The organism is Aquitalea pelogenes, assembly GCF_041914625.1.
In the GTDB taxonomy this organism is placed as follows: Bacteria; Pseudomonadota; Gammaproteobacteria; order Burkholderiales; family Chromobacteriaceae; genus Aquitalea; species Aquitalea pelogenes.
This window is the reverse complement of record NZ_JAYSDA010000030.1, coordinates 1-57,671: the sequence shown is the minus strand read 5'-3', so window position 1 is coordinate 57,671 and position 57,671 is coordinate 1. Positions and strand designations below refer to the sequence as shown.

General features: G+C 59.6%; 48 protein-coding genes (1 of these 48 running past the window's edge). 24 read left to right on the top strand and 24 right to left on the bottom strand.

Going from position 1 to position 57,671, the window contains the following annotated elements; all coding sequences use genetic code 11:
- On the top strand, window positions 1-259 hold the final stretch of the coding sequence (locus ACE3SE_RS18955; RefSeq protein WP_374555305.1) for a bestrophin family protein. It extends 659 nt beyond the left edge of the window; the window shows 259 of its 918 coding nt (coding positions 660-918); the start codon falls outside the window, past its left edge; the stop codon is at window positions 257-259.
- A gap of 153 nt (window positions 260-412) precedes the next feature.
- Here the strand turns inward: ACE3SE_RS18955 and acs are convergent, their stop codons facing one another.
- The 3 genes from acs to ACE3SE_RS18940 form a co-directional block, all read right to left on the bottom strand.
- Window positions 413-2,377: an acetate--CoA ligase gene (gene acs / locus ACE3SE_RS18950; protein ID WP_062790801.1), complete on the bottom strand. Its 1,965-nt coding sequence runs from the start codon at window positions 2,375-2,377 to the stop codon at window positions 413-415.
- A gap of 65 nt (window positions 2,378-2,442) precedes the next feature.
- Complete coding sequence (locus ACE3SE_RS18945) at window positions 2,443-4,122, bottom strand: cation acetate symporter (RefSeq protein ID WP_199101310.1); 1,680 nt, start codon at window positions 4,120-4,122, stop codon at window positions 2,443-2,445.
- Window positions 4,119-4,430 (bottom strand): DUF485 domain-containing protein, encoded by a 312-nt coding sequence (locus ACE3SE_RS18940; protein WP_045847092.1) that lies wholly within the window; start codon window positions 4,428-4,430, stop codon window positions 4,119-4,121. Before ACE3SE_RS18940 ends, ACE3SE_RS18945 begins: the two co-directional genes overlap by 4 nt.
- Before the next feature lie 315 nt (window positions 4,431-4,745).
- Between ACE3SE_RS18940 and ACE3SE_RS18935 the strand changes: the two genes are divergently transcribed.
- The 6 genes from ACE3SE_RS18935 to ACE3SE_RS18910 all read left to right on the top strand — a co-directional run bounded on the left by ACE3SE_RS18935 (window position 4,746) and on the right by ACE3SE_RS18910 (window position 12,175).
- The gene (locus ACE3SE_RS18935) at window positions 4,746-5,642 is read left to right on the top strand and encodes a LysR family transcriptional regulator (protein WP_131355050.1); all 897 of its coding nucleotides are present in this window, start codon (window positions 4,746-4,748) and stop codon (window positions 5,640-5,642) included.
- Window positions 5,643-5,669: 27 nt separating this feature from the next.
- On the top strand, window positions 5,670-6,137 hold the full coding sequence (locus tag ACE3SE_RS18930) for a hypothetical protein (protein ID WP_131355047.1): 468 nt from the start codon (window positions 5,670-5,672) through the stop codon (window positions 6,135-6,137).
- Between the two features lie 46 nt (window positions 6,138-6,183).
- Window positions 6,184-7,644 (top strand): protein adenylyltransferase SelO, encoded by a 1,461-nt coding sequence (locus ACE3SE_RS18925; RefSeq protein WP_374555308.1) that lies wholly within the window; start codon window positions 6,184-6,186, stop codon window positions 7,642-7,644.
- A 545-nt stretch (window positions 7,645-8,189) separates the two neighbouring features.
- The gene (locus ACE3SE_RS18920) at window positions 8,190-9,209 is read left to right on the top strand and encodes a Zn-dependent oxidoreductase (RefSeq protein WP_374555310.1); all 1,020 of its coding nucleotides are present in this window, start codon (window positions 8,190-8,192) and stop codon (window positions 9,207-9,209) included.
- Between the two features lie 34 nt (window positions 9,210-9,243).
- A complete protein-coding gene (locus ACE3SE_RS18915; protein ID WP_374555312.1) occupies window positions 9,244-10,617 on the top strand; it encodes an MFS transporter in 1,374 nt (457 codons plus the stop codon).
- Window positions 10,618-10,687: 70 nt separating this feature from the next.
- Window positions 10,688-12,175 (top strand): mannitol dehydrogenase family protein, encoded by a 1,488-nt coding sequence (locus tag ACE3SE_RS18910; protein WP_374555314.1) that lies wholly within the window; start codon window positions 10,688-10,690, stop codon window positions 12,173-12,175.
- Between the two features lie 107 nt (window positions 12,176-12,282).
- On the opposite strand, the gene ACE3SE_RS18905 is transcribed toward ACE3SE_RS18910, so the two are convergent.
- The 6 genes from ACE3SE_RS18905 to ppk2 form a co-directional block, all read right to left on the bottom strand.
- Window positions 12,283-13,947 carry an L-lactate permease gene (locus ACE3SE_RS18905; protein WP_374555316.1) on the bottom strand — a complete coding sequence of 555 codons (1,665 nt, stop codon included), beginning with the start codon at window positions 13,945-13,947 and terminating at the stop codon, window positions 12,283-12,285.
- A 194-nt stretch (window positions 13,948-14,141) separates the two neighbouring features.
- Window positions 14,142-15,728, bottom strand: coding sequence for a methyl-accepting chemotaxis protein (locus ACE3SE_RS18900; protein WP_374555318.1), 1,587 nt, complete (start codon window positions 15,726-15,728; stop codon window positions 14,142-14,144).
- Between the two features lie 292 nt (window positions 15,729-16,020).
- Window positions 16,021-16,761, bottom strand: a complete 741-nt coding sequence (locus ACE3SE_RS18895; RefSeq protein WP_374555320.1) for a UDP-2,3-diacylglucosamine diphosphatase — start codon at window positions 16,759-16,761, stop codon at window positions 16,021-16,023.
- Between the two features lie 102 nt (window positions 16,762-16,863).
- A complete protein-coding gene (locus ACE3SE_RS18890; protein ID WP_045847100.1) occupies window positions 16,864-17,355 on the bottom strand; it encodes a peptidylprolyl isomerase in 492 nt (163 codons plus the stop codon).
- A gap of 79 nt (window positions 17,356-17,434) precedes the next feature.
- Window positions 17,435-17,992 (bottom strand): peptidylprolyl isomerase, encoded by a 558-nt coding sequence (locus ACE3SE_RS18885; RefSeq protein ID WP_045847101.1) that lies wholly within the window; start codon window positions 17,990-17,992, stop codon window positions 17,435-17,437.
- 86 nt (window positions 17,993-18,078) lie between these two features.
- On the bottom strand, window positions 18,079-18,936 hold the full coding sequence (gene ppk2 / locus ACE3SE_RS18880) for a polyphosphate kinase 2 (protein ID WP_204377090.1): 858 nt from the start codon (window positions 18,934-18,936) through the stop codon (window positions 18,079-18,081).
- A 403-nt stretch (window positions 18,937-19,339) separates the two neighbouring features.
- Here ppk2 and ACE3SE_RS18875 point away from each other — a divergent pair, with 403 nt between their 5' ends.
- Window positions 19,340-21,007, top strand: a complete 1,668-nt coding sequence (locus ACE3SE_RS18875; RefSeq protein ID WP_374555322.1) for a SulP family inorganic anion transporter — start codon at window positions 19,340-19,342, stop codon at window positions 21,005-21,007.
- On the opposite strand, the gene ACE3SE_RS18870 is transcribed toward ACE3SE_RS18875, so the two are convergent.
- Complete coding sequence (locus tag ACE3SE_RS18870; RefSeq protein ID WP_374555324.1) at window positions 21,004-22,344, bottom strand: HD-GYP domain-containing protein; 1,341 nt, start codon at window positions 22,342-22,344, stop codon at window positions 21,004-21,006. The genes ACE3SE_RS18875 and ACE3SE_RS18870 overlap by 4 nt on opposite strands.
- A 114-nt stretch (window positions 22,345-22,458) precedes the next feature.
- Window positions 22,459-24,744 carry a YgiQ family radical SAM protein gene (locus ACE3SE_RS18865; RefSeq protein ID WP_374555326.1) on the bottom strand — a complete coding sequence of 762 codons (2,286 nt, stop codon included), beginning with the start codon at window positions 24,742-24,744 and terminating at the stop codon, window positions 22,459-22,461.
- 297 nt (window positions 24,745-25,041) lie between these two features.
- Here ACE3SE_RS18865 and ACE3SE_RS18860 point away from each other — a divergent pair, with 297 nt between their 5' ends.
- The 6 genes from ACE3SE_RS18860 (at window position 25,042) to ACE3SE_RS18835 (ending at window position 32,850) form a co-directional block, all read left to right on the top strand.
- Window positions 25,042-25,896, top strand: coding sequence for a Kdo hydroxylase family protein (locus tag ACE3SE_RS18860; protein WP_374555328.1), 855 nt, complete (start codon window positions 25,042-25,044; stop codon window positions 25,894-25,896).
- Between the two features lie 142 nt (window positions 25,897-26,038).
- Complete coding sequence (locus ACE3SE_RS18855) at window positions 26,039-27,724, top strand: glutamine--tRNA ligase/YqeY domain fusion protein (RefSeq protein ID WP_374555330.1); 1,686 nt, start codon at window positions 26,039-26,041, stop codon at window positions 27,722-27,724.
- Window positions 27,725-27,965: 241 nt separating this feature from the next.
- Window positions 27,966-29,183, top strand: coding sequence for a 6-phosphofructokinase (locus ACE3SE_RS18850; protein ID WP_062789081.1), 1,218 nt, complete (start codon window positions 27,966-27,968; stop codon window positions 29,181-29,183).
- Window positions 29,184-29,337: 154 nt separating this feature from the next.
- Window positions 29,338-30,711 carry a cysteine--tRNA ligase gene (cysS, locus tag ACE3SE_RS18845; protein WP_045847108.1) on the top strand — a complete coding sequence of 458 codons (1,374 nt, stop codon included), beginning with the start codon at window positions 29,338-29,340 and terminating at the stop codon, window positions 30,709-30,711.
- Window positions 30,712-30,873: 162 nt separating this feature from the next.
- Entirely contained in the window at window positions 30,874-31,089 is a 216-nt protein-coding gene (gene rpmE / locus ACE3SE_RS18840; protein ID WP_045847109.1) for a 50S ribosomal protein L31, read from the top strand.
- 105 nt (window positions 31,090-31,194) lie between these two features.
- The gene (locus ACE3SE_RS18835) at window positions 31,195-32,850 is read left to right on the top strand and encodes an ArnT family glycosyltransferase (protein WP_374555333.1); all 1,656 of its coding nucleotides are present in this window, start codon (window positions 31,195-31,197) and stop codon (window positions 32,848-32,850) included.
- Between the two features lie 59 nt (window positions 32,851-32,909).
- On the opposite strand, the gene ACE3SE_RS18830 is transcribed toward ACE3SE_RS18835, so the two are convergent.
- The 8 genes from ACE3SE_RS18830 to ACE3SE_RS18795 form a co-directional block, all read right to left on the bottom strand.
- Window positions 32,910-33,326, bottom strand: coding sequence for a hemerythrin domain-containing protein (locus ACE3SE_RS18830; RefSeq protein ID WP_374555335.1), 417 nt, complete (start codon window positions 33,324-33,326; stop codon window positions 32,910-32,912).
- Between the two features lie 106 nt (window positions 33,327-33,432).
- Complete coding sequence (locus ACE3SE_RS18825) at window positions 33,433-35,394, bottom strand: acetoacetate--CoA ligase (protein ID WP_374555337.1); 1,962 nt, start codon at window positions 35,392-35,394, stop codon at window positions 33,433-33,435.
- A gap of 65 nt (window positions 35,395-35,459) precedes the next feature.
- The gene (locus tag ACE3SE_RS18820) at window positions 35,460-36,353 is read right to left on the bottom strand and encodes a hydroxymethylglutaryl-CoA lyase (protein ID WP_374555339.1); all 894 of its coding nucleotides are present in this window, start codon (window positions 36,351-36,353) and stop codon (window positions 35,460-35,462) included.
- A gap of 18 nt (window positions 36,354-36,371) precedes the next feature.
- Complete coding sequence (locus ACE3SE_RS18815; RefSeq protein ID WP_374555341.1) at window positions 36,372-38,339, bottom strand: acetyl/propionyl/methylcrotonyl-CoA carboxylase subunit alpha; 1,968 nt, start codon at window positions 38,337-38,339, stop codon at window positions 36,372-36,374.
- 10 nt (window positions 38,340-38,349) lie between these two features.
- The gene (locus ACE3SE_RS18810) at window positions 38,350-39,147 is read right to left on the bottom strand and encodes an enoyl-CoA hydratase/isomerase family protein (RefSeq protein ID WP_374555343.1); all 798 of its coding nucleotides are present in this window, start codon (window positions 39,145-39,147) and stop codon (window positions 38,350-38,352) included.
- A 9-nt stretch (window positions 39,148-39,156) separates the two neighbouring features.
- A complete protein-coding gene (locus tag ACE3SE_RS18805) occupies window positions 39,157-40,755 on the bottom strand; it encodes a carboxyl transferase domain-containing protein (protein ID WP_374555345.1) in 1,599 nt (532 codons plus the stop codon).
- 146 nt (window positions 40,756-40,901) lie between these two features.
- Window positions 40,902-42,071, bottom strand: a complete 1,170-nt coding sequence (locus ACE3SE_RS18800; protein WP_045847118.1) for an isovaleryl-CoA dehydrogenase — start codon at window positions 42,069-42,071, stop codon at window positions 40,902-40,904.
- Between the two features lie 139 nt (window positions 42,072-42,210).
- Window positions 42,211-42,615 (bottom strand): MerR family transcriptional regulator, encoded by a 405-nt coding sequence (locus ACE3SE_RS18795; protein ID WP_045847119.1) that lies wholly within the window; start codon window positions 42,613-42,615, stop codon window positions 42,211-42,213.
- Window positions 42,616-42,809: 194 nt separating this feature from the next.
- Here ACE3SE_RS18795 and ACE3SE_RS18790 point away from each other — a divergent pair, with 194 nt between their 5' ends.
- Window positions 42,810-44,498 carry an AMP-binding protein gene (locus ACE3SE_RS18790; protein ID WP_374555347.1) on the top strand — a complete coding sequence of 563 codons (1,689 nt, stop codon included), beginning with the start codon at window positions 42,810-42,812 and terminating at the stop codon, window positions 44,496-44,498.
- A gap of 96 nt (window positions 44,499-44,594) precedes the next feature.
- The gene (locus ACE3SE_RS18785) at window positions 44,595-45,266 is read left to right on the top strand and encodes a UPF0149 family protein (RefSeq protein WP_374555349.1); all 672 of its coding nucleotides are present in this window, start codon (window positions 44,595-44,597) and stop codon (window positions 45,264-45,266) included.
- 90 nt (window positions 45,267-45,356) lie between these two features.
- On the opposite strand, the gene ACE3SE_RS18780 is transcribed toward ACE3SE_RS18785, so the two are convergent.
- On the bottom strand, window positions 45,357-46,226 hold the full coding sequence (locus ACE3SE_RS18780) for a LysR family transcriptional regulator (RefSeq protein WP_374557486.1): 870 nt from the start codon (window positions 46,224-46,226) through the stop codon (window positions 45,357-45,359).
- A 351-nt stretch (window positions 46,227-46,577) separates the two neighbouring features.
- On the opposite strand from ACE3SE_RS18780, the gene rhmD reads away from it, so the two are divergent.
- From rhmD to aldA, 7 genes are all read left to right on the top strand, one after another.
- Window positions 46,578-47,777, top strand: coding sequence for an L-rhamnonate dehydratase (gene rhmD, locus ACE3SE_RS18775; protein ID WP_374555353.1), 1,200 nt, complete (start codon window positions 46,578-46,580; stop codon window positions 47,775-47,777).
- Window position 47,778: 1 nt separating this feature from the next.
- Window positions 47,779-48,138, top strand: coding sequence for an L-rhamnose mutarotase (locus ACE3SE_RS18770; protein WP_374555355.1), 360 nt, complete (start codon window positions 47,779-47,781; stop codon window positions 48,136-48,138).
- Window positions 48,126-49,025, top strand: a complete 900-nt coding sequence (locus ACE3SE_RS18765; protein ID WP_374555357.1) for an amidohydrolase family protein — start codon at window positions 48,126-48,128, stop codon at window positions 49,023-49,025. The genes ACE3SE_RS18770 and ACE3SE_RS18765 overlap by 13 nt, the downstream gene beginning before the upstream one ends.
- Window positions 49,026-49,029: 4 nt before the next feature.
- Window positions 49,030-50,088 (top strand): L-rhamnose/proton symporter RhaT, encoded by a 1,059-nt coding sequence (rhaT, locus tag ACE3SE_RS18760; RefSeq protein WP_374555359.1) that lies wholly within the window; start codon window positions 49,030-49,032, stop codon window positions 50,086-50,088.
- 232 nt (window positions 50,089-50,320) lie between these two features.
- Complete coding sequence (locus ACE3SE_RS18755) at window positions 50,321-51,088, top strand: SDR family NAD(P)-dependent oxidoreductase (RefSeq protein ID WP_374555361.1); 768 nt, start codon at window positions 50,321-50,323, stop codon at window positions 51,086-51,088.
- Between the two features lie 9 nt (window positions 51,089-51,097).
- On the top strand, window positions 51,098-51,907 hold the full coding sequence (locus ACE3SE_RS18750) for an HpcH/HpaI aldolase family protein (RefSeq protein ID WP_374555363.1): 810 nt from the start codon (window positions 51,098-51,100) through the stop codon (window positions 51,905-51,907).
- 81 nt (window positions 51,908-51,988) lie between these two features.
- Window positions 51,989-53,413 carry an aldehyde dehydrogenase gene (aldA, locus tag ACE3SE_RS18745; RefSeq protein WP_374555444.1) on the top strand — a complete coding sequence of 475 codons (1,425 nt, stop codon included), beginning with the start codon at window positions 51,989-51,991 and terminating at the stop codon, window positions 53,411-53,413.
- Between the two features lie 242 nt (window positions 53,414-53,655).
- On the opposite strand, the gene ACE3SE_RS18740 is transcribed toward aldA, so the two are convergent.
- Both ACE3SE_RS18740 and ACE3SE_RS18735 read right to left on the bottom strand, forming a co-directional pair.
- Entirely contained in the window at window positions 53,656-55,440 is a 1,785-nt protein-coding gene (locus ACE3SE_RS18740) for an acyl-CoA dehydrogenase C-terminal domain-containing protein (RefSeq protein WP_374557482.1), read from the bottom strand.
- A 19-nt stretch (window positions 55,441-55,459) separates the two neighbouring features.
- Complete coding sequence (locus ACE3SE_RS18735; protein WP_374557480.1) at window positions 55,460-56,170, bottom strand: TetR/AcrR family transcriptional regulator; 711 nt, start codon at window positions 56,168-56,170, stop codon at window positions 55,460-55,462.
- A 244-nt stretch (window positions 56,171-56,414) separates the two neighbouring features.
- Here ACE3SE_RS18735 and ACE3SE_RS18730 point away from each other — a divergent pair, with 244 nt between their 5' ends.
- Entirely contained in the window at window positions 56,415-56,972 is a 558-nt protein-coding gene (locus ACE3SE_RS18730) for an HNH endonuclease (RefSeq protein WP_374557478.1), read from the top strand.
- Between the two features lie 123 nt (window positions 56,973-57,095).
- Here ACE3SE_RS18730 and ACE3SE_RS18725 read toward each other — a convergent pair whose 3' ends face one another.
- Window positions 57,096-57,344, bottom strand: a complete 249-nt coding sequence (locus ACE3SE_RS18725; protein WP_374557475.1) for a hypothetical protein — start codon at window positions 57,342-57,344, stop codon at window positions 57,096-57,098.
- Window positions 57,345-57,371: 27 nt separating this feature from the next.
- Window positions 57,372-57,671 (bottom strand): alpha/beta fold hydrolase (locus ACE3SE_RS18720; RefSeq protein WP_374557473.1); only part of this gene is annotated, 300 nt, incomplete at its 5' end.

Below are 57,671 nucleotides of genomic sequence, written 5' to 3'. Positions count from 1 at the left end.
CACCATCTACAGCTTGCTGCTGCCGATGGGCCTGGTCAGCAGCATAGGCTGGCTGACGCCTCCCATTGCCGTATTCATTGCGTACACATACCTCGCGCTGGAAGTGATTGGCGAAGAACTGGAAGAGCCGTTTGGTCGTGAGGGTAATGACCTGCCACTGGCTGCCCTGTGCCATACCATCGAATCCGCCGTGCGCGAAATGCAGGGCCTGCCAGTGACGGTGGAAGCGCCAAAGCCGCAAGGGGTGTATCTGCACTAAGCGCATCCATCAGGAAAGCTGTTGCCGTGGAGATGCCAGGTTCTTGCCCGACCTTGCTGGTCACCGCTGTTGCAGTTAGAGACCGATACTACGGGCAATAAAAAAAGCCCGGTGAAATCACCGGGCTCAAGGTCAGTGTGCTCCTGAACTGATTCAGATGGGGTTTTGCAGCTGGCCCAGAATCTGCGGGTTTTCCAGCGTCGAAACGTCCTGTGTGATTTCCTCGCCCTTGGCAATCGAGCGCAACAGACGGCGCATGATCTTGCCGGAGCGGGTCTTGGGCAGGTTTTCGCCAAAGCGGATGTCGTCCGGCTGGGCGATCTTGCCGATTTCGTGGGCTACCCAGTTCTTGAGTTCGGCAGCAATCTTCTTGGCTTCGTCGCCTTCCGGACGGGCACCCTTCAGTACCACGAAGGCCACCACCGCCTCACCCTTCACTTCGTGCGGCTTGCCCACCACAGCGGCTTCGGCCACCAGCGGGTTGGCCACCAGCGCGGATTCGATTTCCATGGTGCCCAGACGGTGACCGGATACGTTCAGCACGTCGTCGATACGGCCCATGATCCAGAAATAGCCGTTTTCGTCACGGTTGGCCGAGTCGCCAGCCAGGTAGTACTGACCGTTGAACTCTTCCGGGAAGTAGGTTTTCTTGAAGCGTTCCGGGTCGTTCCAAATGGTACGCACCAGCGACGGGAAAGGCTTCTTGATGACCAGGAAGCCACCGCGGCCCGGTTCCACCTGTGCACCGGATTCGTCCACGATGTCGGCAATGATGCCCGGCAGCGGCAGGGTGCAAGAACCCGGCTTGGTGGGTACGGCACCCGGAATCGGCGCAATCATGGCCGAGCCGGTTTCGGTTTGCCACCAGGTATCCACGATAGGGCAGCGGCCACCGCCCACCACTTCGTAGTACCACATCCAGGCTTCCGGGTTGATCGGCTCGCCCACGGTACCCAACAGGCGCAGGCTGGACAGGTCGAACTGCTTGGGCAGGTCGTTGCCCAGCTTGATCAGCGAACGGATGGCGGTCGGTGCAGTGTAGAAAATGCTGACCTTGTGTTGTTCGATCATGCGCCAGAAGCGGCTGGCATCCGGGTAGGTCGGCACGCCCTCGAATACCACCTGGGTGGCACCGATGCCCAGCGGGCCGTAGCAGATATAGGAGTGACCGGTGATCCAGCCCACGTCGGCGGTGCACCAGTACACATCATTCGGTTTGTAGTCAAAGGCCCAGCGGAAGCTGTTGATGGCGCCCAGCAGATAACCGGCGCTGCTGTGCTGGATGCCTTTCGGTTTGCCGGTAGAGCCGGAGGTGTACAGGATGAACAGCGGGTCATCCGCCAGCATCCATTCCGGTTCGCAGGCTTCGGCCTGGCCTTCCACCAGCTTGTGCCACCATACGTCGCGGCCGTCGGTCCACTGTGCGCCGCCATTGGTACGCTGGTAAACCACCACGTTCTGTACCGACTCGCAGCCTTCCAGTGCCAGGGCTTCGTCCACGGTGGCCTTCAGCGGAACGGTCTTGCCGCCGCGCAGGCCCTCATTGGCGGTAATCACCAGCTTGGCGCCGGCATCCTGGATACGGTCGCGTACCGCGCCGGCGGAGAAACCACCGAATACCACAGAGTGGATGGCACCGATACGGGCGCAGGCCTGCATGGCCACGATGGCTTCAATCACCATCGGCATGTAGATGACCACACGGTCGCCCTTGGCAATGCCCAGGCTCTTCAGGCCATTGGCAAACTGACAAACGCGACGGTGCAGTTCGGAATAGGTAACCCGGGTCACTTCGCCATCATCCGCTTCGAAGATCAGCGCGATCTTGTTGGCGTTCAGCGGCAGGTGACGATCCAGGCAGTTGTAGGAGACGTTCAGCACACCATCGTCAAACCATTTGAAGAAAGGTGCATTGCTGTCATCCAGTACCCGTGAGAAGGGTTTTTTCCAGGTGATCAGCTCGCGTGCCAGGTCCCCCCAGAAAGCCAGGTAGCTGTCATCAGCCTGTTCGCACAGCGCATTGTAGGCCTCCATGCCGGATACAGTGGCCTTGTGGCGGAAGTCATCGGACGGCGGAAAGCTGCGGGTTTCTTTCAGAATGGACTCGAGGGTGGACATAACTTCTCCTTATGTTTTGTCTTGCTGTAGCCGCATCCCGCAGGATGCGGCCCCAGGTGTAACGATTAGTGCTTGGAAGCGCCAGAGGCGCCGATGCCGGTCATGGAGCGAACGAACTGGGCATCAAACTTGGCCTTTTCTTCAGCAGCAGACTTGGAGTTGTCGGTCACCGAGAACAGCCAGGTGGTCACGAACGCCAGGGTGATGGAGAAGATGGCCGGGTTCTTGTACGGGAACAGGGCGGCTTTGTGTTTCATCACATCCACCCATACTGCCGGTCCCAGAACAATCAGCACCACTGCGGTTGCCAGGCCGATGAAGCCGCCGATTACTGCGCCGCGGGTGGTCAGGCCCTTCCAGAACATGGACAGGAACAGTACCGGGAAGTTGGCGGAAGCCGCGATGGAGAAGGCCAGACCAACCATGAAGGCAATGTTCTGCTTCTCGAACACCAGGCCCAGCACGATGGCGATGACGCCCAGTGCCACGGTGGTGATCTTGGATACGCGGATTTCGTCAGCTTCGTTCGCCTTGCCCTTCTTGATAACCGAAGCGTACAGATCGTGCGAGACGGCAGAGGCACCGGACAGGGCCAGACCTGCTACAACGGCCAGGATGGTGGCGAAGGCAACAGCAGAGATGAAGCCCAGGAACATGTCACCGCCAACCGCATTGGCCAGGTGAATGGCGGCCATATTGCTGCCACCAACCAGTTGGGTGATTTGCTTGCCATCCTTGGTGATGGTTTCCATCATGCCCGGCTGGTTCAGTACCAGCATGATTGCGCCAAAACCGATGATGAAGGTCAGGATGTAGAAGTAACCGATGAAACCGGTGGCGTAGAACACCGACTTGCGGGCTTCCTTGGCATCAGACACGGTGAAGAAGCGCATCAGGATGTGCGGCAAGCCTGCAGTACCGAACATCAGCGCCATACCCAGCGAAATGGAGTCAACCGGATCAGCCTTGCCCGGGGCCATGATGGCAGCGTGCTTGGCGTGAGCGGCAACTGCCTTCTCGAACATCAGTTCCGGGCTGAAGCCAACGGTGGACAGCACCATGAAGGCCATGAAGGAAGCACCACACAGCAGCAGTACGGCCTTGATGATCTGTACCCAGGTGGTAGCCAGCATGCCGCCAAACAGCACGTAGCACACCATCAGGATGCCCACCATGATTACGGCAGAGGAGTAGTTCATGCCGAACAGCAGCTGGATCAGCTTGCCGGCACCTACCATCTGGGCAATCAGGTACATGGCCACCACTACCAGGGTGGAAGTGGCTGCAAAGGAGCGTACCGGGGTCTGTTGCAGGCGGTAGGAAGCCACGTCGGCAAAGGTGTATTTGCCCAGGTTACGCAGACGTTCTGCCACCAGGAACAGGATCACCGGCCAGCCAACCAGGAAGCCCATGGAGTAGATCAGGCCGTCATAGCCCTTGTCGAACACCATGGCGGAAATCCCCAGGAAGGAGGCTGCCGACATGTAGTCACCGGCAATGGCCAGTCCATTCTGGAAACCGCTGATGCCGCCACCGGCGGTATAGAAGTCCGAAGCAGAACGGGTACGGCGTGCCGCCCAGTAGGTAATGCCCATGGTGAAGGCCACAAACACCACGAACATGATGATGGCGTGCCAGTTGGTGGCCTGTTGCTTCACATCACCTTCGATGGCGCCGGAGGCGAAAGCCAGGGCAGGAAACAGGGTCAGGGCTGCCAGAGCGAGAGAGCCAGTGCGTTTTGTCATTGTTGTGCCTCCTCTACGATCTCGCGGTTGAGCTGGTCAAACTCGCCGTTGGCTTTGCGCACGTACAGGCCGGTCAGCACGAAAGCAGAAAGAATGATCAGGATCCCTACCGGGATGCCAACAGTCATGGTCATGCCGGGGGCGAGCGGAGCACCCAGCGTTGATGGTGAAAATGCCAGAATCAGAATGAAGCCATAGTAAATGGCCAGCATTACGATGCTGAGCTGCCAACCCAGGCTTGTCTTCTTGTGAACAAGCTCTTTGAACTTCGGGTTGGACTGTACTTTCTTGAGTACGTCCTCGTTCATTGCATCCTCCTTTGTCGTAACGATCGTCTGACCGCTGGATGAAACATAAGGGACGAAAGCTGGGCACCGCTAATCGCTTTTTTTGATCAGCAAAATTTGTCATGTCGATGTTGCGTTGCAAAAAATATTAAAAAACAACAAGTTGCAATGGTATTTTTGCTCCATTTCCCCTGTGGTTTGTGCGGTTTTTTTGTGTGGGAATACCGGAAAATGTTGTGGAAGATGTGCTATTGAAGCCAAAATGAGGCAGCAGAACATGTCGTACAAACAGAAAAATGTAGTTCATTTACTACAGGCAGAGAGAACAGGTCGTACATGGAAATCTATCAGTTGAGGACCTTTGTCACCGTGGCCCAGCAAGGGCATCTGACCCAGGCCGCCGAATTGCTGCATTTGTCCCAGCCTGCCGTGACCGCACAGATCAAGGCGCTGGAAGAAGAAGTTGGCATGCCGCTGTTTGAACGGACTGCCGGTGGGGTGACCATGACGCGTGCAGGGCAGGAACTGTTGCCGCAGGCGCAATCCATCCTGGCCTCGGCCCGGGAAATACTGAATCACGCCAAAACCCTGAAAGGACAGACCGGTGGCAAGGCACTGGTGGGGCTGACCCTGACCCCGGCGACGCTGAAAATGGGGCAGTGGGTGGCCGCCCTGGTGGAAAAGTACCCGCTGCTGGACCTGCGCCTGCAACACGGGGTCACGGGCGAGGTGCTCAACCTGGTGCGCAAAAAGGAACTGGATGCCGGCTTCTATCTGGGCAAAAACCCCTACGTCAATGTCAATACCGTCCTGCTGACCAATTTGCCGTTTCGCATCGTGATGCCACACAACTGGCAAAACCGTATTGACATTCACAATCACAAAGACCTGGGGCGCTTGCCCTGGATAGGTCTGTCGCAGTTTTCCAGCTTGTCCAAGATCACTGCAGAACTGTGGCGTGAACTGAATATTTCTCCGAAGAAGGTGACAGAAAGCGACAATCTGGCTTCCATTCTGGAACTTGTCGCCTGTGGCGTCGGTGTGGCACTGGCGCGTGAGGAAGAGGCGCTGGAATGGGAAGCCGCCGGGCGGTTGACGGTTGTGCCAGGTGTGCGCAAACTGGCTGAGCTTCAATTCGTTTATCCATCAGACCGGGTTGGCGACCCCATACTGGAAGCATTGCTGCACGAACTGATTCGCGTCTGGGAACTCAGCCCCGCCACCGCGCATTGAACCCCGCCTCACCGACAAGGATCTTCCATGGCCTACGAATGGTTTGCCAGTGCTTTCGAGCGTTATCTGCGTACCATGGAGCTCAGCCAGCGCCGCTTGCTGGATGCCCAGCAGGATGCCTGTATCAGCTGGGCCGTTGCATGGCTGCAAGGGCCGGCCTTGCCGGAAGGCGAACTGCAGAACCGCATCGACAGCAGTCTGCTTGGCAGTGTGTCCCTGATGCAGGCACATGCGGACAACCAGCGAGACCTGATGCTGGCAACCGAAAAGTCGCTCAATGACATGCACAAGCGCCTGCTCAGCCAGCTGGAGCAGTCCGGTAACCACCCCTCATTCACCGTGATGAAACAGGCGCTGCAGCTTGGGCAAAGTTCTGGCAATGCCGTAAGCAAGATGAGCCGTCAGGTAGGCCACTTTGCCGCCACTAGCTTCTCCTCCGCCTCACTCAACGCCGCCCGCGACATGCGCCGGGTACTGCGTCGGCAAAAACCCTGATTGGTTTCAGGTGTTTATCCGCCCGGCTCGCGACTAGAATCGGGCAATGCAAGCACTCACTTCCCTGACCTTCGGTCAACGTTTTCTGCAGCTGCCACCGGTCTTCCACCGTTCGGTCCAGCCCCAGTCACTCAGCCAGCCGTATCTTGTTGCGGCCAACGCCCCCCTGTGCGCGCAACTGGGTATACAGCCCGAAACACTGGATACGCCTGCTGCCGTGGCTTTGCTGTCCGGCAATCGGCTGGCAGATGGCATGCAGCCTGTGGCGGCTGTGTATGCCGGGCATCAGTTCGGTGTGTTCGTCCCGCAACTGGGAGATGGCCGGGCGCTCTTGCTGGGTGATACGGCAGACATCCATGGGCATCGCTGGGAATGGCAGCTCAAAGGGGCCGGGCTGACGCCCTTTTCCCGGATGGGCGATGGACGCGCCGTATTACGCTCCACCATCCGAGAATACCTGTGCAGCGAAGCCATGCATGGGCTGGGCATCCCGACTACCCGCGCACTGGCCATGGTGGGCTCGCCAGATCCGGTTTACCGCGAGCAAGTCGAGACCGCCGCCGTGCTGACCCGACTGGCAGAGAGTTTCATCCGCTTCGGTAGTTTCGAAGTGTTTTATCACCGTGGCCAACATGATGAAATCCGTATCCTGGCAGACTTCCTCATCCGTCATCATTTCCCGGACTGTGCAGAACAAGCGCAGCCCTACGCAGCATTATTCAGCGAAATTGTCGCTCGCACCGCAAGCTTGATTGCGCAATGGCAGGCAGTGGGCTTCTGTCATGGCGTGATGAATACCGACAATATGTCGGTGCTGGGGCTGACACTGGACTACGGCCCGTTTGGCTTCATGGATGGCTTCAATGCCGCGCATGTATGCAATCACAGCGATCATTCCGGACGTTATGCCTACAACCAGCAACCACAGGTTGGCTTGTGGAATCTGCATTGCCTGGCATCGGCCTTCTTGCCGCTGGTGGACGAGGAAACCCTGCTGTCAGCCCTGTCCTCTTATCGCGAACAGTATGCGCAGTGCTGGATGAGGCTGATGCGCAGCAAGCTGGGCCTTGTCACCGAGCTGGAAGAGGATGATGCCCTGATCGAGGCATTATTGCTGGCCATGCATGCACACCGGACGGATTACACCGTGTTCTTCCGCCGGCTGGTGGATTTTGTGCCCGGTGAGGACAATGCACCGTTGCGCGATCTGTTCCTGGATCGCAGCCTGTTTGATGACTGGGCTGCGCGCTATGCCGCGCGTTTGCAGCTAGAGTCAACACCGCAGGCCACGCGCAGGGCGGCCATGCTGGCAGTCAACCCCAAATACATCTTGCGCAATTATCTGGCTGAACAAGCAATACAAGCCGCTCAACAGGGCGATTTCACCCTGATAAACCGCTTGCATGATTGCCTGCAACATCCATTTGACGAACAGCCAGAGTATCAGGACTTTGCTGCTGAACCACCCGCTTGGGCGACGGAAATCAGCGTCAGCTGCTCCAGCTGAATCCCGCGCTTATTCCCCGTCCCGCTTCAGGCCTGTCTGCTGCCTGCTGAAAGCCGCTGCCCGATTCCAGATGCACGCCATGTCCTGCCGTGTGTTCTGGATGGCCAGCGGCTTCATTCTTTCCCGCTGCTTCCCGCCCGTATTCTACTGACTATTGAGTGCGCTTATCTGGCCGGTACATCCAGTATCTGCCCGAAATGCGTATGCTTTCTGTCCTGATATTCAAATGTCTCTGGTCATGTTGTTTTGAATATTCTGTATTTAATTCTATTTTTTCTGACTATCAATAGTATTGATCGTGAATTGCTTTTGATAATTCACTTTTGATGCAGTGTATTGCTAAGTTGCAGATGTGGGATTTTATTATTGCCGCTAATAAGGTCAGTTTTTCATGCTTGTATGGTGCTTGGGTTTGTAATACTTTCATCGGGTCGATTAATGGGATGTGGGTTCTGTTAATATTGTTCATCAAAATGTTTTTGTTGATATATTTGCGGTGCTTGTTGCTTTTATTGCAATAATGTTGAACCGATAAAGGTGGCGGAATGAAAAGTATTATTATCACCCGGCCAGGTAGTCTGTTATTGGTAGATGAAAAAATCCCTGCTCCTGCCGCGCATGAAGTCCGGGTCAAGGTGAAATATGCCGGTGTGTGTGGCTCTGATGTGCATATTTATCGGGGCCATAATCCCTTTGTCAGCTATCCACGGGTGATAGGGCATGAATTATTTGGCATTGTTGATGCGGTCGGAGAGTCTGTCGACACTGCCCGTATCGGTCAGCGTGTGGTGATTGACCCGGTCATCAGCTGTGGTTGCTGCTATCCCTGTCGGATGGGGCGCCCAAATGTCTGTCTGAAGCTAAAGGTACTGGGTGTACATCGTGATGGTGGCTTCAGTGAATATGTCTGCGTACCTGCCGCAAATATCCATGAGGTGCCATCGAGTATTCCAGATCGACATGCCGCACTGATTGAACCATTCAGCGTTGCGGCAAACATGACTGCTCAGTTGCAACCAGCCACAAATGATTCAGCCTTGATTTATGGTGCCGGCCCCATGGGATTGGCGCTGGTACAGGTATTGAAAAATGTTTATCAGGTTGGCACGGTGATGGTGGTGGACCGGATTCCTTCGCGGCTGGAGATGGCGATTGAATGCGGGGCTGATGTGGTTATCAATAATCTTAAGTCATCCGAGGCTGATTATCTGCAAGGCATCCGGTGCCAGCCGACACTGATTATCGATGCGGCGTGTCATCCTGCCATTTTGTCACAGGCGATTACCTTGGCATCTCCTGCCGGTCGTATCGGTATCATGGGTTTTTCTGATGCAGAAACGGTGATCCGGCAAAAAGACATTACCAGCAAAGAGTTGTCCATTTTCTCTTCCCGTCTGAATAGTGCCCGCTTTCCCCAGGTTATTGAATGGATGGCCGCTGGCAAACTGTTTCCGCACATCCTGATCAGCCATGATATGGAGATGGAACAGGTAGAGCAGGCACTGACGCTATTTGAGTCTAATCCGGATAGCTGCTGCAAGATTCTGCTCAGATTTCCTGATTGATAAAAGGATGGATTGGTAATTTTGGGGGTGTGATGTGAATACGGATAATGTCCTGGATCAGCAAATCAAGGAAAGTGATACTTCCGGCCTGGTCAAGACTGCTGTTTCAGGCTGGTTGGGAACGGCTCTTGAATTCATGGATTTTCAGCTTTACTCCCTGGGCGCTGCACTGGTTTTTCATGAAATATTCTTCTATGGACAAAGCAGGGCCATGGTATTGATCCTGGCCATGGGCACATATGGTGCAGGTTATCTGGCGCGTATTGTCGGTGCCATCATTTTCGGACGCATGGGAGACCGGGTTGGTCGCAAGAAAGTACTGTTTATCACGATTACCATGATGGGCTTGTGTACAACCCTGATCGGTGCACTGCCTACTTATGCGCAGATCGGTATTCTGGCCCCAATACTGCTGGTTATCCTGCGTATTGTGCAAGGATTGGGTGCCGGAGCGGAAATATCCGGTGCCGGCACCATGCTGGCAGAGTCAGCACCGCAGGGTAAACGCGGCATCATTTCTTCATTGGTAGCCATAGGGACAAATTGCGGAACCTTGCTGGCAACGGCGATCTGGGGTGTTCTGTTTTATTTGCTGGACCGTCAGCAACTGATGGAATGGGGATGGCGCATTCCGTTCTTGTCCAGCGTCGTGGTCATGGCATTTGCCATCTGGCTACGTGCCAACCTGAAGGAGTCGCCTGTTTTCGTGCAAGGTGTGAATCAACGGCATGTGCATGAAAAATCGCATGAAAAGCCGGCTGCCGTGGAAGCGGATGATGGCGGGTTTGCTGCCATGTTCCGCAGTCGTGCATTCTGGCTTGCGACCACCCTGCGTTTTGGACAGGCCGGAAATTCCGGTTTGATTCAAACCTTCCTGACCGCTTATCTGGTTCAGACCCTGCTGTTTGACAAGAGCATTCCGACGGATGCCTTGATGATAAGTTCTGTCATCGGATTCCTGACGATTCCATTAATGGGATATCTGTCGGATCGCTTCGGTAGAAGGCTTCCGTATATTGTGCTGAATGCTGGAGGAATATTGCTGGCTTATCCATTGCTGTCATTGATCATGGATCAAGCCCAGGATACCGGCACCATCATGCTGTGCATCATCATCATTCACAATATTGCTGTGCTGGGATTGTTTGCTCTGGAAAACATCACCCTGGCCGAGTTGTTTGGTGCGCGGCAGCGCTTCACGCGGATGGCGATATCAAAGGAGGCCGGAGGCCTGGTGGCGGTTGGTTTGGGCCCGCTGCTGGCTGGTATCTTCTGCCATTTGACTAACAGCTGGTGGCCTGTGGCAGTCATGGTCATGTGCTATTCAATGGCAGGCCTGATGGCGGCACTGTTGATGCCGGAAGTCAAAGACCGCGACCTGACCATCATGCAGGATGCAGCCGTCTGAGCCGGGTTGCCCAGTTGTATTGCCGCGTTGTGAGTACTGTGGTGCTTGTGTTGTTTCCTGAGGAGTGCCCATGCCAGATTCGTCTTTGTCCACCAAGCATTTGCAGCCACCTTACCCACGTGAAGCCTTGCGACCCAGATTATTGCATCTGGGTTGTGGGGCGTTTCATCGCGCTCATCAGGCGGTGTTTGCCGACATGCTGGCCAGCGACCATGCCAGTGACTGGGGCTACTGTGAAGTCAGCCTGACGGATAGTGGCGGTACGATTACTGCCTTGAAAGGGCAGGACTTTCTCTATGCAGTGGCAGAAATGGATGGCAATGACTGGTCATGCCGGGTTGTGGGCGTGGTCTGTCAGGCACTGAGCCTGCGTGAGGATGGCTTGTCGGCCGTTGTTGAGGCGCTGGCGCAGCCTGAGCTGGCCGTGGTGACGCTGACCATTACCGAGAAGGGTTATTGCCATTCACCCGCCACCGGCCAATTGCAGATGGAACATCCCGCCATCCGGCATGATATTGCCTGCCCCTGGCAGCCATGCTCTGCTCCCGGAGTGTTGCTGGCTGGTCTGCGTTTGCGTCGTGAGCGTGGCTTGCCCGGCTTGACCATTCTGTCTTGCGACAATATGCCGGCTAACGGTGTCGTGACAAGGCAAGTCATGACGACGCTGGCCAGTTTGCAGGATGCAGACCTGGCTGCCTGGGTGGAATCGCAGGTGGCATTTCCTTCCAGCATGGTGGACTGCATCGTGCCCATGGTGACTGCAGAAACCCGCAGGCGCATCCGTGACTTGCTTGGCGGTGTCGATGACCCGGCCGGTGTGGCTTGTGAACCTTATCGCCAGTGGGTGATAGAAGACTGCTTTCCCTACGGGCGACCGCCATGGGAACGGGTTGGGGTCAAGCTGCTTGCCGATGTGCAGCCTTTCGAGGAAATGAAGTTGCGCATGCTCAATGGCAGCCATTCCTTTCTGGCGTATCTGGGTTGTCTGGCCGGCTATGTGCATGTCAGCGATTGCATGCAGGATGCTTGCCTGGTGAGGCTGGTCCACCATTTGATGGTGGAAGAGCAGGCGGTCACATTGGTGCAATGCCCGATAAAGCCTGAAGAGTATGCCGCGCAGCTGCTGACTCGCTTTCGCAATCCCGCTTTATTACACCGTACCTTGCAGATAGCAATGGATGGCAGCCAGAAATTGCCACAGCGCATGCTGGCGTCCATTCGTTTTCATCTGGCGCATGGCAGTCGTTTTGACTGCCTGGCACTGGGGGTGGCGGCATGGATGTGCTTTGTCAGTCGGGTGGATGAGCAGGGGCAAGTCATCTCCGTGTCCGACCCGCTGGCCGGGGAAATAAGCCGTCTGCTGTCCAGTAGAACGGACGGTGAATCTGCGGTACGGGCATTGTTGAAGCTGGAGCAAGTGTTCGGGACCGATTTGCCCGCCAATACGCATTTTGTCGAGCTGCTTGAGCAGCAGTTCCAGTTACTGCAGCAGGATGGTGCCAGGGCCTGCATCGCATTGTTGTGCCGTCGGCTTGGACTGACCGTTACCTTGGCCTGATGTCACAGGCAGGCTACAAGATTGCCATGTCCTGATGTTGTGAAAAAGCCCCGCCGGATTGCTCTGGCGGGGCTTTTCATATCCGCAGTAAATGCGGCCGGAACGACTTAGTGCAATACCAGCAAGGTAAACGGCGGCAGATAGGCCATCGCCGTTACCACCAGGCCGACCAGGCAGGCCAGTGCCAGCGAGTGGAAGAACACATAGCGCAGGATCACACCTTCCTTGCCGTAATACTGGGTAGCAGTCGAAGCCACCACGATGGACTGGGCGTCGATCATCTTGCCCATTACACCACCGGCGGAGTTGGCCGCCGTCATCAGCACCGGCGACAGGCCCAGCTGGGTAGCGGATGCCTTTTGCAGACCACCGAACAGCACGTTGGCGGCGGTGTCGGAACCGGTCAGTGCCACGCCCAGCCAGCCCAGCAGGGTGCCGAAGAAGGGGTAGAGCACGCCAGTGTGCGAGAACGCCAGGCCCAGGGTGATGTCCACACCGGAGTAGCGGGTCAGGTAGCCCAGTGCCAGCATGGCCACGATGGTGATCAGCGAGTAGCGCAGGGACCAGAAGGTCTGACCGTATACCTTGATCAGCTCACTCGGACGATAGCCCATGATCAGGCCGGACAGGATGCCTGCCACCAGAATGCCGGTACCGGTGGTGGACAGCAGGTTCAGCTTGTAGATGGCTGCTTCGACATGCGGCTTGGCCACAACCGGCGGCATCTTCTGTACCAGGTTGTGCAGGCCGGGCCACTGGATGTCCAGCGTGAAGATGGCATCCAGCGCCTTTTTCACATTGGGAGAGCCCCAGGCGAATACCAGCACCGACAGGATCAGCCACGGCAGCCAGGCACGGATCACGTCACCGGTGGAGTAACCATGCTTGGGTTGCAGGGCGGTCTTGCCTGCGGCTTCGGCAGCGGCACCGGCCATGGTGCCGGCGGTGGAGGTGTATACCTCTTGCGGGTGCCATACCTTCAGGAAGAGAACCAGCGCGGCAATCGAGCACACCGAGGCAATCACGGCAACCAGTTCCGGCCCCATGGTGTTGGAGACGATCAGCTGCGGAATGGCGAAGGACAAGCCGGCCACCAGGGCGGCAGGCCAGATGCGCAGGGTGTTCTTCCAGCCGCAGAAGGCAATCAGCAGCCAGAACGGCACGATGACGGCGAAGATGGTCATCTGGCGACCCACCATGGAGGAAATCAGCATCACGTCGATGCCGGTCACCTTGGCCAGGGTGGTAATCGGTGTGCCCAGTGCACCGTAGGCGACCGGTGCGGTATTGGCGATCAGCGACAGGCCGGATGCGGCCAGCGGCGAGAAGCCCAGGCCAATCAGCATGGCACCGGTAACGGCCACCGGTGTGCCAAAGCCGCCAGCACCTTCGAAGAAGGCACCAAAGCAGAAGGCAATCAGCAGCAGTTGCAGGCGACGGTCTTGCGTGACGCCGGTAATGCTTTCACGCAGGATGGCAAACTGCCCTTTGCGTTCGGTCAGCTGGTACAGGAAGATCACGTTCAGGATGATCCAGCCAATCGGCAGCAAGCCGTTGGCCGCACCCATCAGGGTGGCGCTGGCAGCCATGCCGGCGGGCATGCCGAAAATGCCGATGGCGACAACGAGCGAAGTGATCAAACCCATCACGGCTGCAATGTGAGCCTTGATATGAAAAATGCCGAGCGCGCCCAGCAGCACGATGACCGGCAGCGCTGCGCACAGCGTAGACAGCCACGGGTTGCCCAGTGGGTCGTAAACGTGGGACCACATGATGGTTCTCTCCAATGATTGTTGGCGTTGATCGGGCGCAGCCATCGCGGCTGTGCCCCATTCGAGCGTTCCGCCTGTTTTTGTACTGGTGGCGGATGCCGCAACTGTAGTGATCAAGCATCAAATCGTCATTTAGGGCTTGCCCTTGCGGGTTTACCCTGTGTCTGACGATGGGGAGAGAGGGCGAGCGAGGGTCAGGCGGCGGTCAGCGGGGCGCTGCTTTCGCCATCCAGAGCGGATAACTGTCGGTGGTCAGCGGCTTGGTCACGCAAGCGGAAGAAGGCCACCCGTTGTTGCAAGGCTTCAGCATACTGCAGCATTTCCCGCGAAAGTGTGGCCATGTTCAGCGATTCTTCAGCGTTTTGCACTGATGAATAGCTTAATTGGTTCAAGGACTGTGAAATCTGGCTGATGCCCAGGTTCTGTTCCTGACTGCTGCTGTTGATGTGTTCCACCAGGCGACGGGTCTGGCTGATGATGTCTTCCAGCGTACCCATGGCACTACCGGCATGTTCGGCCCGGCTCATGGTTTGTTGCGACAGTTGCTGGATTTCCTGCGCCACGTCCTTGCTGCGCTGGGCCAGTTTGCGAACCTCCTGCGCCACCACGGCAAAACCCTTGCCGTGTTCTCCGGCGCGGGCGGCTTCGATTGTGGCATTCAAGGCCAGCAAATCCGTCTGGTAAACAATGTCGTCGATCTGCTCTATGCACTGAATGATATGGTGCAGGGCCTGCACCGTGTTTTCTACCAGCAAGCGGCCTTCACGGCTGGCATCTACCGCTGCAATGGCTTGTTGTTCGGTTTGCTGGGCGCTATGCATGGTGGCATCCAGCGTGGAAGAAAACTGCTGCAAGGTGGTGGCAATTTCCTCCAGATGGGCCGCCTGACTGCTGGTTTGGTCTCCGACATGGCTGGCAGCATGTTCTACCTGTCCGGACAAGGTGCGCATGTCGGTCGCAGTCTGGCGTATGCCGTGCATGACGGTGCTCAAGCGGCTGATCATGCTGTCCAGTACACCACTCATGCTGTGGGGGCTGACTTGCTGCAGACGGCCTTGCCACTGGCCCTCTGCCAGTTGGCCGATATGCTGACGGGTTTGGGCCGGTTCCGCACCCAGCAGCGCAATCAGCCGGCGATAGCTCCAGCGCAATAACAGGGCCACGACCAATACGGTTCCGAGCAAGGACAGTGACAATAGCAGCCAGTTTTGCCGGTTGCTGCTGGCTGCTTCATCTTCCAGTCGCTGCTGGTATTGCTGGGCCTGAATCACGGCCTTGTCGATAGCCTGGCGGTGTTGTGCATACACCTGCTGCATATGGGCAAAAACAATGTTTACCTGGCGGTCCTGTTTTTTTTGCAGGGCCGGAAGCAACTGCTGATTCAGCAATATGAAAAACTCACGTCCATATTCCTGAGCCTGGCCTGTCAGAGACTCGCGCAATGCAACAGGCAGGTCCTGTCGCTGCCAGTACTGGTAATGCTGATTGAATGCCTGTTCACTGCGCTGTAACTGCCCCAGCAGATGCGCTTGCTGCTCAACGGATGCCAGCCTGAGCTGATGGACGAGGAGATTGGCTTCAATGATGTAAGCCGGTGGCGGCAGGATATCTGCCACCAGATCCTTGGCCTGGATGATGCGGTGGTACTGCGGGCCACCGATGGTGATTTGCCTGATCAGTACTGCCGCTCCCAGCGCCACGGCGGCAAGCAAGCTGGCCAGCACCAGCGTGAGCCAGACAAAACGCTGGCGCACCGAGAAAAAACGGTGATGGTTCTGCATTGGTGTGATTCCCCAAAGCCCGCACATGTCCGGCCAGACCCTGCCTGTTGGCGGGCCTTGTCTGCTGTGCTGCTGTTGTCAGGCATGTCAGGCATGCCATGTTGTAAGTGAGCTTGAGACTGCAGTGGAAATGTCAGCAAGCCCACTTATCAGGAATAGCACATTATTGCCAGAGTGAAGGTATTACATACTGTCCTAAAGAATTGTTTTAAACAGTAGTAGGGGCAGGGGGTGGGCAGAGCCAGCAGCGCGCCTAGTTGCAATTAAGCCGCAATGGCTCCCATTGGTGAGGCTAGTCGTGTTGGTGGCCTGCTGTCAGTGCATGAGCCTGCAGACCATTTTCATCCAGCCGCAGATAGCCGCCATGATTGCCGTACCAGTCGGTCAACACCCAGCGCTGACTGGACTTGTTGTCTTGTTGATAGCTGTGGCAGGCCGGGCGGTGGGTGTGGCCGTGGATGAGAACCGGCCAGTCATACTGGTCGAGTAATGCCAGAACGGCCTGTTCGGTGACATCGGTAATGGCGCTCAGGCCTTGCTGCTGTTTGGCGGCTTCACTTTGCATGCGTGCCTGTGCGGCAATGGCGTGGCGTTCGGCCAAGGGGCGCGCCAGCATGGCGGCTTGCCAGGCCGGGTTGCGGCTCACGGCCCTGAATTGCTGATAGGCGGTGTCATCGGTACACAGCGCATCGCCATGGCTCAAGAGATAACGCTGGCCATAGGCCTCCAGCAGGTGAGGGTCTTCCAGCAACATGGCCCCGCTGCGCTGGCAAAAGCCCTCGCCCAGCAGGAAGTCGCGGTTGCCTCGCATCACATAAAGTGGGGTATGGCGGGAGAACTGCTGCATGGCAGCCAGCATGTCCTGCAAGAATGCAGAATCATCGTCATCACCAACCCAGTATTCGAACAAATCACCCAGAATGAACAGGCTGTCGATCTGCCCCTGCCATGCTTGCAAGGTACTCACGAACAACTGGCATAGTGCGGGGCTGTCTTCGCTCAGGTGCAGGTCGGAAATGAAGTGATGGCTCATGATGTTTCAGTAAGGGCAACAATTGTCAGAATGCCAAAGCAAAGCCAGCTCACCCGGGGGCAGCTGGCTTGCTGACAGGGCCGCTAGTGGCCCTGGACGGGATCAGATGATCTCGGCCTTTTCCACCACGACGGCTTCAACCGGCACGTCCTGGTGACCGCCGCTACGACCGGTACGCACGGTCTTGATGCGATCAACCACTTCCTTGCCTTCCACAACCTGGCCAAATACGGCATAGCCCCAGCCTTGAGTGGTTTCGGACTTGAAGTCCAGGAAGTCATTGTCGGACACGTTGATGAAGAACTGGGCCGATGCGGAGTGCGGGTCCATGGTGCGGGCCATGGCAACGGTGTAGGTCTTGTTGGAAACACCGTTGTTGGCTTCGTTCTTGATCGGATCGCGGGTGTCTTTTTGCTTCATGTCGGCATCAAAACCACCGCCCTGAATCATGAAACCGTTGATTACGCGGTGAAAGATGGTGCCGTCGTAGTGGCCGCTCTTTACGTATTCTTCAAAATTGGCGGCAGTGACCGGGGCTTTGTCGTGGAACAGTTCCAGAACGATATCGCCGAAGTTGGTGCTCAGTTTGATCATGAGGATTCCTTTATTGTCTGAAGCGTACGCTTGATGCGGTGTGCTGAAGGCCAGCCTGTGGCTGGCCGGTGAAGGCGGGTCAGGGTTTAACCACAACCTTCTGGATCACGATGGGCTCGAAGGGCACGTCATCCATGCCTTTCATGCTGCCGGTGTGGGTTTTGGCAATGCGGTTGACGACGTCCATGCCCTTGCTGACCTTGCCGAATACAGCATAGCCGATGCCTTGCGGGCTGGGGTTCTTGTAGTCAAGGAATTCGTTGTTGGCCACGTTGATGAAAAACTGTGCCGTTGCCGAATTTGGGTCGGCAGTGCGGGCCATGGCGATGGTGCCAATGCTGTTTTTCAGGCCGTTGGCGGCTTCATTGGGGATGGGCGCGTTGGTTTTCTTCTGTTCCAGCTTGCCGTCAAAACCACCACCCTGAATCATGAAACCATCGATGACGCGGTGAAATACCGTACCGTTGTAAAAACCGGCCTTGGCATAGCTGACAAAATTGGCCACGGTCTTGGGCGCTTTGGCCGAATCCAGGGTAATTTCAATCACGCCTTTGTTGGTGGTCATTTCCACCACCGGCGCGGCGTGTGCCAACAGGGGCAGGGCACACAGGGCAAGGCTTGCGAGCAGTTTTTTCATGGATGTAAGGAGTGCTGTCGGCGGAAACAAAGCCGAATTCTAGCACAGCAGCCGCATCGCGGATGCGGCTGCTTGGGTCGCTTGCTTCAGACGTCAAAACGCAGTGACTTGTCCTCATCTGCATTGTGCATGTGCTTGGGGGCACCTACGATCAGCGGGTCGGCGGCATGGGCCACGCGCGGGTCCTTGTTGGGGTAGTCCAGGCTGGCCAGGAAATGGCGGATACAGTTCAGCCGTGCCCGCTTCTTGTCATCCGATTTCACCACCACCCAGGGCGCATCGCCGGTATTGGTGTGGAAGAACATGGCTTGCTTGGCCGCAGTGTAGTCGTCCCATTTGTCCAGCGACTGAATGTCGATGGGCGAGAGCTTCCAGTGCTTGAGCGGGTCATCCCGGCGCGAGATGAAACGACGCAGCTGTTCTTCACGGCTGACCGAGAACCAGAACTTGAACAGATGGATGCCGCTGTTGACCAGCATGCGTTCCAGCTGCGGTGTCTGGCGCATGAATTCCAGGTATTCGTCCGGGGTGCAGAAGCCCATCACCCGTTCCACGCCGGCGCGGTTATACCAGGAGCGGTCGAAGAACACGATTTCGCCGGAAGACGGCAGATGTTCGATATAACGCTGGAAATACCATTGACCGCGTTCGCGCTCGGACGGTTTTTCCAGTGCCACCACACGGGCACCACGCGGGTTCAGGTGTTCCATGTAGCGCTTGATGGTACCGCCCTTGCCGGCAGCGTCGCGGCCTTCAAACAGGATGACGATTTTCTGCCCGGTTTCCTTCACCCAGTTCTGTACTTTCAACAGCTCGATCTGCAGTTCCAGCTTGATCTTTTCGTACTCGGCCCGGCGCATGCGGGTGCGGTAGGGGAAGCTGGCAGGGAGTTCGGCGGTGCTGCTGTCTTCGCTGGTGCCGTGCGGTGCCTCGGCCACCTGCAGTGCAACCGGCTGCTGGCTGATGGTTTCGATGGCTTTCACCGATTCCTGATGCACGCGCTTGACGTTGCTCTGGCGGCTGCTGGTGCTGCGCGCAGGCTTGCGGCTGGCCGCAGGAGTGCTGGTGGAGCTGGTATTTTCCGCGACAGGTGTGGTGTCGGCGGGCGTACTGATGGCGGGATCGTTATTTTTGTCTTGCGTCATGGTTTTCCCTCATGCTGAAGTGGTCTTGAAACCATGCTACGCCTGTTGAATTGGGGTGTCGATATGCCTCTGCCATGGCGGTTATTCCGCTGGCGGGATACCCGGCTGGCTTGCGCCTGGCGTAGTTGGCGTCGATGATGACAGTACAAACATGCAGCGGCAGCACTGTTTGCTGCCGCTTGCCATCAACGAAAGTCGCACCATGTTCAGTCCGGGATTCCACCCTTGTATTGTTGATACCCTCAAAAGCTATAACCGCCAGTTGCTGCGCGATGACATCATGGCCGGCATTACCGTCGGCATTGTCGCCTTGCCCTTGGCCATGGCCTTTGCCATGGCCAGTGGGGTGACGCCACAGGCTGGCATATTCACTGCCGTGATTGCCGGTTTTCTGGCGGCGGTGCTGGGGGGGAGCCGTTTGTCGGTCACCGGGCCTACCGGGGCCTTCATCGTCATCATCTACGGCATTGTGGCCAAGTACGGGGTGGCCAACCTGCTGATCTGCACCTTCATGTCCGGCGTGATGCTGGTGTTGATGGGCATTTTCCGGCTGGGGCAGGTGATCCGCTTTTTTCCCTTGCCACTGATTACCGGTTTTACCAACGGTATCGCCGTGCTGATTTTCCTGACCCAACTGAAAGATTTTTTCGGCTTGCCGGTGGAAAAGATGCCAGCCGGCTTCTTTGCCGTGATGCAGGTATTGCGTGAGCAACTGGGCAATTTTCACTGGCCGACCTTGCTGCTGTCTGCGGCCAGCCTGCTGCTTATCCTGCTATGGCCAAAGCGACTCAACCGCCTGTTGCCCGCGCCTTTTGTCGCGCTGATTCTGGCGACGCTGGCCACGGCCTTGTTCAGCCTGCCGGTGGCCACGCTGGGCAGCAAGTTCGGTGGTATTCCGCAAGGCTTGCCCAGCTTTGGCGGGCTGGACCTGGACCCGACCCATTTGTCCGACCTGCTGGCACCGGCCTTTACCATTGCCCTGCTGGGGGCCATCGAGTCACTGCTGTGTGCGGTGGTGGCGGACAGCATGACGTCCGACAAGCATGATTCCAATCAGGAGCTGATCGGTCAGGGCATCGCCAATATGGTGGCCCCGTTTTTTGGCGGCATTCCGGCGACCGGAGCGGTGGCGCGCACTGCCACCAATATCAGCAACGGCGGTCGCAGCCCGGTGGCTGCCATGGTGCATGCGGTGTTGCTGCTGTTGATTTTGCTGGTGGCAGCCCCGTTGGCGGCGAGCATTCCCCTGGCGGTGCTGGCGGCCATCCTGATTTCGGTGGCACTGAAAATGGGGGACTGGGATATCCGCAAGGCTTTCCAGTTTCCCAAGCGCGATACCGCCGTGCTGATTGTCACCTTTGTGCTGACCGTGGTGTTTGACCTGACGGTGGCAGTACAGATCGGCCTGCTGATGGCGGCGGTGTTCTTCATCCGCAGCATGGCCAGCCATACCTCGGTCAACCGCCTGTTGCCGGAATATGCGCAGTTGTTCGAGCGCCATACCATTGCCGGCAAGCATGTGCCGGATGGCTGCGCGGCTTTCCGGGTGGAGGGTGCACTGTTTTTCGGCGCGGCGGACAGTGTGGAAATCATTCACCAGCAGGCCGAGCAGGCGCGCGTCATCATCTTGCAGTTGCACCGGCTGGTGATGCTGGATACCACCGGTTTGCTGGCGCTGGACAGTCTGAACGACAAGCTGCGCGTACAGGGCAAGACGCTGATTCTGTGTGGTGCGACCGATGAGGTGCTGGACATGCTCAAGGGGTCGCGGCTGGTGGATGATCTGGGTGCGGATAATCTGCAGCCGGACCTGGCAGCCGCCTTGCAGCGTGCCGAACAGTTGCTGACCAGCGGGGTGGTGTGGGGCTAGAGCTGGCCTTCCTCGCGCAATACCTGCTGCAAGGCTGCAAAACAGCGTGGATCGATAGCCACGTGCAGGTTCTGCTGCATGATGTCCAGTGTTTTGGCCACCGGCGTGGCCGGGTGGTATGGCCGCTCGGCATTGATGGCGTCAAAAATGTCGGCGGTGGTGATGATGCGGGTTTCCAGGGTGATGGCGTCGCCTGACAGACCGCGCGGATAGCCCTTGCCATCCAGTCGTTCATGGTGGGCGGCGGAAACATCGGCCAGCTCGGCAAACACCTGCATGCGGCCAAGAATGGCGTGGGTGTAGCTGGCGTGTTTTTGCACGGCGGCCCATTCCTCGGCATCCAGCTTGCCTGGCTTGTCCAGAATGCGGTTGCTCACCCCCAGCTTGCCCACGTCGTGTAGCAGGGCGCCGCGTTTGAGCCAGCGGCGGCGCGCATCATCCAGGCCCAGGGTGGCGGCAATACGGTCGGCATAATGACCTACCCGCTGACTGTGACCGGCGGTGAAGGGGCTTTTGGAGTCGACCACCTGGCCGAAGCCTTCGGCAATTTCATCCAGATAATCTTCATCAACTTCCACCTGATGCTGGGCCGGTTCCAGCGCCAGTACCGCCTGATCGACAGCCGTCGATTCCAGCACCTGCCAGAAGGTTTCGTCACTGGCCACGCTGGCAAAGCTGGCCACCAGTTGTGGGTCGAACCAGTTGCCGGCACGTTGCTGCACCTCGGCCAGCGCACCGTCACGACCACTGGTGATGTGAAACACATCCACCACCTGCGCCAGCAGGGCAATGCGGGCATTGAGCGGAATGGCCTCACCCTGCAAACCCAGCGGACGGCCGGAGCCATCCCAGTGCTCGTCCAGCGACTGGATGCCGCGCGCCACGTTTTCATTGAAGCGCAGCTGGCGGGCGATATCCGCACCTCGATAGCAACGGGTCTGGATCAGTTCGTCGGCAATTTCCTTGCCATTGCGCACAATGCTGATAATGGATGCCAGGCGGTCGGCCCAGCCGGCGTGGCGACCGGTATGGCTGAATACAAAACCCAGCTTGTCCTGCAAGCTGCTGCCTACCAGCTTGAAGTCTTGCTTGAACTGGCGATCATCTGCCAGATACAGTTCGCTGATGCGGGCGGCATTGCTGCTGCAGCCCAGGTCTTTCAGCAGGATGGCGTAGTACAGTTCCCACAGTGACTGGCTGTCCAGCCCGATGGCACGGCCAATGTGCATGCCTATCCAGCAGCTGCGTACACAATGGCCTTCAGGTTGTCCCTCGGTGATATCCAGTGCATAGCTGAGCGAACCCAGCAATTCCGCCAGCTTGAGCGAAGCCCCCATGGTCCATGTCCTGTTTGAATCCGGTTGGCTGCTACTTTAGCTGCCAAACAGGGAGTCTGCCCAATAAAAACGGCATCGCCAGGCGATGCCGTTTTTATTGCCGATGATGATGGATCAGCGTTTGTGCTTGCTGCGGTTGGTGCCAGTGGCCTGGCTTGCCGGTTTGCTGCCCGGTTTTGCTCCCGGCCGGCCGGTGGCTTGCGGACGTCCACCAAAGGATTTGCCTTGCGCTGCCGTGGCCTTGCCCTGACCCGGACGCGGCTGGCCGGGCTTGCCATTGCCCTGACGTGCCGCCGGCGCGCCCAGACGGTGACGCACCGCAGCGGATTTGTCACCCGGCGGGGTGGGCGGAATCAGGCAGTGCTTGCTGTGGCCGATCAGGTCGCTGCGGCCCATATTGATCAGCGCATCGTGAATGATCTGCCAGTTGTCCGGGTGGTGATAGCGCAGGAAGGCCTTGTGCAGCTTGCGGCGATAACCATCGCGCACCACATCCACTTTTTCCGAGCTGCGCGACAGGCGCTTGAGCGGGTTGCGCCGGGTATGCCACATGGTGGTGGCCATGGCCATGGGCGTCGGGGTAAAGGTTTGCACCTGATCCAGACGGAAGTTGTTCTTCTTCAGCCACAGCGCCAGATTCATCATGTCCTCATCGCTGGTGCCGGGGTGGGCGGCGATGAAGTAGGGGATCAGGTATTGTTCCTTGCCGGCCTGACGGCTGAAGCGTTCGAACAGCTCCTTGAACTTGTCGTACGCGCCCATGCCCGGTTTCATCATCTTGGACAGCGGGCCGTCTTCGGTGTGCTCCGGGGCAATTTTCAGGTAGCCGCCCACGTGGTGCTGCACCAGTTCCTTGATGTATTCGGGCGAGCGCACCGCCAGGTCGTAACGCAGGCCGGACTGGATGTTGATCTTCTTCACCCCCGGCAGGGCACGTGCCTTGCGGTACAGCTGGATCAGGTGGCTGTGGTCGGTATTCAGGTTCTCGCAGATGTCCGGGAACACACAGGACAGCTTGCGACAGGAGCGTTCGATGTTCGGGTCCTTGCAGGACAGGCGGTACATATTGGCAGTCGGGCCGCCCAGATCGGAGATGTGACCGGTGAAGCCCGGCGTCTTGTCGCGGATTTCCTCGATCTCGTGCAGGATGGATTCTTCCGAACGGCTCTGGATGATGCGGCCTTCGTGCTCGGTGATGGAGCAGAAGGTACAGCCGCCAAAACAGCCGCGCATGATGTTGACCGAGTACTTGATCATTTCCCACGCCGGAATGTGCGCATTGCCATAGGACGGGTGCGGATTGCGGGCGTAGGGCAGGCCGTAGACGAAGTCCATTTCCTCGGTGGTCAGCGGAATGGGCGGCGGGTTCAGCCACACATCGCGGCTGCCGTGCAGCTGCACCAGTGCGCGCGCATTGCCGGGGTTGGATTCCAGATGCAGGGTGCGGCTGGCGTGTGCATACAGCACCGGGTCGTGCGCCACGGCTTCGTAGGCCGGAATGCGGATGACGGTTTTGGCACGTTCGGCGCGGCGTTTGGCCAGGCGCTCTTCGCGCGATTCGATGCGGATTACCTGCGGAGCAGTCGGGTCGCTGCCCTTGGTGGCCTCTGCTGCTTGTTCCGGAATCTCCTGATACGGATTCAGGTGCGGATCCACCTTGCCGGGGGTGTCCACCACGCTGGAGTCCATCTCCTGCCATTCCTCATCCGGACGCCAGCCTTGCTGCACCACAAAGGCGGTACCGCGTACGTCGCGGATTTCACTGAGTTTTTCACCCTTGGCAGCACGATGGGCGATTTCCACCAATGCGCGTTCGGCATTGCCATACAGCAGGATGTCGGCCTTGGAGGTAATCAGCACCGACTGGCGGACCTTGTCGCTCCAGTAATCGAAGTGGGCGATGCGGCGCAGGCTGGCTTCGATGGAACCGATCATCACCCCCACGCCGGGATAGGCTTCGCGGCAACGCTGGGCATACACGGTGACGGCACGGTCCGGGCGCTTGTTCGGTTCGGCATTGGGGGTGTAGGCATCATCCGAGCGCGGGCGACGGTCCGCCGTGTAGCGGTTGATCATCGAGTCCATATTGCCGGCGGTGACGCCGAAAAACAGGTTCGGCTTGCCCAGTGCGCGGAAGGGCTCGGCCGACTGCCAGTCCGGCTGCGCAATGATGCCGACGCGGAAGCCCTGGGCTTCCAGCAAACGGCCCACCAGCGCCATGCCGAAACTGGGATGGTCGATATAGCAATCGCCGGAAATCAGGATGATGTCACAGGAATCCCAGCCCAGCTGGTCCATTTCGGCGCGGCTCATCGGCAGGAAAGGGGCAGTGCCGAAGCGGCTGGCCCAGTACTTGCGGTAAGAGGTAATCGGTTTGGCGGCGGCTGGCTGTGTCGTCATGCTGAATGAAAGCGGCTGGTGGCGCAGGTGGATAAGCAACCGGGCATTATGCCGTACTTCTGGATTTTTATCAGCATAAATTGTTGTTTTTAATGGCGAATTGCCATGCTGGGAGTAGGGGTGGAGGGCAATATTTTCCGTTGAAATCAGTTGTTTGGCGGTTTTGCCGCCCTGCAAGCGCTGCCGGAGTGTGACCTTGGCCGCAGTTTGGCGTAGGCTTGCGGATTGTCTTGGTTTGTCATGCTGATGTGTTGTATTGCTTCACATCAGCCACATACAGCACAGGAAACATTGCGCATGAGCAGTCAGATCATCCATCTGGACGGAAAAACGTCTGAATCCCAAGTAGCTGAGCTGGAAAGCGGCAAGGTACTGTTTCTGCCGCAGCTGGACTTTGCCATCCAGCCTGCCGAACTGGCCTTGCTGAACCCGGCCATTGCCGACCCTAAACGCAAGAACATCAGCCTGGAGCCGCAAGATGATGGCAAGTTGCATGGCGTGGCCGACCCGGCCAACGAAGCCGCAGTGCGCGCCTTGATTGCCCGCTATCGCGACAGCGCCTTTGCCTTGGTCAACCAGTTGCTGCCGGAATACCGTGGCAAGCTGCGCGCTGCACCCACCAGCCTGCGCCTGATGCGGGTGGAAAATCGCCAGACTTCCTGGCGCAAGGACGACAGCCGCCTGCACGTGGATGCCTTCCCGTCCCGCCCCACCTACGGCGAGCGCATCCTGCGCGTGTTCTACAATGCCAATCCCAATGGTGAACCGCGCGTGTGGCGCGTCGGGGAGCCGTTTGCCGACATGGCGCGGCGCATGCTGCCTCGGGTGCCTTACCAATGGCCGGGTTCGGCCGCACTCATGGCTGCGCTGAAAATCACCAAGCGCAAACGCAGCGCTTACGACCACCTGATGCTGCATCTGCACGATGCCATGAAGGCGGACATGGACTACCAGCGCACCTGCCCGCAGGAAACCATGCCGTTTCCGTCTGGCTGCGGCTGGGTGTGTTTCTCCGACCATGCCTCGCATGCGGTGATGTCCGGCCAGTTCATGCTGGAGCAGACTTTCTGGCTGGCCGCGCAGGACATGGCCAACCCGGCACGCTCGCCACTGGCCGAATTGCAGGCCATCACCGGGCGCAAGCTGCTGTAAACCAAGCGGGCGGTTGGCCGGGCAAAGTACCGGCCAGCCTGTATTTCCCCGGCAAAACCGGCCATGCCGGGACTACCTCTCCCCAGCAAGGGCAAATCGGTTACAATCACCGATTGCTTTCAATCAGTCTGCAGCCAGAATCATGAGCACGGAAAACAACGCGCCAGTAGTCAGCAACTTCATTCGCAACATCATTGACGAGGATCTGGCTTCCGGCAAGCACAGTTCCATCGTCACCCGCTTCCCGCCGGAGCCCAATGGCTACCTGCACGTGGGTCACGCCAAATCCATCTGCCTGAACTTCGGTCTGGCCGAGGATTACCAGGGCAAGTGCAATCTGCGCATGGATGACACCAACCCGGAAAAAGAGTCGGACGAATTCGTGCAGTCCATCAGGGACAGCGTGGAATGGCTGGGCTTCAAGTGGGATGGCAATGTCCGTTTCGCCTCGGATTACTTCGATGCGCTGTATGACTATGCCGTCGAGCTGATCAAGTCGGGCAAGGCCTTTGTCTGCGACCTGAACGCCGAAGAAATGCGCGCCTATCGCGGCAGCCTGACCGAGCCGGGCAAGAACAGCCCCTTCCGCGACCGTAGCGTGGAAGAGAACCTCGACCTGTTCACCCGCATGCGTAACGGTGAATTCCCGGACGGCAGCAAGACCCTGCGCCTGAAAATCGACATGGCTTCCGGCAACGTGAACCTGCGCGACCCGGTGATCTACCGCATCCGCCGCGCACATCACCACCGTACCGGCGACAAGTGGTGCATCTACCCGATGTACGACTACACCCACTGCATCTCCGATGCGCTGGAAGGCATTACCCACAGCCTGTGCACGCTGGAGTTCGAAGACCATCGCCCGCTGTACGACTGGGTGCTGGACAACATCACCATTCCTTGCCACCCGCGCCAGTACGAATTCTCCCGTCTGGAACTGCTGTACGCGCTTACTTCCAAGCGCAAGCTGCAGGCGCTGGTGACCGACGGCCTGGTGGATGGCTGGAACGACCCGCGCATGCCCACCATCGAAGGCATGCGTCGCCGCGGTTTCAGCCCGGCCGGCATTCGCCTGTTCTGCCAGCGCATCGGCGTGTCCAAGGGTGAAAACATCATCGACATGAGCGTGCTGGAAGGCGCTGTGCGCGAGATGCTGGAAAACGAATCGCCGCGTGTGATGGCCGTGCTGGACCCGATCAAGGTGACCCTCACCAACTTCGATGCCGCCGTCACCGCCAGTCGCAGCGCGCCTTTCCATCCGCATCACCCGGAATTCGGCGAGCGCGAAGTGCCGATCGGCCGTGAAATCTGGATCGAGCGTGACGACTTTGCCGAAGTGCCGCCGCCCAAGTGGCAGCGCCTGACCGCCGGTGGCGAAGTGCGCCTGCGCTACAGCTATGTCATCAAGTGCGATGAAGTGATCAAGGATGCCGACGGCAAGGTGGTGGAACTGAAGTGCTCCATCGACCACGACACCCTGGGCAAGAACCCGGAAGGCCGCAAGGTCAAGGGCGTGATTCACTGGGTATCGGCCGAGCACGCGATTGAAGCCGACGTTCGCCTGTACGACCGCCTGTTCACCGAGCCGCGTCCGGATGCGGTGCGTGGCGACGATGGCGAATATGTCGACTTCCGCCAGTTCCTCAACCCGGAATCGCTGAAAACCGTCACTGCCTATGTGGAAGACGCCGTGCTTAAAGCAGCCCCGGAATCGCGCTTCCAGTTTGAGCGCCTGGGCTACTTTGTCACCGACCGTTACGACCATCAGCAAGGTGTGCGTGCGGTGTTCAACCGGACTGTGGGTTTGCGCGATAACTGGAGCAAGTGATTTTTTGTCCCAACGGGTAAGTAAGCACTTACTTACCCGACTTGGTGCTGAATCTCTCTCAAGCGGGCCTGCTGGCCCGCTTTTTTCATGTCTGTTGATCGGATACACCGTTCGGCGGGCACTGACAAGCTTCGCCAGCGCAGCATTTGATGCGCGTCGACTTTGGCGTGATGTAATTTGCCTGCTACACCTGTCCTGCCTAGCATCAAAACCATTCAGTCTTGCTTTGCGGAGAAGTGTGATGAACCAGCCTCGCCTGCTGTATCTGCAATCCGGTGGTCCCACCGCCGTTCTCAATGCCTCGGCGCAAGGGGTGATCGAAACCGCCCGCAAGCTGGGCATCTCGGTGTATGCCGCCCGCGACGGCCTGGCTGGCCTGCTGGAAGACCGGCTGGTGAATACCGATGGGGTGTCCGATCATGACATCGCCCGGCTGGGTTTTTTGCCCGGCGGGCATTTTGGCGTCAGCCGCCGCATGATAGGCCGTTTCGACGAATGTCCTGAGGACTGGCTGCGCATGAAAGCGGTGCTGGCGCGTCACGGCATTCATTATCTGCTGATCAATGGCGGCAACGGCTCGCTGGGCTGTGCCGCCCGGCTGGCGGATTTCCAGCGTCACACCGGCCACGCCCTGCATGTCATCGGTGTGCCCAAAACCATAGACAACGATCTGGTCGGCACCGACAACAGTCCGGGCTATGGCTCGGCGGCCAAGTTTCTGGCCAGCACCATGCTGGAAGTGGGCATGGACATGATCAGCATGGGCCGCGGCCGGGTATTCATCATGGAGGCCATGGGCCGCCATACCGGCTGGCTGGCGGCGGCACCGGCTGCGGCGCGGATTCACGGCGGGCAGGCACCGCATATCGTGTTGCTGCCGGAAGTGCCGTTTGATCAGGACAAGTTTCTGGCGGCAGTGGATGCCAGTCTGGCGGCGCATGGCCAGTGCGCCATCTCGGTGGCAGAAGGCCTGGTGGATGCCGCCGGACGCTTTGTCACCGAGGCCAATGCCTCGGCCGTGTATGGCCACGAGCAACTGGGCGGGGTGGGCAGCTGGCTGGCGGCGCTGCTCAAGCGCGAGCGCGGCCTGTCCGCCCATGTGGCGCAGGTGGATTATCTGCAACGCGCAGCCGGGCATCTGGTGTCGGCCACCGATGCCGCCCAGGCTTACCAGATGGGGCAGAAGGGCGTGGAATGGCTGCAGGCCGGCCGCAGCGGTGTGATGGCGGGCATCCGCCGCCTGTCCGATCACCCTTACCGCTGGGAAGTGGCGGAGTTTCCGCTCTCTGATGTTGGGGATCTGGAAAAGGCTTTCCCGTCGCACTTCATCTCTGCCGATGGCTATGGCGTGACCCAGGCTTTTCTGGATTACCTGCTGCCGCTGATGGAAGGGGAGCGCATGCCACCCTTCCGTCAGGGCGTGCCGGACTACCGCCGTATTGAATGGCCGCCGGTGTGACCCCATTTACTGGCAGCAGATGTCACTCGGGACCGGGCACTGGCCCGGTTTTTCATTTTCCGCGCAGCAGGACGGGCAGTGTGCAGGCGCTTCGCGGGGGCTTGACGACTCTGATACAATTTCCCCTTTTACCCAAGCACAGGTTATCTAGATCATGCTGAACGTGTACAACACCCTGACTCGCCAGAAAGAAGAGTTCCATCCCATCGAACCGGGCAAGGTGCGTATGTATGTGTGTGGCATGACGGTGTATGACCTCTGTCATATCGGCCATGCCCGCATGCTGGCCGCCTTTGACGTGATCTACCGCTGGCTCAAGGCCTCCGGTTACGATGTCAACTACGTGCGCAACATCACCGACATCGAAGACAAGATCATCAAGCGGGCGCTGGAACGCGGCATTACCCCGGACCAGTTGGTGGCGGAAACCATCGCCGACATGCATCAGGATGCCGCTGCGCTGAACCTGCTGCCGCCGACTCACGAACCGCGCGCCACCCATCATGTGGGCGGCATGATTGCGCTGATCGAACAGCTGATTGCCAATGGCAAGGCCTATCCGGCCCCCAATGGCGATGTGTATTACGCGGTGCGCGAGTTTGAAGGCTACGGCAAGCTGTCTGGCCGTACGCTGGACAAGCTGCGCGCCGGTGAGCGCGTGGAAATCGACCCCAACAAGCGCGACCCGCTGGACTTCGTGCTGTGGAAGGCTGCCAAACCGGGCGAGCCGTCCTGGGACAGCCCATGGGGTGCTGGCCGTCCGGGCTGGCATATCGAATGCTCGGTGATGAGCTGCCACCATCTGGGCGAGCACTTCGACATCCACGGCGGTGGTGAAGACCTGCAATTCCCGCACCATGAAAACGAAATCGCCCAGTCCGAAGGCGCGCATGGCCATCAGTATGTGAATTACTGGCTGCACAACGGCTTCATCAATGTCGATGGCGAAAAGATGTCAAAATCGCTGGGCAATTTCTTCACCATCCGCGACGTGCTGCAGCATTTCGACGGCGAAGTGGTGCGCTTCTTCATTGTGCGCAGCCACTACCGCAGCCCGGTCAACTACACCGACAGCATCCTCAACGATGCCAAGCAGGGCCTGACTCGTCTCTACACTGCCTTGCGCGGTCTGGCGCTGCCGGAAAGCACGGGCATTGACTGGAGCAACCCGTACGCTGCGCGCTTCAAGGCAGCGATGGATGACGACTTCAGCTCCTCCGAAGCCGTTGCCGTGCTGTTCGAGCTGGCTGGTGAAGTCAACAAGAGCCGCGATGTGCAACTGGCCCGCCTGATGAAGGACCTGGGCGGCGTGCTCGGCCTGCTGCAACGTGAGCCGGAGGAATTCCTCAAGGCCGGTGCCGGTGAAGGTGAATTGACTGCCGAGCAGATCGAAGCCCTGATCCAGGCGCGTCGTGATGCGCGTGCCAACAAGAACTGGGCCGAGTCCGACCGTATCCGTGACGAGCTAATCGCCAAGGGTGTGGTGCTGGAAGACAATGCGCAGGGCACCAGCTGGCGTCGTGCCTGAGCCTGCATTGCTGGCCGGGTAAGTCCAGGGCGGCAGTCTGATAAGGGCTGTCGCCGTTTTCGTTTCGGGCGACTTGTCAAGTGCTGATAAAGCGCGGATAATGCACCCCTTCACCAAGTAGTACAGGCAAAACCCCTGTACCCGTAACCAAGGAAGCTCATCATGCGCGCTGATATCCACCCGAATTACAAAGAAGTTGCGGTTACCTGCTCCTGCGGTAACACCTTCACCACCCAGTCCACCATGGGCAAGGACGCCTTCCACATTGAAGTGTGCTCCAGCTGCCACCCGTTCTACACTGGCAAGCAGAAGATTGTTGATACCGCCGGCCGTATCGACAAGTTCAACCAGAAGTTCGGTGGCTTCTTCAAGCGCTAAGCTTGTAAGCTTTGGAAAAAAGGCAGCCCAGGCTGCCTTTTTTCATTTCCGCTGCGTGTGCTTGCACATTAAAATAATGCTTTACTCCAACTGGCGCGCGCCTCGATGCTGACGTACTCCCCGCAAAACGCCACCGTTCCCGTTCCCACCGAAAAGCCCTGGGTCTTGTTGCTGCTGTGTTTTGTCTGGCTGTGGCCGGGCATCATCGGTCACGACCCGTGGAAGCCTGACGAACCCTATGTGATGGCTGTAGTGGATGGCATGCTGCGCAGCGGCAACTGGCTGCTGCCCACCATCCAGGGCGTACCCTATCTGGAATCCCCACCGCTGTATTACTGGGTGGCCACGGTACTTGCCAAGCTGTTTTCCCCCTGGCTGCTCCCTGCCCATGATGCCGCGCGGCTGGCAACGCCGCTGTTCATGACCCTGGGACTCACCCTGGCAGGGATGACCGGGCGTGACCTGATAGGCCGCCGTCACGGACGCAGCGTGGTGATGATTTTGATTGGCTGTCTGGGCCTGATTGTCACCGGCCACCAGATGACGCCGATGGTAGCCAGCTTTACCGGTTTTGCCGCCGCCTTTTATGCCCTGTCGCTCACCCTGCGCTCTCCCGGACTGGCCGGTGCCATTCTGGGGGCAGGTAGCGCCGCCCTGTTCCTGAGTGCCAGCCTGCTGGAAGTGATGCTGGTGTGGGCTGTCGTGCTGTTCCTGCCGGCCTTTGCCGCGTGGCGCAACAAGCGCTATGTCATCACCGTGCTGATGGCCTTGCTGGTGGCTGTGCCTGTGGCGCTGATCTGGCCGCTGGAGCTGTCCCGCAGCTATCCGGCGCTGTTCCGCCTGTGGTGGGAACACCATGCGCTGGGCCCGCTGGACGGCTTTGGCAAGGTAGGACTGTTTCACGGTTTTGGCTACTACACCTTCAATACCATCTGGTTTGCCTGGCCGGCCTGGCCGCTTGCCGCCTGGACGCTGTACCGCAACCGCAAGTACGAACTGCCCATGTTGCAGCTGCCGCTGATGTTTTTTGCCGTGGTGCTGATCATGCTGACGCTGTCGGTGCGCAAGAGCATGGATTACGCCATGCCGCTGCTGTTGCCGCTGTCCCTGCTCGCTGCGGTTGAGCTGGATAATCTGCGGCGTGGCGCTGCGGCCTTTCTCAACTGGTTCGGCCTGATGGCATTCGGGGTGTTCGGCCTGCTGATCTGGGCGGGCTGGGCGGCGATGAACTATGGCTGGCCAGAACGGCTGGCAGGCCGGGCACAGTATTTCAGTCCTTACTATGTGCCACATGTTTCGCTGCTGGCCGCCATCTTTGCCATTCTGGCCACCATCACCTGGATATGGGCGGTCACCCGCAGCCATGTGCGTGGTCGGCAAGCCATTACCAACTGGGCTGCCGGACTTACCTTGTGCTGGGGATTGGCGCTGAGCCTGTGGCTGCCGTGGCTGGATGCGGCAAAGAGCTATCGCCCGGTGGTGGAAAGCATGCTGCGCAACGTGCCCCCGGCGGTACTCAATGGCAGCAGCTGCATTGCCACCGAGCGCGAGAACATGATTGCGCGCATCAGCTGGCACTATTATGGCGGGATAGATCTGGTAGCTTATCCGGCTGGCGAAAGCAGCCCCTGCGACTACCGCTTATTGATGCGTTCACGTACCGAGGGCCTGGCCGAGCCGGGCTGGAGCTTGTTGTGGCAGGGATCGCGACCGCGCGAGAAGTACGAGCTGTTCGGCCTGTTCAAGCGCTCGCCGCACTAGCCGCACAGCAGGATTCATCAAGATGACAACAGGCCGCAGCACATGCGGCCTGTCTGCTTTTAGTCCTTCCCGTGCTGATTCAGGGCAGCCATCACTGCCGACAGGCTTTCCGCCAGCACAAACAGTTCGCGCTCTTCAAAGCGGACATGGGCAGTCATGGCATCGGCAAAGGCTTGCAGCATGGCTGGCGAGGCCAGTTGCGGATGTTGCAGCAGGGCATGCAAATGGGCGTGATCTGCCAGCGTGCGCTCAACCGCAGCCTGCTGGCTGGCTTGTGACAGCGCAGGTAACAAGAGGCGTTCTTCCTGGGCGAAATGGGCTTGCAAGCTGTCCTGATAATGCTGGATCAGTCGCCGGGCGACGCGTTGCCACTCTTCAGCATCATCCTGCCGTGCCGCTTTACCGGCTTGCATGGCCAGCGACAGGGCATGGTGATGGTCGTGTGAGAGTGGGGTAAGGGCTGCGCTGCGTTTCATGATGGTGGCTGTTAACGGTCAGGCAGACAGCCTGCGCCAGTGGCAGAAGATGTGCCTTGATCACTCTCAAGGACAGCCGGGCCTCCCGGCGGGAGGCCCTGAGCGGCTAGTGTTGCAACTGCGGCAGATTGGCAAACAGCTGCAGTGCTTCCGGGTTGGCTAGTGCACTGAGATTATTCACCGGCTCGCCGTGAATCACGTTTTTCACCGCCAGTTCGACAATCTTGCCGCTGATGGTGCGTGGAATATCCGCAACGGCAATGATGCGCGCCGGTACATGGCGCGGGCTGGCACCACGCTTGATCTGTTCGCGCAGCCGGTTGACCAGCGCCTCATCCAGCACATGGCCCTGCTGCAGCCGGACAAACAATACCACGCGCTCGTCGTCCTGCCAGCGCTGGCCCACGGCCAGGCTTTCCACCACTTCCGGGAAGCTTTCCACCTGACGGTAGATTTCCGCCGTGCCGATACGCACGCCACCGGGGTTGAGCACCGCGTCGGAACGGCCATAAATCACCATGCCGTTGTGGGCGGTGATTTCAGCGTAGTCACCGTGGCACCACACATTATCGAAGCGGCCAAAATAGGCCTGACGATATTTGCTGCCTTGCTCGTCCTGCCAGAACCCCACCGGCATGGAGGGGAAGGGGCGGGTGCATACCAGTTCGCCCTTTTCCTGCCGCACCGGCCTGCCGTAACTGTTGAAGATGTCCACCGCCATGCCCAGGCCACGGCATTGCAGCTCTCCACGGTATACCGGCAGGTTGGCGCAACCCAGGGCAAAACAGGACACGATGTCAGTACCGCCGGAAATGGAGGCCAGATTGATGTCCTGCTTGATGTTGGCGTATACCCAGTCAAAGCTTTCCGCCATCAGTGGCGAGCCGGTGGAGAAGATGGCGCGCAGTGCATCCAGCCGGTATTGCGTGGCAGGAGTCAGGTTGATCTTGCGCAGGCCGTCGATGTATTTGGCCGAGGTGCCAAACTGGGTGAATTGCCATTGCTGCGCATATTCCCACAGGATGTGTCCCTGATTGGCAAACGGCGAGCCGTCATACAGCATCAGCGCCGCGCCGCTGGCCAGGCCGGATACCAGCCAGTTCCACATCATCCAGCCGCAGGTGGTGAAGTAAAACAGGTGGTCGCCATGGTGAATGTCGGCGTGCAGCTGGTGCTCCTTCAGGTGCTGCAGCAAGGTGCCGCCAGTGCCATGCACGATGCACTTGGGTTTGCCGGTGGTGCCGCTGGAGTACAGGATGAACAGCGGATGGTTGAATTCCACCCGGACAAACTGCAAGTGACGCGCAGCGAAGCGGGCAATGAAATCGTCCAGCGTGATGGTGCGCGGCAGGCTTTCGGCAAAGGCAGCGGTTTCGCCCAGATAGGGGACGGCAATGAACTGCTGCACCGAAGGCAGACCGGCTGCCAGCGCCTGCATCTTGTCGCGGATGTCGATCTGCTTGCCGCCATACCAGTAGCCATCCGGACAGAACAGCAGCTTGGGTTCGGTCTGGCCGAAGCGGTCGATGGCTCCGTCGATGCCGAAGTCGGGCGAACAACTGGTCCACACCGCACCCAGGCTGGTGGCAGCCAGCATGGCAGCCACGGTTTCCGGCATATTGGGCAGGAAACCGGCCACGCGGTCGCCTGCCACAATGCCGGCGGCCTGCATGGCTTGCTGCAAGCGGGACACCAGCTGGCGCAGCTGCTGCCAGCTGTAGCGGGATTTGACCTTGTCTTCCCCCCAGAACACCAGGGCGGTGGCATCACCATCGTGGCGCAGCAGGTTTTCTGCGTAATTGAGGCGGGCTTCGGGGAAAAAGCGCGCAGCCAGCATATTGTCCGCCTGCTCCAGCGCGCTCCCACCCTTGTCACCCAGCACCCCGCAGTAATCCCACACCAGCGCCCAGAAGCGGCCCGGATCGTCCACACTGGCTTGCCACAGAGTCTGGTAGTCGGGCAGCGGGCGGTCGTAGGCTGCTTCGGCCAGGCGGGTAAAGGCATGCAGGTGGGAGCCTGCAATACGTTCGGCGGATGGTTGCCAGATGGGCTGGGTGGGCTGCTGCATGGTTCTCCTCTTTCTTTACCTTGCTTGCTTTTCTTGCTTTGTTTTTGCGGCCTTGCCGTGGCGGCTCAGTGGGCCGTTGCCATGGCCTGTGCCACCTTCGAGGTGGGGGCGCGGCCCAGCAGGCCGGCGGCAAACCAGGCGGTTTGCACCAGTGTCGGCAAGTCTATGCCACAGTCCACGCCCAGGCCATGCATCAGGTACACCACGTCTTCGGTGGCGACATTGCCGGATGCCCCACGAGCATACGGGCAGCCGCCCAGCCCGGCAATCGAGGAATCGAATGTTCTGATGCCAGCCTGAAAAGAAGCATGAATATTGCTGATGGCCATGCCGTAGGTATCGTGGAAGTGACCTGCCAGTTGTGCAATTGGCACAAGCTTGCTGACTGCTTCCAGCATGTCCAGTACCCGGTTGGGAGTGCCCGTGCCGATGGTGTCGCCCAGTGAAATTTCGTAGCAGCCCATGTCCAGCAGACGGGCAGCCACTTCTGCCACCTTGGCCGGGGCAATGGCGCCCTCGTAGGGGCAATCCACCACGCAGGACACATAGCCCCGCACGCGGATGCCCTCGCGCCGTGCGGTAGCCATCACGCTGTCAAAGCGGGCCAGGCTTTCGGCAATGCTGGCATTGATGTTTTTCTGGCTGAAACTTTCACTGGCCGCACCAAACACGGCAATCTCGCGCACGCCAGCAGCCAGTGCCTGTTCCATGCCCTTGTCGTTGGGCACCAGCACCGGGTAATTCACCGCACCGGACAGCTCCAGTGCTTGCAGTATGTGCAGGCTGTCGGCCATTTGCGGCACCCATTTGGGCGAGACAAAAGCCCCGGCCTCGATGGTGTTGAGGCCGCTTTCAGCCAGGCGGCGAATCAGTTCCAGCTTGCTGGAGGTATCCACCTGCTGCTTTTCGTTCTGCAGCCCGTCCCGCGGGCCGACTTCGACGATTTTTACGGTTGGCATAGCGTGTTGTCCTCCGGATCAGGCGGCGTCGAAGTCGAGCAACTCGTCGCCATCGCATACCTGTTCACCAGCACCAAAGTAAAAGGCATTCACCGTGCCATCGGCTGGGGCATGGATGGTGTGCTCCATTTTCATGGCTTCCAGAATCAACAGGGGCTCACCTTTGCTCACCTGCTGCCCGCTACTGGCCAGCAAGGCCACTACCCGCCCAGGCATCGGTGCTTTCAGGTGGGTGGCGCCATGCACTTCTTCGGTGTTGGCGGCGTACGGGTCCACCCAGCTTGCTTCCAGTCGTTCGCCTTGCAGGAACAACACCCGCTGCTGCTGCTGGTTGATGACGGTGGCACGCAGTTGTTGCCCGTCCAGCGTGACATGCCATTCACCGTGTTGCAGCCGTGCTGCGGCCTGATATGTCTGTCCTGCCACCGTCACAGCAAAACCGTGGTCCAGATGGCGCACGCTGACACTGTGCAGGGTGTCGCCGTGCATGAATTGCTGGATGGTTTCCAGCTGACCATTCAGTCGCCAGCCTGCGCGCACCGGGAAGTCCGTCTGTGCGCCCAGCGTCTGGACCAGCGCCAGCACGGCCAGCTGCGTGCTACTGGCCGGGACGGCCGGTGGCAGCAAGTCATCCTGATAGCGGGCGATGAGCCCGGTATCCACTGCACCACTGGCAAAGCTGTGGTGCTGCACAATGCGGCGCAGGAAAGCGATATTGGTGGTGACACCGGCCACCTGGTATTGCGCCAGTGCCGCGTCCAGCTGTTGCAAGGCGGCAGCCCGGTTTTCTCCCCACACGATCAGCTTGGCAATCATCGGGTCGTAGAAGGGGCTGATGCTGTCGCCTTGTTCCACCCCGGTATCGATGCGAACCTGTGCGCTTTCGGCAGGGGTGGCCAGATGAATCAGCTGGCCGGTGGCGGGCAGGAAGCCCTTGTCCGGGTCTTCCGCATAAATACGCGCCTCGATGGCGTGGCCGTGAATCTGCAGCTCGTCCTGCCGCAGCGGTAGCGGCTGACCGGCGGCCACTTGCAACTGCCAGGCCACCAGGTCCTGCCGGGTGATCATTTCGGTCACCGGGTGTTCTACCTGCAGACGGGTGTTCATCTCCATGAAGTAAAAGTCACCGGGGCGGCCATCGTCCTGTACCGCCATGATGAATTCCACCGTCCCCGCACCGACATAGCCCACCGCACGTGCAGCGGCGCAGGCGGCTTCGCCCATGGCCTGCCGGGTGCTGACCGGCAAATCCGGTGCCGGGGCTTCTTCCAGTACTTTCTGATGACGGCGCTGCACCGAGCAGTCACGCTCGAACAGGTAGACACAGCCTCCCAGGCTGTCGGCAAACACCTGGATTTCCACATGGCGCGACCGTGGCAGATATTTCTCCACCAGTACCTTGTCGTCACCGAAACTGGCGGCAGCTTCGCGCTGGCAGGAGGCCAGCGCAGCGGCGAAATCCTCGCTGCGCTCGACAATGCGCATGCCCTTGCCACCACCACCGGCGCTGGCCTTGATCAGTACCGGATAGCCGATACGGTCGGCTTGCTGGTGCAGGAAATCCGGCTCCTGGCACTCACCGTGATAGCCGGGCACCAGCGGTACGGCCGCTTGTTCCATCAGTGCCTTGGCGGCAGATTTGCTACCCATGGCGGCAATGGCGCTGGCCGGCGGGCCGATAAAGGCGATACCTGCGGCAGCGCAGGCGGCGGCAAAATCAGCGTTTTCAGACAAAAAACCATAACCGGGGTGGATGGCCTCGGCACCGCTCTGGCGGGCAATGTCCAGAATCAGCCCGGCCTTGAGATAGGATTCCGCCGCCGGTGCCGGACCCAGTCGCCAGGCTTCATCGGCCAGTCTGACAAAGCGGGCATCCGCATCGGCATCGGAATAAACGGCAACAGTGGCAATGCCCAGCTGGCGCGCGGTCTTGATCACCCGGCAGGCGATTTCCCCGCGGTTGGCAATGAGGATTTTCTTGAACATGGCAGTGTCCTTATTGTTCTTGTTGCCAGGCGGGCGGGCGTTTGTCGAAGAAGGCGGCCAGGCCTTCGCGGGCTTCCTGTCCGCTGCGGGTACTGGCAATGCGGCTGGCGGTATCGGCCAGCAGGTCGTCATCCCACGGTGAACCTTCATGCAGTTCGGCCAGCAGGTCTTTGGCTGCCCCCAGTGCGCGTGGTGCGCCTTTGGCCAGTTCGCTGGCGATGTCGGCGATGCGCTGGTCCAGCATGTCGGCGGCGACAACTTCATGCACCAGGCCGATACGGGCGGCGGTGGCGGCGTCAATGCGCTCGGCCGACAGGAAGTAGCGCCGCGCCTGCCGCCAGCCAATGGCATCGGCCACATAAGGGCCGATGGTGGCCGGAATCAGGCCCAGCCGCACTTCGGTCAGGCCGAAGCGGGCGGCGTCGGTGGCAATGGCAATGTCACATACGGTAGCCAGGCCGGTGCCACCGGCAATGGCCGGGCCGTGGATGCGGGCGATTACCGGCTTCTGGCTGCGGTAAATGGCCTTGAGCATGGCGGCCAGGCGCTGGGCATCGGCCAGGTTTTCCGCTTCGCTGTAACCGGCGGCGCGGCGCATCCAGTCCAGGTCAGCCCCGGCGGAAAAGCTTTTTCCATGTCCGGCCAGCACGATGACACGCACGCTGTCGTCCAGTTGCAGGGCCTTGAAGGCGGCGGTCAGCTCGGCAATCAGCATTTCGTTCAGCGCATTGTGCAGTTCCGGGCGGTTCATCCAGACAGTGGCGGTGCTGCCGCTGCAATGGATATCGAGAGTCTGATACTGGCTCATGGCGCTTCCTTACATGCGGAACACGCCAAAGCGTGTCTTTTCGATGGGCGCGGACAGGGCGGCTTCGAGTGCCAGGCTCAGTACATCGCGGGTCTGGGCCGGGTCGATGATGCCGTCGTCCCACAGCCGTGCGCTGGCGTAATAAGGGTGGCCCTGGCGTTCGTATTGTTCGCGTACCGGTGCTTTCAGCGCCTCTTCCTGCTCGGCGGTGAAGGCCTCGCCCAGTTGTTCCTTCTTGACCTGTGCCAGCACCCCGGCGGCCTGTTCGCCACCCATCACCGAAATGCGGCTATTGGGCCACATCCACAGCATGCGCGGGCTGTAAGCGCGGCCACACATGCCGTAGTTACCCGCACCGAAGCTGCCGCCAATCAGCACGGTGAACTTGGGCACGCTGGCGCAGGCCACGGCGGTAACCAGCTTGGCGCCATCCTTGGCGATGCCGCCGTTTTCATACTTCTTGCCCACCATGAAGCCGGTGATGTTCTGCAGGAAGATCAGCGGAATGCCGCGCTGGCAGCACAGTTCGACAAAGTGCGCACCCTTGAGGGCCGATTCGGAAAACAGGATGCCGTTATTGGCGATGATGCCAACACGCCAGCCATTGAGGCGGGCAAAACCGGTGACCAGCGTCGTGCCGTAGTTCAGCTTGAATTCGTCAAAGTCGGAGTCGTCCACCAGTCGGGCGATGATTTCACGCACATCAAACGGCTTTTTCGGGTCGGCCGGAATCACGCCGTAGATTTCCTCGGCGGCATGGCGTGGTGCTTTGGGTTCGGTGCGGTCCAGCACGCCTTGTTTGTGCCAGTTGAGGTTGGCCACGATGCGGCGGGCAATGCCCAGCGCGTGGGCGTCGTTCTGCGCCAGATGGTCGGCCACGCCGGAGATGCGGGCGTGTACATCTCCACCGCCCAGCTCTTCTGCGGTGACGACCTCGCCGGTAGCGGCCTTCACCAGCGGCGGGCCGCCCAGAAAGATGGTGCCTTGTTCCTTGACGATGACGGTTTCGTCCGACATGGCGGGTACATAAGCACCGCCGGCGGTGCAGCTGCCCATCACCACCGCGATTTGCGGAATGCCGGCGGCAGACAATTGGGCCTGGTTGAAGAAAATGCGGCCAAAGTGTTCCTTGTCCGGGAAAACCTCGTCCTGCAGCGGCAAGAAGGCTCCGCCGGAATCCACCAGATAGACGCAGGGCAGGCGGTTTTCCCTGGCGATTTCCTGCGCGCGCAGATGCTTTTTCACCGTCATCGGGTAATAAGTACCACCCTTGACCGTGGCATCGTTGGCGATGATCAGGCAGTCCACCCCGGCAATGCGGCCGATACCGCTGATCAGGCTGGCACCCGGCGCATCGTCGTTGTACATGCCAAATGCCGCCAGTTGGGACAGTTCCAGAAAGGGCGCGCCAGGGTCCAGCAGCAGGTTGATGCGCTCGCGCGGCAGCAGCTTGCCACGGGCGGTGTGTTTTTCACGGGCTTTGTCGCCGCCGCCCAGTGCCGCCGTGGCGACTTTCTGTTTCAAGTCTTCCACCAGCGCACGCATCTTGTCGGCATTGGCCTGGAAGTCCGGCGCGCGGGGGGAGAGTTTGGATTCGATGACTGGCATGATTTTAGGGAGTGGGGAGTAGGGAGTAGCAGGTGACGGGTGGGGAACTCCCCACTCCCGACTCTCTACTCCCGGTGTTAGTGGTCAGTAGGGTGTGGGTGGGTTGACGGTTTTACTCCCGCCCCCCCACTCTCTACTCCCGATGTTCAGCGTGTTTCCGCCATCAGTTCGCGCCCAATCAGCCAGCGGCGGATTTCGCTGGTGCCTGCGCCGATTTCATACAGCTTGGCATCGCGCAGCAGGCGGCCGGTGGCGTACTCATTGATATAGCCGTTGCCGCCCAGGCACTGGATGGCATCCAGCGCCATCTGGGTGGCGTTTTCGGCGGCGTACAGAATGGCCCCGGCAGCGTCCTTGCGCGTCTGGCGGCCGGTATCGCCCCGGTCCAGTGCCTGGCCCACGGCATAGACATAAGCACGGCTGGCGGACAGCTTGACGTACATGTCGGCCAGCTTGCCCTGCATCAGCTGGAAGTCGCCAATGGCCTGGCCAAACTGTTTGCGGTCATTCAGATAGGGGACGACGATGTCCATGCAGGCCTGCATGATGCCCAGCGGGCCTGCCGACAGCACGGCGCGTTCGTAGTCCAGCCCGCTCATCAGCACTTTCACGCCATTGCCTTCGCCGCCCAGTACGTTTTCGGCCGGGATTTCACAGTTGTCGAAGAACAGCGGGTAGGTGTTGGAACCGCGCATGCCCAGCTTGTCCAGCTTGCTGCCATGCGAGAAACCGGCAAAGCCTTTTTCCACGATAAAAGCCGTGATGCCCCTGGGCCCGGCGTTGACGTCGGTCTTGGCATACACCACCAGGGTGTCGGCATCGCCGCCGTTGGTAATCCACATCTTGCTGCCGTTCAGTACATAACGGTCGCCTTTTTTATCGGCGCGCAGCTTCATGCTGACCACATCGGAACCGGCATTGGGTTCGGACATGGCCAGCGCGCCCACGTGTTCGCCGGAAATCAGCTTGGGCAGGTAGCGGGCTTTCTGTTCGGCCGAGCCGTTCTTGCGGATCTGGTTAACGCACAGATTGGAGTGCGCGCCGTAGGACAGGGCGACCGAGGCCGAGGCACGGCTGATTTCTTCCATCACGATCATGTGGGCCAGGTAGCCCATATTGGCGCCACCGTATTCTTCTTCGGCGGTGATGCCCAGCAAGCCCAGGTCACCAAACTTGCGCCACAGGTCGGCCGGAAAGAGGTTGTCACGGTCGATGTCGGCGGCGCGCGGGGCGATTTCGGCGTCGGCAAAATCCTTCACGCTCTGGCGCAACATGTCGTAAGTGTCGCCGTGGTCAAAACGCAGGCTGCTGTACATGGTGTTTCTCCTCGGTGCCGGTCGTGGCGGCTGTGCCTGACAGGCTTTTGTGATGGTTGCCTTACTGCTTTGAATATTGAATTACGTTTACGTAAGCGTCAATATGGTGTGGTAAAAAAACCTGCACGAGGGCAGGTGTTCAGGCGGGGTTGTCGGCCTTGGTGGTCATCTGGTCGATCACGCCACGGCAGTGTTTTTCCAGCGCATCGATTTCCGCCAGCACCACGTCGATGTCACGCCGCTGTTCTTCCAGCTGTTCGCGCCGGGCCACCAGCAAATGCAGCAGCTTGAGCGACTGGCTGGCTTCATCGCGGGCCAGATCATACAGATCAATGATTTCGCGTATTTCCGACAAGGACAGGCCAATGCGCTTGCCACGCAGGATAAGCCGCAGGCGGGCGCGGTCGCGGCGGGTGAACACCCGCTGACGGCCATCGCGTTGCGGCTCGATCAGCCCTTGTTCCTCGTAAAAGCGGATGGTGCGCAGTGTGACGTCAAAATCACGCGCCAGATCCGAAATGGTGAAGACTTCCTGTTCTGTCATGGTATCTGCTTTCAGTATTTATACGGATTGTAGCGTTTTTCCCACGGCTTCTCATCATGATAGATGTATTACGTTTACGTAATCGTCAACTTGTGGGATTAATGCCAGAAAAATGGGCCGCGCCATGCAGCGTGGCTGCCGTCGCAAGGGAAACGACGCATCCGGATAAAGAGACCACAACAAGGAGACACACAATGCAGCACGCCAGCTACGTGCACGGAGCCAGTCAGCAGCCACTGATTGGCAAAACCATCGGCCAGATGTTTGACCAGGCCTGCCAGCACCACGCCCAGCGGGACGCCCTGGTGGTTCGCCAGCAGGGCATACGCTGGAGTTATGCCCAGTTACAGGAGCTAGTGGACCGGATGGCGTGCAGCCTGATGCGCCTAGGCCTTGAACCGGGGGAGCGCATCGGCATCTGGTCGCAAAACAATGCCGAATGGGTGCTGACGCAGTTTGCCACCGCCAAGGCTGGGCTGGTGCTGGTGAATATCAACCCGGCTTACCGCCGTGCCGAGCTGGAATATGCGATTAACAAGGTAGGTTGCCGCGCCCTGATTGCTTCGCCCAGCTTCAAGAGCAGCAATTACATCGAGATGCTGCAGGATTTGTTGCCCGAACTGGCCGACAGCCAACCCGGCGAGCTTCGTGCCGCCCGCATGCCCAGGCTGGAATGGGTGATCCGCATGGGCCAGCAGGCCACGCCGGGCATGCTGGGGTTTGCCGAACTGCTGACCGAACCGACCCCTGCCGAGCGCGCCGCCTTGCAGCAGTTGGGCGATCGCCTGCAATTCGATGATGCCATCAACATCCAGTTCACCTCCGGAACCACCGGCAGCCCCAAGGGGGCCACGCTGTCGCATCACAATATTCTCAATAACGCCTTCTTTACCGGACAGGCCATGGGCTTCAGTCCGGCCGACCGGTTGTGCATCCCGGTGCCGCTGTACCACTGTTTCGGCATGGTGCTGGGCACGCTTACCTGCCTCACGCATGGGGCCTGCATGGTGTTCCCGGCGGAAAGCTTTGATGCACTCAGCGTGCTGCAAACCGTGCAGGAAGAACGCTGTACTGCCTTGCATGGCGTGCCCACCATGTTCATCGGCTTGCTGGACCACCCCCAGTTCGCGCAATTCGACCTGTCCAGCCTGCGCACCGGCGTGATGGCCGGCAGCCCTTGTCCCATCGAGGTGATGAAGCGTGTCACCACTCTGATGCACATGTCGCAAGTCACCATTGGCTACGGCATGACGGAAACCAGCCCGCTCAGCTTCCAGAGCAGTGCCGACACCCCGCTGGACAAGCGCGTGTCCACCGTCGGGCAGGTGCATCCGCATGTGGAGGTCAAGATTGTCGATAACGATGGCCACATCGTGCCGCATGGCGAAACCGGGGAGCTGCTGACCCGTGGCTATTCGGTAATGCTGGGCTATTGGGACGACCCGCAGAAAACCGCCGACTCCATCGACCGTTCCGGCTGGATGCACAGCGGAGACCTGGCAGTGATGGATGCCGAGGGTTATGTGAATATCGTGGGCCGGGTGAAGGACATGGTGATTCGCGGCGGCGAAAACATTTACCCGCGAGAGGTGGAGGAGTTCTTCTACCGTCATCCCAAGATTCAGGAAGTGCAGGTGATTGGCGTGCCGGACGACCGCTTTGGCGAGGAACTGTGTGCCTGGATCAAGCTGCGTGATGGCGAACAGGCCAGCATCGAGGACATGCGTGCCTTTTGCCAGGGCCAGATCGCCCATTACAAGATTCCGCGTTACATCGAATTTGTCGACAGCTTTCCCATGACCATTACCGGCAAGATCCAGAAGTTTGTCATGCGCCAGCAAATGAAGGAAAAACTGGGACTGAACGACAGTCAGACTGCGTAAACGCAGATGGATCAAACTTTGTATGCACAGGCCCCGGCGAGCCGGGGCTTTTTTCGCTACAATGCGCCCATTCAATCTGACCGCTAGGAGCGCACCATGACTGATATCGTATTCAATGACGCCGATCTGGCCCGGCTGGAACAGTTGCTGACGCCCCTGTCGATCAGTGGCAGCACCATGCGCCCGGACGAAGTACAAGGCTTCTTTGCCGCGCTGGCCAGCGGACCGGATGCCGCCGACCGCAGCATGTGGCTGGCTGAAGTGCTGGGCGATGCTCCGGCTTTTGAAAATGCCGAAGAACAGGCGGAGCTGGAAGCCCTGCTGCAAAAGCTGTTTGATGTCACCGCCCATGTGCTGGCCGATGGCCGCGAGCTGGACCTGATCCTCTACGCCGACGAAGACGGCGACGACGACGAAGCCGACTACTGGCCGTGGTGCAATGCCTATCTGTACGCGCTGGACGTGGTGGATACCGACTGGTTCGAAGCGGCGGACGATGAAGGTTTCGAAGACCTGCTGATGCCGATTCTGGTGCTGGGCGGCATGTTCGAGGAAGAAGACGGCGAAGACCTGGTCACCTTTACCGACGAGGAAAAGGATGACTGCAAGGAACAGCTGCCAGAGGCGCTGATTGCCGTATTCAACTACTGGCGCGCCAAGGCACAGGCTCCGGCCACCGTACGCCGTGAAGGCGAAAAGGTGGGCCGCAACGACCCTTGCCCTTGCGGTAGCGGCAAGAAGTACAAGGCCTGCTGCGGCAGCAACTGAGTTTTCTGCCAGCCTGCGGGCTGGTGAATGCCATGCCTGAAAGCCTCCACACGGAGGCTTTTTCTTTTACTGCCAAGTGGGGGCCATGGTTCAGGATTGATGCAGGTATGAAATGAAATCCTGTTGTTCGGCACTAAGTGGTTCATGCTTGCGCGTCAAGATGCCAAAAGGAGGGAGTGGTATGTCTACCTTGATTGGCAATATCTGCACGATGCCCATCTCCAGATAGTCTGACATGGCCGATTCCGCTAACAGCATCACCGCATTGGTGCGTTGAATCAGTTGCAGCATGGAGTAAATTGAATTGCTCTCGATGATATTACCGGGCAAGGGCAGTGCGGCGTGCAGCAGATATTGTTCCAATGCCATGCGTGCCGGGCTGCTGGGTGCTTGTAATATCCATGGCCAGTCTCGTAGTAATACCGGTATTTCGATATGTTGCTGTTGCAATAACACATGGTGTTTAGCCACCACCAGTCGCAATACTTCATTACCCATTGGCCAAAAATCAAAAGCCGCATCTTCGGTTTTCGGGCTGCGCCGGGCGATGGCAAGGTCGATGCGTCCTTGTTCCAGCAGGCGGATCACTTCGTCGCTGGTATCTCCCATCACACGGATGCACAGGCGGGGCCTTTCCTGTTTCAAACGTGCAATTGCCGCCATGACCCGCTCGGGTGCCGCACCCATGATGGCACCCACTGACAAGTAGCCAAAGCCTTCTTTCTTCTGCACTGCCAGCGTCTGCATGCAGCCTTCCAGGTGGTGCAGGCTGCGGGTGGCGAATTTGACCAACACCACGCCCAGTGCCGTGGGGCGCATGCCATGTGGCAGGCGGTCAAACAGCTGGCAGTCAAACATATCCTCGATTTCCTGCAGCATGCGGCTGGCAGCTGGTTGCGACATATGCATGCCTTCCGCCGTCCGTTTCATATTCTGGCTATTCCCCAATAACACCAACATTTGCAAATGCTTGTAACGCAGGCGTTGCAGTAAATGACGGTGCCGTGTTGCTGGCAGCATGGCGGTTTTATCCATAAGCAGAAGGTATTGCCAGTTAATTAAATGTAATTGGATGGTTCTGCGAGTATGTCGTAGTTTTACTGCTGCCGCTTATTTTCTGAGTGCCATCAATAGCCTGATATTTACCAAAGAAAATAAGGATAATTCCTGATTGAAGGGGGTGAATATTCTTATGTCGGTTTTTATTATCGGCTGTGATTAATTTCGTCAGTCATCCCAGTAAATTCATCCCGGATATTGGTTTTTTCTGATCAGTTTGGATTCGGATATTCAACGTCGGAGCAGTCCACCATGAAGCAAATGCCAGTCATCAAACACGTCCGTGCCTTTACCTTGCGAGGTGGTGGTGCGGATTATCACGATCAGGCCGATGGCCACTGGATTGACGACCACATCGCCACGCCGATGTCCAAATACCCGGCCTATCGGCAAAGCCGACGCAGCTTTGGCATCAATGTGCTGGGCACGCTGGTGGTGGAGGTGGAGGACAGCGCTGGCAATGTCGGCTTTGCCGTGACGACAGGCGGCGAACCGGCAGCTTTCATCGTCGAGCGCCATCTGGCGCGTTTCGTGGAAGGGGCCCGGGTTTGCGATATCGAGCGCATCTGGGACCAGATGTACCACGGCACCCTGTTTTACGGACGCAAGGGCCTGGTGCTCAACGCCATCTCCGGGGTGGATCTGGCCTTGTGGGATTTGCTGGGCAAGGTGCGGCAGGAGCCGGTGTACCAGTTGCTTGGCGGTGCGGTGCGGGACGAGCTGCAGTTTTATGCCACCGGCGCACGGCCAGACCTCGCCCGCGAAATGGGATTCATCGGCGGGAAAATGCCGCTGCACCACGGGCCGGCAGAGGGGGAGGACGGCCTGCAAAAAAACCTGGCCTTGCTGGCCAGCATGCGCGAGCGGGTAGGCCCGGACTTTTGGCTGATGATCGACTGCTGGATGAGCCTGGACCTGAACTACGCCACCCGTCTGGCACAGGCGGCAGCGGCGTTTGGCCTGAAATGGATAGAAGAAGCACTACCGCCGGACGACTACTGGGGCTATGCCGCCTTGCGGCAGCAACTGCCGCCGGGCATGTTGTGCACGACGGGCGAGCACGAGGCCACGCGCTGGGGTTTTCGCATGCTGCTGGAAATGGGCTGCTGCGACATCATCCAGCCCGATGTCGGCTGGTGTGGCGGCATTACCGAACTGCTGAAAATCTCGGCACTTGCCGATGCGCATCAGGCGCTGGTGATTCCGCATGGCTCCAGCGTGTACAGCTATCACTTTGTCGCCACCCGTCACAACAGCCCGTTTGCCGAATTCCTGATGATGGCACCGCAGGCCGATCAGGTGGTGCCGATGTTCAGTCCACAGCTATTGCACGAGCCAGTGCCGGAAAACGGCCGCATGCCGGTATCGCGGCTGGACCGTCCCGGTTTCGGCGTGGAGCTTAATCCCGCCTGCGCCTTGCATCGCCCCTACCTGCACACGCCGGGAGGCTGAGATGACGCATGGACAAGCACTTTGCACCCTGGCTTTCCGCATGCAGTTGTTTCCGGGGCAAGCCGAGGAATATCAACGGCGCCATGCCGCCATCTGGCCGGAACTGAAAACCGCGCTGCTGGATGCCGGCATTGTCGAGTACCGCATTTTTCATGATGACAAGGATGATGCCTTGTTTGCCGTGCTGTACTGCCGGCAGCCCGACCGGCTGGCGGAACTGCCCAGCCTGCCGGTGATGCAGCAATGGTGGGCCAATATGGCCGACATCATGGTGACCCAGCCGGACTTTGCGCCGGTACAGGTAGGCTTGCGCAGCATGTTCGTGCTGAGTACGGGGGAGGGACCGCCATGCGCATCGTAGACGCCCATTGCCATTTCTGGTGGCTGGGGGGAGGGCAGTACCCCTGGCTGACCCGGCGCAAGCCCAATCTGCTGGGTGATTACACCGCGCTGGCACGTGACTTCCTGTTGCCGGACCTGAGACAGCTGGCCGAGCAGGCCGATATCGAGCTGGCGGGCGTGGTGCATATCGAAGCCAATGCGACGGATGTGCTGGAGGAAACCCGCCAACTGGAACACATGCTCGACTTGTCCGGCGATACCTTGCCAGTTGCTTTGCTGCCTTTTCTCGATCTGGCCAACCCTCAGGTGGCGGATCAGCTTGCCCGGCAACTGGCAGCTTCCACTCGCGTACGTGGCGTGCGGCAGATTCTCAACGTGCATGCCGACCCGCAGTTCGACTATGTGGGCCGCCACTACATGCGCGAGGCGCAATGGCAGTGCGGGATGGCCTTGCTGGAACGCCACGGCCTGATCTTCGAATTGCAAATCTACCCCTCACAAATGCAGGAAGCCGCTGCGCTGGCCAGGCGTTATCCGGCGGTGCGCTTTGCGCTGAATCATGCCGGCATGTATGTGGATCGCCATGCCCCTGTCGGCTGGCGCGCGTGGCGGGATGGCATGCGGGCCCTGGCAGCCTGCCCGAATGTGCAGGTAAAGCTGAGCGGTTTCGGCATGCTCGACCACCACTGGACCGAGGACAGTCTGCGGCCGCTGGTGTACGAGGCCATCGATGCCTTCGGCAGCGCACGCTGCATGTTTGCTTCCAATTTCCCTGTGTGCAGCCTGTACACCTCCTACCGCAGGCTGTGGCAGGCCTATGACAATTTGCTGGCGCAGGCTGCGGCACATGAGCGGCGTGCCATGTTTGCCGACAATGCCTGGCGCTTTTACCAATTGGGAGACTAGCCAGATGGCCATCATTCTGCTGGGCCTGTTGTTTCATTTCATCGGCTCGTTTTCGTCCGCCAGTTTTTATCTGCCGTATCGCAGCGTGCGGCTGTGGTCCTGGGAAAACTTCTGGCTGCTGGGCGGCTTGTTTTCCTGGCTGATTGCCCCGTGGCTGGCCATTGCGCTGACCATTCCGGGTTTTGCTTCCATCCTTGAGACTGCAGACAGCGGGACACTGGGCTGGACTTACTTCTTCGGCGTGTTATGGGGCATCGGTGGCCTCACCTTTGGCCTGGCCATGCGCTATATCGGCCTGTCGCTGGGCATGTCCATCATCATGGGCCTGACATCCGCCCTGGGTGCCCTGATGCCGCCGCTGTTCAATGACCTGTTTGGCCGCGAGGACGGTTTGCGCCTGAGCCAGATGCTGCTCAGCAGCGGTGGGCAGATGGTGCTGCTGGGCGTGCTGGGCTCGCTGATCGGCATCGTGTTGTGCGGGGTGGCCGGCATGCGCAAGGAGCGCGAAGTCGATCTGGCGACCAAGCAAAGTGCGGTCAGGGAATTCAACATGAAAAAGGGCATCGCGGTTGCGCTGGTGTCCGGTTGCCTGAGTGCCTGCTTCAGCTACGGCATCAATGCGGGCAAACCTCTGGCGCTGGCTGCCGTGGCGTACGGTGCCAATTCCCTGTTCATGAACAATCTGACCTTTGCCGTCATCATGCTCGGTGGCCTCACCACCAATGCGTTGTGGTGTCTGCACCTGTCCTTGCGCCGTCGCAGTCTGGGCGAATTCGTCAATCGCAACACCCCCTTGCTGCGCAACTACCTGCTGTGCGCGCTGGGCGGTTTGCTGTGGTATCTGCAGTTCTTCTTCTATGGCATGGGCGAAAGTCGCTTGCATAACCCCACCAGCTCGTGGGTGCTGCACATGTCTTTCATCATCCTGATTTCCAATCTGTGGGGTGTCTGCCTGGGCGAATGGCGCGGTACTGCACCGCAGACACGCCGCATCCTGTCGCTGGGCATTGTGGTCATTATTGCCGCCATCGGCATGGTGGGTTTTGGTAGTGCAGTCCATTAAGACTCGCCAACAAAACCCCCGCTCCAGCGTTGCGCCGCCTTGCCGTACGCCTTGTACTGTCTGCGGCGGCGCGCCTTGGCCCGGGTTCTCTACGGAGTTTTGTTAGCAGCGCTAAGCACGGCTGGCAAAACGGGATTTGTCCTTGGTCCCGGCCTGCGGTGGTGGGCATGGAATCAAGGGTTTGCTGTAGCACATCGGGCTGGTATCGCCGGTATTTCTGAGGAGACAAGCGATGTTGTTAGCAGGTAAGCGAGTGGTGATTACCGGGGCGTCCCGTGGCATAGGGCGGGCCATTGCACTGGGCTGTGCCCGCCATGGGGCGGATGTGATGCTGGGCCACAGTGGCCGCAGCAGCGCGGATGACATCCTGACCCTGCGCCACCAGATTGAGGTTCTGGGGCGCAAGGTGGCCGATCAGGCGGGTGATATTGCCGACCCCGACACCGGTGCTGCGCTGATTGCCATGGCGGTGGAGTGCCTGGGCGGGGTGGATGTCTTCATCAGCAATGCAGGCATCTGTCCTTTCCATGCCTTTCTGGACATGCCGCACGAGACGTATTACCGCACGGTGAATACCAATCTGAACGGTGCCTATTTTGCGGTACAGGCGGCCGCAAGGCAGATGCAGCATCAGGCTGAAGGTGGCGCCATCATTGCAGTCAGCTCCATCAGTGCCCTGGTGGGCGGTGGCATGCAAACCCACTACACCCCCACCAAGGCAGGTTTGCTGTCGCTGATGCAGTCCTGCGCCATTGCCTTGGGGCCGTTTGGTATCCGCTGCAATGCCTTGCTGCCGGGCACCATAGAAACCGACATCAACCGGGAGGATCTGGCCGACCCGCACAAGCGCAGCCATATGCAAAACCGCATCCCGCTGGGGCGGCTGGGGCAGCCGGAGGATCTGGTCGGCCCGGCGGTATTCCTGGCCTCGGACCTGGCGCGCTATGTCACCGGGGCCAGCCTGCTGGTGGATGGCGGCATGTATGTCAATCTGCAATAGGAGTTGCCCATGCAGCTGCCAGACAATCATTTCAAATCTGCCTTGCAGCAGATGTCATCAATATCACCCCGGTACGGTATCTGGGCTGGCATGGCTTCCGCCTATCACGCGGAAATACTGGCTGGCACCGGCCATGACTGGATTCTGCTCGATGGCGAGCATGCGCCCAATACCGTGCCCACGCTGTTGGGACAGCTGCAGGCGCTGGCGGCTTATCCCGTCGATCCAGTGGTGCGCATCCCGCATGGCGACCCGGCATTGATCAAGCAGGTGCTGGATATCGGCGCACAAACCCTGATGGTGCCGATGGTGGAGAGCGCAGCACAGGCCGCCACTCTGGTGCGGGCCATGCGTTACCCGCCAGCGGGGATACGTGGTGTCGGTGGCGGACTGATCCGCGCCACTCGCTGGGATGCGGTGGCGGATTACATACCGCAGGCCGATCAGGCGCTGTGCCTGGTGGTGCAGATCGAATCTTCACTCGGGGTGCAAAACGCGGCGCAGATCGCCGCTGTGGAAGGCATGGATGCCATCTTTATCGGCCCGGCCGACTTATCCACCAGCATGGGCCACGCGGGTAATGCCAGCCATGCCGACGTCCAGCACAGCATCCGTCACGTCATTGACAGCTGCCTGGCGCACGGCAAGGCCTGCGGCATTCTGGCGCCCAATGAGCAGGATGCCCGCCGTTATGCCGAGTGGGGTTGCAGCTTTATTGCCATCAGCATCGACATCCCGCTGCTGCGTCAGGCGGCACTGGCCAGCCTGGCACGTTTCCGTGTTTCTTCTTTATCCGTCACCAGCAAGCAGGGCTATTAACCATCCCCCTACAAGGGCGCACGCCGGTGATGTGCGCCCGGCATGGCAACATGATTTTCCAGGAGCATGCCGATGTCTGAAATTCAGCAATTGCGTCATTACATCAATGGCCGTTTTATCGAAGGGGTCGATCACCATGTGGTGAGTAATCCGGCCAATGGCCAGATTCTGGCCCATTCTCCGCAGGCCTCCACGCAGCAGGTGGCTGATGCCCTGAGTGCTGCCCGTGCCGCCCAGCGTGACTGGGCTGCGCGACCGGCCATCGAGCGTGCCGCTTATCTGCGCAGTATTGCCGCCCTTGTTCGTCAGCAAGTGGATGTACTGGCCCATACCATTAGCGCAGAACAAGGCAAAACCCTGGCGCTGGCCAAGGTTGAAGTGGGCTTTACGGCCGATTACCTGGACTACATGGCCGAATGGGCAAGACGCATTGAAGGCGAGGTTATCAGTAGCGACCGTGCCGGCGAGCAGATATTCCTGCTGCGCAAGCCATTGGGTGTGGTGGCCGGCATCCTGCCCTGGAATTTTCCTTTCTTTCTGATTGCCCGCAAGATGGCGCCGGCCCTGCTGACCGGCAATACCATCGTGATCAAGCCCAGCGAGGAAACGCCGATCAACTGTCATCTGTTCAGCCAGTTGGTGGCGCAGTCAGGCATGCCGGTCGGGGTGTTCAATGTGCTGTATGGTCGGGGTGCGACCGGAGCTGACATGGCTGGCAGCGCGGACGTCGACATGATCAGCTTTACCGGCAGTGTGGCAACCGGTGCGCGCATTGCGGCAGCGGCAGCCCCGCATATCACCAAACTGAATCTGGAGCTGGGCGGCAAGGCACCAGCCATCGTACTGGCCGATGCCGACCTCGATCTGGCGGCGAGAGCCATCCACGCCTCTCGCATCATCAATACCGGTCAGGTGTGCAACTGTGCCGAACGGGTCTATGTCGAGCGCAAGGTGGCGGATGCCTTCATCGACAAGGTGGCCAGCGCAATGGCGGCAACCCGCTATGGCGACCCGCTGGCGGTGGCGGATATCGACATGGGGCCACTGATCAACCGTCAGGCACTGGAAAGGGTGCAGGCAAAAGTGTCGCAGGCGGTGCAGGAGGGGGCGCAGCTGATTACCGGTGGCCAGGTGGCGGATCTGGGGTCTGGCTTCCATTTCCAGCCAACGGTGCTGGCCGGCTGCCACGGGCAGATGGAGGTCATGCGGCAAGAGATATTCGGCCCGGTATTGCCCATACAGGTGGTGGACAGCATGGAGGAGGCCATTGCCCTGGCCAATGATTCCGAGTACGGCCTGACTTCATCCGTGTATACCCGCGATCTGGCCAAGGCGATGCAGGCAATGCGTGAACTGGACTTTGGCGAAACCTATATCAACCGGGAAAACTTTGAAGCGATGCAAGGTTTTCATGCCGGAGTGCGCAAATCCGGCATCGGTGGGGCTGACGGCAAGCATGGTCTGTACGAGTACACGCATAGTCATGTGGTGTATTTGCAGGCTTGAGTTGCATTGCTTCCTGCTGGACATGAGTACTTGCTTGCCCGTGCTGTCATGCAAAAAGCATGACAGTGCGTGACGGTTTTGATTAGAATGAAACCGAGAGTACGAGCTCTCTTTTTTTCATTCCTTTATTCATAAGCCCGGTTTTTCCGGGCTTTTTTTTGTTTTCCGACAGCCACTTGGCGGCAATCGGGCGAAAAAAAACGGCCCTGCAGGGCCGTGCAAAGGGTAGAGCCAGCAATCAATCAGAACGCGAAGTGCTCTTCATCCAGCGACATCAGCGGTGCAGCACCGCCCTTGATGCGCGCCAGCAGGGTATGCACTTCGGGGAAGAGTTTGGCCATGTAGAAGCGACCGGTGGCAATCTTGGCCAGGTAGAAGGCATCATCGCCCTTGCCCAGGCTGGCATGTGCCACTTCAGCCATGCGCGCCCACAGCCAGGCATAGGTCAGATGGCCGATCAGGCGCAGGTAGTCGGTAGCGGCTGCACCGGCTTCGTCCTTGTTCTGCAGGCTGGCCATGCCCACGCCCATGGTCACTTCGCCCACATCCTTCATCAGCCTGGACAGCGGAGCAATGTATTCGGCCAGCTTGTCATTGCCTTCATTGGCCTGGCAGAACTGGTGAATCTGCTTGGTGAACTTGCGCAGTTTCTGGCCCTGATCCAGCAATACCTTGCGGCCCAGCAGGTCAATCGCCTGGATGCCATTGGTGCCTTCGTAGATTTGCGAGATGCGGCAGTCGCGTACCAGCTGCTCCATGCCCCATTCGCGGATGAAGCCATGGCCACCAAATACCTGCATGCCCATATTGGCTGCTTCAAAACCGTTATCGGTCATGAAGGCCTTGGCCACCGGGGTGAGCAGCGCCACCAGGTCCGCCGCGTCCTGACGCTGCGCGGCATCCGGATGCTTGTCTTCGATATCCAGTTGCAAGGCCAGCAGGGCGGTCAATGCGCGGCCGGCTTCGGTATAGGCTTTCTGGGTCAGCAGCATGCGGCGCACGTCCGGATGCACGATGATGGGGTCGGCCGGCTTGTCCGGGCATTTGTTGCCGGTGAGCGCACGCATTTGCAGGCGTTCGCGTGCATAAGCCAGTGCGCCCTGGAAGGACGCTTCGCCAATGCCCAGGCCTTGCATGCCGCAACCCAGACGCGCAGCGTTCATCATGGTGAACATGCAGGCCAGGCCCTTGTTGGCTTCGCCAATCAGCCAGCCCTGTGCCTCATCCAGATTGATCACCGCAGTAGCATTGGCCTTGATGCCCATCTTGTGTTCCAGGCTGCCGCAGGCCACGGTGTTACGGCGGCCATCGGCCAGGAACTTGGGAACGATGAACAGCGAGATGCCCTTCACATCCTTCGGCGCATCCGGCAGGCGGGCCAGGACCAGGTGGATGATGTTGTCGGACATGTCGTGCTCGCCAGCGGAAATGAAAATCTTGGTGCCGGTAATGCGATAGCTGCCATCGGCATTGGGTTCGGCACGGGTTTTCAGCAGGCCCAGGTCGGTGCCGCAGTGCGGTTCGGTCAGGCACATGGTGCCGGTCCACTGGCCGCTGGTGAGCTTGGGCAGGTAGAGCTTCTTCTGCTCGTCGGTGCCATGTGCGTGCAGGCACTCGTAGGCGCCATGGCTCAGGCCGGGGTACATGGTCCAGGCTTGGTTCGCGCCGTTCATCATTTCGTAGAACAGCTGGTTCACCAGCAGGGGCAGGCCCTGGCCGCCGTAGGCGGGGTCGCAGGCCAGTGCGGCCCAGCCGCCTTCCACGTACGTCTGGTAGGCCTCCTTGAAGCCCTTGGGCGTGGTGACCTCGTGGGTGGTCTTGTCGAGCTGGCAGCCTTCCTTGTCGCCGCTGAGATTCAGCGGGGCAATGACTTCCGAGCAGAACTTGCCGCCCTCTTCCAGCACGGCGTTGATGGTGTCGGCGTCGATGTCCGCATAGGGCGGCAGCATCTTGAGCTCGTCCACCACGTTCAGCACTTCGTGCAACACAAACTGCATGTCGCGCAGAGGCGGGGTGTAGCTGGGCATGGCGGGTCTCCTTCAGGGGTTATCGGGTCTTGCGGCGGCGCGGCGCCACGGGTTCAGTGGCCGCTCCGGCCGGGGTGATGCAGGCGTGGATGACGCGGTCGAAGCCGCGCGCGGCCCGCTCCAGCGCGCCTTCGCTGCGCAGGAAACGGGCGTCGTGGTGCAGGGACAGGATCAGCCCGTGCAACTCGAACAGGATCTGGTCGACATCGCAGTCGGGGCTCAGGTGGCCCTCGTCGCGCGCCAGCACGATGGCTTTGTGCAGCGCGGCATGCCAGGCCTTGACCATGGTGACGAGCGCATCGCGCACCGGGCCGGGGCGGTCGTCAAACTCAACCGCGCCGCTGATGTAGATGCAGCCGCTTTCCAGCTCCACCGCCACCTGGCGCACCCAGCGCTGGTAGAGCGCGCGCAGGCGCTGCAGGCCGCGCGGCTCGCGGATGGCCGGGAAGAACACCTCTTCTTCAAAGCGGCGGTGGTATTCAGCCACCACGGCGATCTGCAGCTCTTCACGGGAGCCGAAGTGGGCGAACACACCGGACTTGCTCATGCCGGTCTGGTCGGCCAGGGCGCCGATGGACAGGCCTTCGAGCCCCATGTGCGAAGCCTGGGCCAGCGCCGCCTCCAGAATGGCGGCACGGGTTTGCTGCCCCTTGGGCAGGGGCACCCGGGCGGCAGGCGCACGCGCGCCGCGGCTGGCGGCGGGGTGGCTGGGGCTGGGGCGGCTGCTCATGAAAGGTCGGCGGGCTTGGCGCTTGTCTTGGGGCTGAAATAAAACGAACGGTCGTTCTATTTTTGGCGCATTGCACCGCGCCGGCAAGCCCAGCAAGTCACGGAAGCTGGAGGCCGCGCTCTAAATCACCCCCTGGTTGACCCGCGGTCGCGCGTCCAGCGGCGCTGTGCCGCCACGGGTCGGGCCGGATTTCTTTCTGTCATCTGACAGGAGTAGGCTGGCTGTCCAAGGAGGTGGTGCAGCCTTGGACGTTCTGCAGCTTGATATTTCTGGCCGCCCGCAGGCCTGGATCAGTGTGCGGGAGGCCGCCGTGATGGTGGCCTGCGATGCCATCGCCTGGACCCTGGGCGAGCCCTGTGCCGTGCTGCGGGGGGGCTGGAACCGGGTCACGGGGCGGCAGTCGCGCATCGAGGTGCCGCCCATCCTGGCCGCGCGCGGTGCCATTCCCAGCCGTGCCTGGCGGCACGAGCCGGCGCTTTCCAACCCGAAGCTGTTCGCCCGCGACCGCTTTCTGTGCGCCTATTGCGGCGCCCACTTTCCCGAAAGCGAGCTGACGCGCGAGCACATCCAGCCCTCCAGCCGGGGGGGGCGCGACCACTGGATGAACTGCATCACCGCCTGCCGCAGCTGCAACCACCGCAAGGGCAGCCGCCTGTGCGAGGAAGCCGGCATGAGCCTGCTCTACCTGCCCTATGTGCCCAGCCTGCACGAGGACATGATCCTGCGCGGCCGCCGCATCCTGACGGATCAGATGGAATTCCTGCTGGCCAGCGTGCCTGCCTCAAGCAGGCTGCACGGTTGACCCCCCCCGAAGCGGCCCAAGGGGCCGCCTCCCCCCAGGGGGCGCCACCTGCGGCCCGGCAGAGCCGGTTCCGCGGTGGCACCTGATCTGAGCTGCGCCAGCTGACTACGCCAATTTAGGGATCTATGGGTACAGCGCCACCGCGTCCACGCGGTCCAGGCGCACCACGATGCGCTGGCCGCCCGGTCCGCGCAGCTCGACCGTCTTGCCGGGATCCAGCTTGACGACGGCACCGCCGATTTGCTGGCCCTGGACGTACAGGGTCACGCCCTTTTTTTCGCCCTGCAGGGTGGCAAGCAGGCCTTCGATGGATTCATTGGCATGGCTCATGGCGGAAAAGCTCATCAGCAGGGTCAGCACAAGTGCGCGCATGGGGTTCCTCTCCAGCGTTCAGGGCCGTCAGGCGGCCAGCAGATGCTCTTGCTGGGCAAAAGCGGTGAGCAGGCTTTGTAGCCCAGCCGAGGCGCGCAGCGGCGCCAGATGGTCCAGGCCCTGCAGCTCCTGCAGATCGGCCTGCGGCATGGCCAGTTCGAGCACCTGGGCCACGGCGCGCGCCGGGGCGGGCGATTCACTGCCCACCAGCAGGCGCACCGGCATCTGCAGCGCGCCCAGCAGGCGCAGCGGCACGGTGTCGTTGAACAGGGCGTCGAAGTCGGCACAGACCTTGGGGCAACGGGCGCCGACGGACATCACGGTGCG

Coding starts and splice junctions, on each gene's coding strand:
- acs (WP_062790801.1), bottom strand. CDS start 2,377: ATGTCCACCCTCGAGTCCATTCTGAAAGAAACCCGCAGCTTTCCGCCG.
- ACE3SE_RS18945 (WP_199101310.1), bottom strand. CDS start 4,122: ATGACAAAACGCACTGGCTCTCTCGCTCTGGCAGCCCTGACCCTGTTT.
- ACE3SE_RS18940 (WP_045847092.1), bottom strand. CDS start 4,430: ATGAACGAGGACGTACTCAAGAAAGTACAGTCCAACCCGAAGTTCAAA.
- ACE3SE_RS18935 (WP_131355050.1), top strand. CDS start 4,746: ATGGAAATCTATCAGTTGAGGACCTTTGTCACCGTGGCCCAGCAAGGG.
- ACE3SE_RS18930 (WP_131355047.1), top strand. CDS start 5,670: ATGGCCTACGAATGGTTTGCCAGTGCTTTCGAGCGTTATCTGCGTACC.
- ACE3SE_RS18925 (WP_374555308.1), top strand. CDS start 6,184: ATGCAAGCACTCACTTCCCTGACCTTCGGTCAACGTTTTCTGCAGCTG.
- ACE3SE_RS18920 (WP_374555310.1), top strand. CDS start 8,190: ATGAAAAGTATTATTATCACCCGGCCAGGTAGTCTGTTATTGGTAGAT.
- ACE3SE_RS18910 (WP_374555314.1), top strand. CDS start 10,688: ATGCCAGATTCGTCTTTGTCCACCAAGCATTTGCAGCCACCTTACCCA.
- ACE3SE_RS18905 (WP_374555316.1), bottom strand. CDS start 13,947: ATGTGGTCCCACGTTTACGACCCACTGGGCAACCCGTGGCTGTCTACG.
- ACE3SE_RS18900 (WP_374555318.1), bottom strand. CDS start 15,728: ATGCAGAACCATCACCGTTTTTTCTCGGTGCGCCAGCGTTTTGTCTGG.
- ACE3SE_RS18895 (WP_374555320.1), bottom strand. CDS start 16,761: ATGAGCCATCACTTCATTTCCGACCTGCACCTGAGCGAAGACAGCCCC.
- ACE3SE_RS18890 (WP_045847100.1), bottom strand. CDS start 17,355: ATGATCAAACTGAGCACCAACTTCGGCGATATCGTTCTGGAACTGTTC.
- ACE3SE_RS18885 (WP_045847101.1), bottom strand. CDS start 17,992: ATGAAAAAACTGCTCGCAAGCCTTGCCCTGTGTGCCCTGCCCCTGTTG.
- ACE3SE_RS18875 (WP_374555322.1), top strand. CDS start 19,340: ATGTTCAGTCCGGGATTCCACCCTTGTATTGTTGATACCCTCAAAAGC.
- ACE3SE_RS18870 (WP_374555324.1), bottom strand. CDS start 22,344: ATGGGGGCTTCGCTCAAGCTGGCGGAATTGCTGGGTTCGCTCAGCTAT.
- ACE3SE_RS18865 (WP_374555326.1), bottom strand. CDS start 24,744: ATGACGACACAGCCAGCCGCCGCCAAACCGATTACCTCTTACCGCAAG.
- ACE3SE_RS18860 (WP_374555328.1), top strand. CDS start 25,042: ATGAGCAGTCAGATCATCCATCTGGACGGAAAAACGTCTGAATCCCAA.
- ACE3SE_RS18855 (WP_374555330.1), top strand. CDS start 26,039: ATGAGCACGGAAAACAACGCGCCAGTAGTCAGCAACTTCATTCGCAAC.
- ACE3SE_RS18850 (WP_062789081.1), top strand. CDS start 27,966: ATGAACCAGCCTCGCCTGCTGTATCTGCAATCCGGTGGTCCCACCGCC.
- cysS (WP_045847108.1), top strand. CDS start 29,338: ATGCTGAACGTGTACAACACCCTGACTCGCCAGAAAGAAGAGTTCCAT.
- rpmE (WP_045847109.1), top strand. CDS start 30,874: ATGCGCGCTGATATCCACCCGAATTACAAAGAAGTTGCGGTTACCTGC.
- ACE3SE_RS18835 (WP_374555333.1), top strand. CDS start 31,195: ATGCTGACGTACTCCCCGCAAAACGCCACCGTTCCCGTTCCCACCGAA.
- ACE3SE_RS18830 (WP_374555335.1), bottom strand. CDS start 33,326: ATGAAACGCAGCGCAGCCCTTACCCCACTCTCACACGACCATCACCAT.
- ACE3SE_RS18825 (WP_374555337.1), bottom strand. CDS start 35,394: ATGCAGCAGCCCACCCAGCCCATCTGGCAACCATCCGCCGAACGTATT.
- ACE3SE_RS18820 (WP_374555339.1), bottom strand. CDS start 36,353: ATGCCAACCGTAAAAATCGTCGAAGTCGGCCCGCGGGACGGGCTGCAG.
- ACE3SE_RS18815 (WP_374555341.1), bottom strand. CDS start 38,339: ATGTTCAAGAAAATCCTCATTGCCAACCGCGGGGAAATCGCCTGCCGG.
- ACE3SE_RS18810 (WP_374555343.1), bottom strand. CDS start 39,147: ATGAGCCAGTATCAGACTCTCGATATCCATTGCAGCGGCAGCACCGCC.
- ACE3SE_RS18805 (WP_374555345.1), bottom strand. CDS start 40,755: ATGCCAGTCATCGAATCCAAACTCTCCCCCCGCGCGCCGGACTTCCAG.
- ACE3SE_RS18800 (WP_045847118.1), bottom strand. CDS start 42,071: ATGTACAGCAGCCTGCGTTTTGACCACGGCGACACTTACGACATGTTG.
- ACE3SE_RS18795 (WP_045847119.1), bottom strand. CDS start 42,615: ATGACAGAACAGGAAGTCTTCACCATTTCGGATCTGGCGCGTGATTTT.
- ACE3SE_RS18790 (WP_374555347.1), top strand. CDS start 42,810: ATGCAGCACGCCAGCTACGTGCACGGAGCCAGTCAGCAGCCACTGATT.
- ACE3SE_RS18785 (WP_374555349.1), top strand. CDS start 44,595: ATGACTGATATCGTATTCAATGACGCCGATCTGGCCCGGCTGGAACAG.
- ACE3SE_RS18780 (WP_374557486.1), bottom strand. CDS start 46,226: ATGTTGGTGTTATTGGGGAATAGCCAGAATATGAAACGGACGGCGGAA.
- rhmD (WP_374555353.1), top strand. CDS start 46,578: ATGAAGCAAATGCCAGTCATCAAACACGTCCGTGCCTTTACCTTGCGA.
- ACE3SE_RS18770 (WP_374555355.1), top strand. CDS start 47,779: ATGACGCATGGACAAGCACTTTGCACCCTGGCTTTCCGCATGCAGTTG.
- ACE3SE_RS18765 (WP_374555357.1), top strand. CDS start 48,126: ATGCGCATCGTAGACGCCCATTGCCATTTCTGGTGGCTGGGGGGAGGG.
- rhaT (WP_374555359.1), top strand. CDS start 49,030: ATGGCCATCATTCTGCTGGGCCTGTTGTTTCATTTCATCGGCTCGTTT.
- ACE3SE_RS18755 (WP_374555361.1), top strand. CDS start 50,321: ATGTTGTTAGCAGGTAAGCGAGTGGTGATTACCGGGGCGTCCCGTGGC.
- ACE3SE_RS18750 (WP_374555363.1), top strand. CDS start 51,098: ATGCAGCTGCCAGACAATCATTTCAAATCTGCCTTGCAGCAGATGTCA.
- ACE3SE_RS18740 (WP_374557482.1), bottom strand. CDS start 55,440: ATGCCCAGCTACACCCCGCCTCTGCGCGACATGCAGTTTGTGTTGCAC.
- ACE3SE_RS18735 (WP_374557480.1), bottom strand. CDS start 56,170: ATGAGCAGCCGCCCCAGCCCCAGCCACCCCGCCGCCAGCCGCGGCGCG.
- ACE3SE_RS18725 (WP_374557475.1), bottom strand. CDS start 57,344: ATGCGCGCACTTGTGCTGACCCTGCTGATGAGCTTTTCCGCCATGAGC.